Source organism: Flavobacterium sp. ALD4, assembly GCF_002836475.1.
GTDB lineage: Bacteria > Bacteroidota > Bacteroidia > Flavobacteriales > Flavobacteriaceae > Flavobacterium.
Map to the genome: position 1 here is coordinate 461,371 of NZ_PJBJ01000022.1, position 57,671 is coordinate 519,041.

Here is a 57,671-nt window from a genome sequence, read left to right on the forward strand (position 1 = left end):
AGAAAACTCTGTTATTACTTTAGAGAAAGATTACAAAAGAAAATATGAAGGTTTTGACCCCAATTCTCCTGAAACAATGATTGGAATGACATTGATGCAGGAGGAATATCTCGATAATAGTATTTCGTTGGCCAGTAAGATCGAAAATGCGTTTGAAGGACTTGATAAAAGAATAAGAGGAGGAGGGGTGAAACAAGCTCCTTTTATGGTACTACACAAAGCGTATATGCCAAGAGTTTTAGTTGAAATGGGATTTATTTCTAATTATGCTGAGGGAAATTTATTGGATTCAGAAGCAGGTCAGAATGAAATTGCTACCGCTATTGCTAATGCGATAATTAGTTATAAAAACGAATATTACGGAACTGGTGTTGCAGAAGCTCCTGAAGCGAGATCTTCTCAAAGGAATAATATAAGTGCTATTAAGGATAGTGCAGTCCCGGTTAAAGCAAAAATAAATTCAGATTCTGCTGATAATAGAAAACCAGTTTCCAAGCAAGATAATTCTGAGGTCCTCTTCAAAGTACAAATTTCCGCAAGTGGAAGAAAATTGGATTTGCAACCCAGAAACTTTAAAGGATTAAAAAATATATCTATGGACTATGAAAATAGTGTTTATAAATATATGTATGGTGAAACTACTGATTATGATGGATCAAAAAATCTTTTAGAGGAAGCGAAGGCAAGAGGATATAATTCCGCTTTCTTGATTGCTTTTAAAAACGGGAAAAAGATTAGTATTCAAGAAGCCATCAAATAGTTAGAAGTTCAATTATTTTATATTAAATTTGTACAAAATACTTACAGTTTGAAATTAACACGAGAAATTAAGACTGCAGTTTTAGTAATTGCGTCTATATTATTATTTATTTGGGGTTATAGCTTCTTAAAAGGGAAAGACCTGTTAAGTAGCTACACGACACTTTATGTCGAATACGAAACAGTGGAAGGCTTAACTTCCTCTGCGTCTGTTACACTAAACGGTTTGGAAATAGGTAGAGTAACTCATATTACGATAAATGAAAAAACGGGTAATTTGTTAGTCGAACTACAAATTAAATCTGATTTTCCTATTTCAAAGTCAAGTATTGCTGCAATTTATGAGCCTGGTTTTATCTCCAGTAAGCAAATCGCTATTGAGCCTAATTTTAAAGACAAAGTCGTAGCGGAAGAAGGTGATACACTAAAAGGAGAAATTAGATTGGGGCTTACTGATAAAGTAGGGGACAAACTAGTTCCGCTTCAAGAAAAATTAGATAAGATTATGGCTAATGCCGATGTTCTTATCACTGGAATCAATAATGTTTTAGATAAGAAAGCACAAGAAGATTTGAGAAAGAGTTTAGCTGAATTAAGTAAGACAATGGAGCAGTTTCATAGGGCTTCATTGAGTATGAATACCATACTTGATGATAATAAAACTCAGATAAAAGGAGTTGTAACCAATTTCAATAAGATATCAGGTGATTTTTCTAAAATTTCAGATTCTTTAAATAAAGCTGATTTGGGTAAAACGGTCAGAAATCTAAACAAGACATTAGCGCAAGTGGATGGTATCATGAATGGGCTAGAATCTGGAAACGGGACAATGGGTAAATTGTTGAATGATGATGCACTATATAATAACTTGTCTAAAACTTCAAAAGAATTAGAGCTCTTACTGCAAGATGTGAGACTTCATCCTACTAGATATGTAAACGTTTCTCTTTTTGGAAAGAAAGAGAAACCTTATAAAGCCCCTGTAAACGATACTATTTCAAAATAAAAAAACTAGCAACTATGAGCTATTTAGACAATATTTTATTTGCCCTATTATTAATTATCGGGTTTGGTTATTTTTTCGCCAGCTTAAAAAAAATAAAAAGAAATATCAATCTGGGTATAGACGTAGACAGAAAAGATAACCCAAGGGCTCGCTGGAAAAATATGGCCATGATAGCGATGGGGCAGTCAAAAATGGTGAAAAGACGCGTAGCCGGAATCATGCATGTCATTGTTTATGTGGGTTTTATAATTATCAATATTGAGTTATTGGAAATAATAATTGACGGTTTATTTGGAACTCATCGAGTATTTGCCTTTTTAGGGTCTTTTTATGATGTGCTAATTGCATCATTTGAAATACTCGCTGTTTTAGTATTATTAGCAGTTGTAGTTTTTTGGCTTAGAAGAAATGTCATAAAGTTAAAAAGATTTGTAAATAAGGACCTATCAGGTTTCTCTAAAAACGATGCCAACTATATTCTTTATTTTGAAGTTGTATTAATGACATTGTTTTTATTGATGAATGCAACTGATTTACATTTGCAAAATGTACCAGGAGGCTTTTCTCATTTTATAAAAGCAGGTTCTTATCCTATTAGTCAATTCATTGCACCTCTATTTAACGGAATGTCAAATGAAATCGTGATGATTCTTTTTGAAGCGTCTTGGTGGTTGCATATCGTTGGTATTTTAATTTTTATGAATTATTTGTATTTTTCAAAACACCTTCACATTTTATTGGCTTTTCCAAACACCTATTTTGCGGATTTAAACCCACAAGGGCAATTCGATAATTTGGAAGCAGTAACTAAAGAAGTTAAAATGATGATGGATCCTAATGCTGATCCATTTGCAGCAGCGCCAGCACCTGCTGAGGGTGAAGTTTTGGCTAAGTTTGGAGCCAGTGATATTCAAGATTTGAATTGGGTTCAACTGTTAAACGCATACACTTGTACGGAATGTGGTCGTTGTACTTCCGCTTGTCCGGCAAATATAACGGGTAAAGAATTGTCTCCACGTAAGATTATGATGGATACTAGAGATAGAATGGAAGAAGTAGGGAGAAATATTGATGCCAATAAAGGCGTTTTTATTCCAGACGGTAAATCATTATTAAATGACTACATTACACCAGAAGAATTGTGGGCTTGTACCTCTTGTAATGCATGTGTTGAAGAATGTCCAGTTAATATTAGTCCGTTATCTATTATTATGGATATGCGACGTTATTTAGTTATGGAGCAAAGCGCGGCACCAACACCGGTAAATGCGATGATGACTAACATAGAAAATAATGGAGCTCCATGGCAGTACAATCAGCAGGATCGATTGAATTGGAAAAATGAAAATTAATTTTTTCAAAGTTGAGACGGTTATTTATTTAACCACTTGTAAAATAACAGGTTAGTTAGCTAACTGAATAAAAAATTAAGAAATGTCAGAGAATTTAATAGTGCCAACAATGGCGGAAATGCTAGCTCAAGGTAAACAACCTGAAGTATTGTTTTGGGTAGGTTGTGCAGGTAGTTTTGATGATAGAGCAAAAAAAATAACAAAGGCCTTTGTGCGGATTTTGAATCGCGCAAACGTTCCTTTTGCGGTACTTGGTACGGAAGAGAGTTGTACTGGTGATCCGGCAAAAAGAGCAGGAAATGAGTTTCTGTTCCAAATGCAAGCAATGATGAACATTGAAGTTCTGAACGCATATGAAGCTAAGAAAATAGTCACTGCCTGTCCTCACTGTTTCAATACTTTGAAAAATGAATATCCGGAATTGGGTGGGAAATATGAGGTGGTACATCACACTGAATTCTTAAAGTCATTATTGGATGACGGAAGACTGACAATAGAAGGAGGGCAATTTAAAGGCAAACGAATTACTTTTCATGATCCCTGTTATTTAGGAAGAGCTAATAATGTATATGAAGCCCCAAGGGAGCTGATTCAGAAGTTGGATGCAGAATTAGTGGAGATGAAACGTTCTCGTGCGAATGGACTATGTTGTGGAGCAGGAGGCGCTCAAATGTTTAAAGACGCAGAACCAGGAAACAAAGAAATTAATATTGAAAGAACGGAAGATGCATTAGAGACAAAAACAGACATAATTGCTGCAGGATGTCCTTTTTGTAATACGATGTTGACAGATGGTATTAAAAATAAGGAAAAAGAGGGTGATGTAAAAGTGATGGACATTGCGGAATTAATTGCAAATGCTCAAGATTTATAGAAATTTAGATTTAAGTCTAGAGTTCAAAATTTAAAAATAAAACAAAGAAATGTACATACCATTTGAAAATTTACCGGAAGAATCTAAAATTTGGATTTATCAAGCAAATAGAAAATTTTCGGATGCCGAATTTGCTGAAATTGAAACTTCTTTACAGGCCTTTCTAGAAAATTGGGCTGCACACGGAACTAGTTTGGTGTCTTCTTATCAACTAAAATACAATAGGTTTATTATACTAGCTGTGGATCAGGATGTTCAGGCTGCAACGGGTTGTTCAATAGATTCTTCTGTCGAATTCATCCAATCTTTGGAACAGAAATACAAAGTGGATCTGTTAGACAAAATGAATGTTACTTTTAAATTAGGAGAGCATATTGCGCATAAGCCATTAATAGATTTTAAAAAAATGGTAAAAGACAAGGCAGTTACTGAAAACACTATTGTTTTTAATAATCTGATCAACAATATTCAGGAATATAATGAATCTTGGGAAGTTCCAGCTATCGATAGTTGGCACAGTCGATTTTTCTAAAACGTAATACTTTAATGAAAAATACAGGCATCAGAATTAGTTTTCTTTATGTCTTATTTTTTTTTATAACCAGTTGTATTGGGATAAAAAATAATAAGCCTAAGGTAGTATTTGTCCATATCCCTACCGAAAATAACGATTTGGTAATTGACAAATCTCAAAAACCTCCTACGCTTTTTGAAATTTCAAACGATGGAAAAAAATGGGTAGATAGTATTTATAATGCTATGACATTTGACGAAAAAGTAGGCCAATTATTTATGGTGGCTGCCTATTCCAATAAAGATAATGAGCATTACGATGCTATCGAGACACTCATCACAGAAAATAAAATTGGAGGACTAATCTTTTTTCAAGGAGGACCTGTACGTCAGGCCAATTTGACAAATCGCTACCAATCCAAATCAAAAATACCGCTATTTATTGGTAATGATGCCGAATGGGGACTTAGTATGCGTCTCGATTCAACTTATACCTATCCATGGAACATGACTCTTGGCGCGGTGCAGGATATGAAATTGATTGAGAAATTGGGTGCCCAGATGGGAGAACAAAGCAAGAGACTTGGTCTGCAATTTAACTTTTCTCCTGTATTGGATATTAATACGAATCCTAAAAACCCTATTATTGGTTTCCGTTCTTTTGGTGAAGATAAGTATAAAGTTACGGAGAGAGCCATTGCAATGATGAAGGGTATGCAGGGAAAAGGAGTGTTTTCTACAGGAAAACATTTTCCAGGTCACGGGGATACCGAAACTGATTCCCATAAAGGATTACCAACAGTTAATTTTTCTAAGCAAAGGTTAGAGGTAATGGAGTTCTATCCCTACAAAAAAATGTTTGAGGAAGGGCTTGCCTCTGTTATGGTCGCGCATTTAAACGTACCGAGTCTAGAGTCCAAACCAAGTTATCCCTCTTCTATTTCTTATAATGTTGTCACAAACGTGCTTCAAAAGGAATTAGGCTTTCAAGGACTTATTTTTACGGATGCCTTAAACATGAAAGGGGTAAGCGAATTTAGTACTCCGGGACAGATTGATTTACGTGCTTTTCTTGCGGGTAATGATGTTTTATTATTTCCGGAAAATGTACCGCTAGCTTTAGATGTTTTCAAACAAGCTTATCAAGATTCGTTATTTACGGATAGCAGACTGGCTTTATCAGTAAAGAAAATTCTTAAATTTAAATATTACGCAGGCTTAAATGCGTACAAGCCAATTGAAATTAAAAACTTGTATAAAGATCTTAATTCTACTAAAAATGAGGCGCTAAATTATGAATTGTATGAGAACGCGATTACTGTTCTGAAAAATTCTAATACTGTTTTACCAATTAAAGATTTATCAAATCAAAAGGTCGCCTATCTAAAAATGGGAGATGCAACAAACAATACATTTGTTGCTACATTAAAAAAATACACGGAAGTAACTGAAATTGCTGATGACAATCTTGAGAATTTACAATCAAAATTAAGCGAATTTACAACTGTAATTATTGGTTACCATAAATCAGATATAGCTTGGAAGAGTTTTGATTTTAGCCAAACAGAATTGCAAAAAATAGCGTTTTTAGCTAAAAATAACAATGTAATACTTGATGTTTTTGCGTCTCCTTATTCTTTGATTTCCGTAGATAGTTTTACTGATGTCGAAGGCGTTGTGGTTTCGTATCAAAATGGCCCCATTGCGCAAGAAGTTTCTGCAGAATTGATTTTTGGCGCTATTGAGGCTAAAGGGAAATTACCCGTTACTGTTACTGCCAATTTTACCGCTAATTACGGGCTTTCGACAGAAAAATTAAATGTTTTAGGATTTACGGCAGCAGAAAACGTTGGAATGAATCCTTTAATTTTGGCTAAAATTGAACCGATAGCACAAAAGGCAATCGATGGAAAAATGGCTCCAGGAATGCAGATTTTAGTGGCAAGAAAAGGAAAAGTTATTTACCAGAAGTCGTTTGGACACCAGACTTATGAAAAGGGATCAAAAATTACCAATACGGACCTGTATGATGTTGCTTCTTTAACAAAAATATTATCTACGTTACCCAATGTAATGCTGCAATATGATCAGCAGAAAATAAATATGGAAACTACTTTAGACTCCATGCTTCCTATTTTTAAAAATTCTAATAAACACGATATACACTTTAAGGAGCTCTTGTCCCATTATGCCAGATTACAACCTTGGATTCCGTTTTATAAAGCTACGGTAGATAAAAAAGGTAACCCTTTGGATAAATACTATAAAAAGAAGTCAGAGGCACAGTTTTCTACAAAAGTGGCTGATAGTCTTTTTTTACGAAATGATTACCATGATACTATTATGAAGTTAATTGCAGAGAGTAGGCTGCTTCCTCAAAAAAAATACAGATACAGTGACTTCACGTTCATCATTCTAAAAGAGTATTTAGAAAAAGCTACCGGTAATAAACTAGATGTTTTAAGTACGGAGAATTTTTATAAACCGCTTGGAGCAAATAACACGATGTACAATCCATTGCAAAGAATAGCTAAAGGAAGGATTACTCCAACAGAAATTGACAGCTATTTCCGTCATCAGATTATACAAGGATATGTTCACGATATGGGAGCTGCAATGGAAGGCGGTATTGGAGGACATGCCGGAATTTTTTCAAATAGTATGGATGTGGCTAAAATAATGCAGCTTTATTTACAAAAAGGAAATTATGGGAATAGGCAATATTTCTCTGAAAAAACATTCAATGATTTTAATACCTGCTATTTTTGTGCGGAAGGCAATAGAAGAGGAGTAGGCTTTGATAAACCTCAGTTAGGGGACAAGGGCCCCACTTGCGGCTGTGCTTCCATGACCAGTTTTGGACATACTGGGTTTACGGGGACAATGGCTTGGGCGGACCCAGAAACGGAAATCGTTTATATCTTTTTATCCAATAGAACATTTCCCGGAGATACCGGAAATAAATTATCAAGAGAAAATATTCGAGAAGACATTCAGGAAATAATTTATGAAGCTATCGAACAGTAATGCATTAGACTAAAGCAGATGCCCAGTAAAAGATTTCTTTTGCCCTTTTAAAAAATGGCGTCTCTATTTTACTTAATTTCGTTGCATTAAAACAGATACATGAAAATTGCAATAGTTTGTTACCCGACCTTCGGTGGAAGTGGAGTTGTCGCTACAGAGTTAGGACTCGAATTAGCTCGTCTTGGCCATGAAGTTCACTTCATTACCTACAGTCAACCTGTTCGTTTGGCATTGTTAAATCCCAATGTGCATTATCACGAGGTTAACGTTCCTGAGTATCCGTTATTTCTCTATCAACCATATGAATTAGCGCTGTCGAGCAAATTGGTTGACATGGTTAAACTCTATAAGATTGAAATTCTGCATGTGCATTATGCTATTCCTCATGCCTATGCAGGTTATATGGCTAAGCAAATGCTGAAAGATGAAGGCATTGAAATACCTATGGTAACCACACTTCACGGAACAGATATTACTTTGGTTGGAAATCATCCTTTTTATAAACCGGCAGTAAGTTTCAGTATCAATAAGTCAGATATAGTAACATCAGTTTCACAAAGCTTGAAAGAGGATACCTATAAGTTATTCAACATAAAAAAAGATATTCATGTTATACCTAATTTTATAGAATTAGATAAGAATATTCAAGATCCCGATATTTCATGTCGCCGCTCTGTAATGGCTAAGGAAGACGAAAGAATCATTACCCACATCAGTAACTTTAGAGAAGTAAAACGAATTCCAGATGTTATCCAAATATTTTATAAAATTCAAAAGGAAATTCCTGCTAAACTAATGATGGTAGGTGATGGCCCTGAAAAAGAAAAAGCGGAATATCTATGTCAGGAATTAGGTATTTTGGACAAAGTAATCTTTTTTGGAAACAGTAATGAAATCGATAAAATTTTAAGTTATACTGATTTGTTTTTGTTGCCGTCTCAAACAGAAAGTTTTGGTCTGGCTGCATTAGAAGCCATGGCGTGGGGAGTCCCGGTGGTATCTAGTAACTCAGGTGGTCTCTCTGAAGTAAATTTTGAAGGAATTTCAGGCTACTTGAGTGATGTTGGGAATACCGATGAAATGGCTGAGAATGCTTTGAAAATATTGAAAGACGATGCTACTCTTTTAAAATTTAAAGAAAATGCATTGTCTGTCGCACAAAAGTTTGACATTAAAAATATTTTGCCGTTGTACGTCGACTTATATCAAAAGGCAATTAAGAAATATTCCAAAAAGAATAAGTTTTTAAGCCAATCCAAAAGGGAATAAACCTTTGAATCAACATAAACTAACTCAATGAAGAAAATCAGTTTTTTGTTTGTTATTTTTTTATTAGTTTCATGTGGCGCTACAGCTACAAAAGTGACGGTAAAAAAGCCTTTGTTTGAAGTATTGACGCAACAATCTGATGGTGGCGGTAACATTAATTTCTACGAGATTTTGACTGAATCAAATGAAATAAAGATGTTGCAGAATGATAAGAAGCTGAGAAATAAAATCAGTGCCCTTGATGTTCAAAAATCAAATTTTGTCATTTTGAATATGGGTGAAAAAAACACGGGAGGTTATTCGATAGGAATTGAAAGCGTAGTGGAAACCAAGGAGAATATAATTATCAATGTCAAAGAGAGTAGTCCGGAGCCTGGCTCTATGGTTACTCAGGTTATTACTTATCCGTTCTGCGTTGTCAAAATTAATTCTAAAAAAGAAATTATCATTAAATAAAAAAAGGCCACTATTTCTAGTGGCCTTTTTTATGTATGCAGTATAATATTAGAATTGGTATTTAAGACCCAAAGCAATATCAGAACCGTAATTGTTTTTGTAATAACCATTACCACCAAATTCTGGTCTGAAATCTAGAGAGATCAACAATGGAATATCAAAGTTATATTCAATTCCTATATCCCCTGCAGCAAAAGCAAATGTATCGTTATAATGATTGTTATTATTGTCATCATAACTGTAACGTCCTAAACCACCACCAACACCTGCGTACCAGTTGAAGCCACCATCGATGTTCCATACCCATTGGTACAAAGCAGCTAGTTTAATTGCGTTGTCATCATAACTATTATTATTGTAGTCTTTTCTATTTCTCCAACCCAAATCAAGTTCAAGTCTATTGTTACTTCCCAAAGCTCTTTGGTAAGTAATTTCAGTTCCAAAACCTCCACTGTCTCCTAAACGTAAACCTATTGCATTTTTAGAGATGTCTTGTGCCTGTGTGCTAAATGCTAATCCAATTAACATAAAAGCTGATAAAATAATTTTTTTCATAAATAAATATTTGTTGGTGCAAAGTTACAACGAGATCTTAACGAAAAATTTATATTATAATTGTTAATTGTTTCAAAATTCACACATTAAGGGTTGTTAATTTATGCTTTTTCTATTGACTGCCATTGGTTTTATGTTTTATTTATGGCTATTAAAAATGTGTTAAATTTTAGATATAAAATCAAATGGAGTTAATTTATTTTGAAAAAAATTCGGCTGAAATTAATTGGCTAATCCAATTGTCTTCCATTTCAAAAAGATTTTCTTCTTGAGAAAAATTAGATTCCTGATAGCGGTATAGTTTCCACCTTTTCTTATTGTACTCAAGGGCAGTTAAATTTTCTACCCAATCCCCAGAATTCAAATATAAAACAGACCCATTTTTATTTTTTTTTATGATTTTTATTTCGTGGATATGTCCGCAGATTACATAGTCGTATTTTTTTTCAATAGCTAGTTCCGTGGCGGTTTCTTCAAAATCTGAAATGTGTTTGACTGCTTTTTTTACTCCTGCTTTTATTTTTTTCGAAAAAGAATACGGTTCTTGCCCGATTTTTTATAAACACCAATTAACAAATCGGTTGGAAAGAATTAAATAATCGTACCCCAAACCACCTAATTTTGTGATCTATTTTGCATGATTTACGGAAGCATCAAAAACATCACCATGAAAGATCCATGCTTTTTTGTCATCCATTTCCAATATTAATTTGTCCACTAATTCAATATTGCTCAGATTTAGATCAATAAATTTCCGAAGCATTTCATCGTGATTTCCCTTAATATAATAGATTTTAGTCCCTTTGGAAGCAAGGCTCATTATTTTTTGCATGATTTTCAAATGGGTAGCAGGGGAATATGATTTTCTGAACTGCCATATATCTATGATATCGCCATTTAAAACTAAAACCTGAGGCTTTATTGATGACAAGTATTTATTGAGTTCTATGGAATGACTTCCAAAGGTTCCAAGATGCACATCAGAAATTACAACGATCTCCACTTTTCTTGTTTTCAATTGATTCTAATTTGAAGTTTCACAAATTTAGGCATTGAGTTATGGATTCAGTTTTAAGAAAGTGTTATGAAGTTGTGTTAGCTATTAACTAAACGTAATTTTATTACGCTTATAATTTTGTTATGTAATCCTAATTTTAAATTTTTTACTTTAAGTCATAAAACATATATTTGTTCCAAAATTTTTATAATGGCAGGAAACAGCTACGGAACCCTATTTAGAATAACAACTTTCGGGGAATCTCACGGAGAAGCATTAGGCGGAATCATTGATGGATGTCCTTCAGGAATAGCAATAGATTTAGAGGCAATTCAACTTGAAATGTCCAGAAGAAAACCGGGTCAATCTGCCATAGTTACGCAACGGAAAGAACCGGATGATGTCCAGTTTTTGTCGGGTATTTTTGAAGGAAAAACAACGGGTACACCAATAGGTTTTATCATACCAAATACAAATCAGAAATCAGACGATTACTCTCATATAAAAGATAATTATAGACCTAGTCATGCGGATTATGTTTATGAAAAAAAATACGGAATACGTGATTATCGCGGTGGTGGACGTAGTTCCGCACGAGAAACAGCGAGCAGAGTAGTGGCGGGGGCTATTGCTAAACAAATGTTACCAGGCATTAAAATCAATGCATACGTATCCTCGGTAGGACCTATTTTTCTGGAAAAACCATATCAAGATTTGGATTTTTCTAAAACAGAAAATAATCCTGTACGTTGTCCTGATGAAGAATCAGCAGTGATAATGGAAGAGTACATACGTGAAATTCGTAAGCAGGGAGATACAGTAGGAGGAACGGTTACCTGCGTAATTCAAAATGTGCCCATTGGTCTAGGAGAACCTGTTTTTGACAAGCTGCACGCAGAACTTGGTAAAGCGATGCTTTCTATCAATGCTGTTAAAGGGTTTGAATACGGTAGTGGATTTTGCGGAGCACAAATGAAAGGTAGCGAACATAATGATTTATACAATTCGGACGGAACTACAAAAACAAATCTTTCCGGTGGTATTCAGGGTGGAATCAGCAATGGTATGGATATTTATTTCCGAGTGGCTTTTAAACCGGTAGCTACCATCATGCAGAAACAAGAGTCGTTAGATAATCAAGGTAATATTACAGAAATGACAGGAAAAGGGCGCCATGATCCATGTGTGGTACCTCGAGCAGTGCCTATTATTGAAGCCATGGCGGCAATCGTATTGGCTGATTTTTATTTGATTAACAAAACATATTAATACTAATGCATTGGTAACTTCAATTAAGAAGATACTTTTAATAATTAACCCATCCCCAATAACCTACCGTAAACCAAATGAGTTCTACAGAAATACAAAAGAAGTCAATAACATCAAACTTGACTACACAAATACTGATTGCAATGGTTCTGGGAGCCATTTTAGGAGTTGTAATACACAATTCTATTTCAGCAGAAGCAGCCTTATCCTTCAGTAATAAGGTAAAAATTCTTGCAACAGTTTTTATAAGATTGGTGCAAATGATTATTGCTCCATTAGTATTTACGACACTGGTTGTGGGTATTGCAAAGTTGGGAAATGTTAGTGCAGTGGGTAGAATTGGAGGAAAAGCATTAGGCTGGTTTTTCACAGCCTCTCTTATATCTTTACTGTTAGGAATGTTTTTTGTGAATGTTCTTGAGCCTGGAGTAGGGCTTAATTTATCCAATGTTGATTTGACTTCAGGATCAGAGGTGGTAGCCAAAACACAGAGTATTTCCTTTGAAAATTTTATTGAACATATTGTTCCAAAGAGTATTTTTGAAGCATTAGCGACTAATGAAATTTTGCAAATTGTTGTTTTTTCCATTTTCTTTGGTTTAGCCGCAGCATCAATTGGAGATTATGTTAAACCCGTGGTCACTGCATTGGATAAAATGTCGCATATCATTTTAAAGATGGTAAATTATGTTATGAATTTTGCACCAATCGGAGTTTTTGGAGCTATTGCGGGTGTTTTTGCCGTTAGGGATTTTCAAGAATTGGCAATTACTTATTTTAAATTTTTCGGTTCGTTTTTAATTGGTATATCATCGCTTTGGGTAGTATTAATACTTGTTGGTTATATTTTCCTTAAAAGCAGGATGACAGTACTGTTAAAGAGAATAGTTAGTCCATTAATTATTGCTTTTGGAACAACAAGTAGTGAAGCGGTTTTCCCAAAATTAACAGAGGAATTAGAGCGTTTTGGTGTAAAAGATAAAATTGTTTCATTTATGCTGCCTTTAGGTTATTCCTTTAATCTGGACGGCAGTATGATGTATATGACTTTTGCCAGTATTTTTATAGCACAGGCATACGGTATTGATTTGGATTTAGGAACCCAAATGACAATGCTATTGGTTTTGATGCTCACAAGTAAAGGAATTGCAGGGGTGCCTAGAGCGAGTTTAGTAGTTGTGGCAGCCACTTGTGGTATGTTTGATATTCCAATTGAAGGAATCGCTTTGATCTTGCCAATAGATCATTTTTGCGATATGTTTAGAAGTGCTACCAATGTTTTAGGGAATGCATTAGCCACTTCGGTGGTAGGTCAATGGGAAGAAAACAATGAAATAGATATAGTTTCTTTAGACTAAATGACACTAAAAACTCCTCAATTTTGAGGAGTTTTTTATTTTTGTATATTTGGCTTTACGGCCAGAATTAAAATTAAAATTATGAAAAAACTTGCGATGCATTGGAAAATCTTAATAGGAATGATATTAGGATTGCTGTTTGGATTATTAATGAAGAATTTAGAACAAAAAGGGATTGTTGTAGACTGGATTAAGCCCTTTGGAACCATTTTTATAAACCTTCTTAAAATGATAGCTGTCCCATTAATAGTGGTTTCATTGATAGTAGGGTTAGCTGATTTAAAAGACATTTCAAAACTTTCAAAACTTGGCGGTAGAACCGTAATATTTTATTTGTGTTCCACCGTAATAGCCGTCACTATTGGTTTAGGGTTGGCCAATCTAATAAAACCAGGTAGGTATATCAATCAAGAGTCAAGGGAGAGTTTAATCCAAAATTTTTCAGTGGATGCCTCTCAAAAAATAGAAATGGCGGCGAGTGCTAAAAAGAATGGCCCTCTTCAACCGCTTATTGATATTGTTCCAGATAATTTTTTCAAAGCTTTGAGTGACAATGGGAGTATGTTACAAGTTATACTTTTCGTAATCCTTCTTGGTATTGGACTTATCTTAGTTGAGGAAAAGAAAGCAAAACCTGTTGTTGACTTTTTTAAAGGCTTGAATGATGTTATTATGAAGATTATTGACATTATAATGCTGTTTTCACCTTACGGTGTTTTTGCTTTGATGGCATCTTTGATGGTTGAAATTCCCGATTTCAGTACGTTAAGAGCTTTAGGAATCTATGGATTGACAGTTGTTTTAGGCTTGTTTATCATGGCTTTTGTATTCTATCCTACTTTGTTACTAATTTTTGCAAAGGTAAATCCAATAAAATTTTTCAAAGCGATTGCGCCTGCTCAATTGTTGGCCTTTTCTACAAGTTCGAGTGCAGCTACTTTGCCGGTGACGATGGAATGCGTAACGGAACATGTTGGAGTTGATGAAGAAGTATCCAGTTTTGTATTACCGTTAGGCGCTACTGTAAATATGGATGGTACAAGTTTATATCAGGCGGTAGCAGCCATTTTTATTGCCCAGGCAATGCTTCCGAATCCTTTAGACTTAAACACTCAATTGATGATTGTGGTGACGGCAACCTTAGCTTCGATAGGGTCTGCAGCAGTTCCTAGCGCCGGTATGGTAATGCTTGTTATCGTTTTAGGTCAAGCTGGAATTCCAGAGGCGGGATTGGCACTTATTTTTGCCATTGACCGACCTTTAGATATGTGTAGGACTGTTGTAAACGTGACCAGTGATTCTACGGTTGCTACCATAGTGGCAAAATCAGTTGGGAAATTAAACCATCCCAAAGATTTTTAGTTTTATCATAATATAGTTTGGATACCGTTTACAGTACAGAATTAGCCGTTCAGTCTCTAGATTTAAGGTAAAACCTCTTGAGTAGAATTTACCCTAGCGGCTTTTTATATTTTTTCAATTTTTTTTCAATTTTAATAAATCTTTTTTACGCAGAGTACTAAACTCCCTTGTAAGATATTTCTTTTTATTACTGTGGATAATTTGTTAATATTTATTTAATTTAAGTGTTGACACTCAATTATATAAATGTATATTTGATTAACAAACGCAATTTATGTCCCATAGTCGAATATTTTTATTTCTTTTTATTTCGTTTAATATGTTTGGTAATGTTCCTATTGCTAAAACTCCGATACCCTCTAGAAAAGCAATTTTGAAGTTAACGGCATTAGCCGCTGATAATTTGTCTGAATCTAAATTCGAACAATCGTTAGCAAACTCTAGACTTGCATTGCATTATGCTATCAACGGTAATGATGATTGTCTTATAGCCGAATCTTATAATACGATTGCTGCAAATTATGAAGAACTGTCTGAAGTCGATAAAGCAATTTATTATTATAAAAAAGGACTTGTTTATGCAAATAAAACTACTAATGACACCATCAAGAATGCGTTAAATAATAATTTAGGTAATATGTATTGTTTTGAAAAAAACGATTTTGACGTAGGAATAAATTATTACAAAAAAGCATTAGAATATAGTACTAATATTGCTAATGCTGGCAGAGTCTATATTACAAATATGAATATTACATGGGCTTATTTTTATAAAGGGAGTTTTGACAAAGGGGAGCCATATTTAGATTTCATAAATAAACATCAAAAAACAGATGGTGATGAAACGACAATTGTGGCAGCAAATATGCTAAATGGGATGTTTTTCACCAATAAATTAAAATTTGATAAAGCAGAGTTGTTTTTTAAAAAAGCAATAGAATTGGGAAAGCAAGACATAGACAAATCTGATTTGTCCTATGCATATGAAGAGTATGCTAAATTATTAATGAAAAAAGGGGATTATAAAAGGGCGTATGAAAATTTGGCTCTTTATAATTCGATCACAAAAACACTTAGAGATTCTAATAAACTTAAAAGAGCGAATATAGTTGGTGTTAATCTCGAATTAGATGAATATAAGAGAAAGGTTGATACAATAGAAAACGAAAAAAACTTACAATTTGTAAGCTTGCAAAAGTCAATAGTTATTGTAGTTTTATTTATTATTGCCATGATTGTGGTATTGCTTTTACTTTATAGTGTTTATAAAAATTACAGCTTCAAGAAGAAAAAAAATGCGGAGCTCATCATTGCAAATGAAGAATTACTTCTTGCAAAAGAGAAAGCGGAAGAAGCGTCCTATTTAAAATCTCAGTTTGTATCAACAATTAGTCATGAATTGCGTACTCCTTTATACGGTGTTGTAGGAATAACAAATATGCTGTTGGATGAGCATAAAGAATTGGCCGACAGTCCTCATTTAAATTCCCTTAAGTTTTCAGCACGATACTTATTGTCGCTTGTTAACGATGTTCTTCAAATCAATAAAATAGAAGAAAATAGAATTATACTAGAAAGTTTAACGTTCAATCTGTCGGATGAAATTAATCTGATTAAGAATTCATTGTCATTCATTGCAAAAAGTCATAACAACCACATTAATGTTATTATCGACCCTACAATTCCAGAATATTTAATCGGAGACAAACTAAGGTTTTCTCAAATTATAATAAACATGGTAAGTAATGCGTTGAAGTTTACCAATAATGGGGAAGTGAATATCAATGCAGAATTGGTAAAAATCGAAAATAAAGCTCATTTTATTGAATTTAATATTCAGGATAACGGAGTGGGTATTGCAGCAGAAGATCAAGAAAAAATATTTGATAAATTTGTTCAGATTGGGAGAAAAGAAATAGATTATCAAGGTACAGGTTTAGGTTTGTCTATTGTAAAACGGTTGTTAGAATTATTTGATAGCACTATTTCGCTAAAGAGTAAAATAGGGGAAGGAACCACCTTCACTTTTACAATAGCATTTGATCACGATCCTATTAAAACTATTGAGCTCATAAATAAGATTCAGGTTGATTTGACCTCCAGTGAAATATTTACTGTACTAGTTGTGGATGACAACAAAATCAATCAGCTAATTACAAAAAAGACTATTGAAAAAAATAATTATAAATGCACGGTGGTTGACTCGGGAATGGACGCTCTTGAACTACTTGAAACTGAAAAATTTGATATTATCCTGATGGATATAAATATGCCGTTGATGAATGGTTTTGAAACTACCAAACGAATACGTCAAAAAGGCATAATCACGCCTGTAATAGCATTAACTGCCTTTGACAAAGAGGAAATTACTGAAGAGGCCCTTTCTGCTGGAATTAATGACATTATCATCAAGCCTTTTGAACCGATCTTATTATTTAAGACTATAAATCAGCTTTTGTATAAAACGGATGAGACTGTTATAGTTTAAAAGTTACTCTGCAAATATTTAAAAAAAAAGCAATCGCGAAATCATAACAAACTAATTTTAGCTTAAATGACTTTACGATCACTTTATAATTAAAAGAATTTCAAAGAAACCCTTCCTTATTTAATAGTAATAGTTTTTGCTGTTTTTTTCTTGCCACCTTCTTTTTTGGCAATATCAACATGCAGTATGCCGTCTTTGTAATTGGCACTGATGTGGTTTTCATCGGTATAATCCGGAAGATTAAAAGATCTGGAAAAGGATTGATAACTAAACTCTTTTCGATAGTAATTCTCGTTATTTCTTGTCTCTTCTTTCTCTTCTTCTTTTTCTGAAGAAATAGTTAGCATTTTGTTGTCTAATTCAATGTTAAAATCTTCTTTTTTTAGACCGGGAGCCGCTAATTCGATTTCAATTTTTTTGTCTGTCTCTTTTAAATTTACAGATGGCAAATTGGTTCCTAATGTAGCGAAATTTGGACCAGTCATTTCCATAAGATCTCTAGATAAAAAATCATCAAAAAATGTATTCATTGTTGGTGATAAACTAGTGCGCGTTAACGGAACAGATCCGTTTCTCTTTACTAATGCTTCCATAATTGTTGTGTTTTAAATGATTATTAATTACTATTAAAATTAGATAATAAAATATAATTTATCAATTTACTTAATCATTATAACATTTAATTAACTAGTAAGCAAGTAGTTACGTAATAAAAAAAATACCTTCCCCATGTTGGGAAAGGTATTTCTTACTGTTAATTAATAAAAAAACTGGTTAGTACCAGCGTTTTTTATTTTGCTTTGAGGCGTCTGACTTTCTGGATTTATGAGCTCCGGCACTTCTATTTGAATTTTTTGGTTTTGTAGATCCACCGGATGCTGTTTCCGGACTTCCAGAGTGCCATGGATAAGGATGGTCACTAACTATCTTCACATCAACTTTAATTAATTTCTGGATATCTTTCCAATACGCATGCTCATCTTTGCTACAAAAGGATATAGCGACACCACCATTTCCGGCGCGTCCTGTTCTTCCTATTCTATGAACGTATGTTTCAGGAATATTTGGCAAATCAAAGTTAATAACGAAAGGCAATTGATCAATATCAATTCCACGTGCCGCAATATCAGTAGCCACTAAAACGCCAACTTCTTTATTCTTGAAAGCTTCTAACACACGTTGTCTCGCATTTTGAGATTTATCGCCATGAATAGCCTCAGCTGCAATACCGTTTTTACGTAATGCTTTTACAACATTATCTGCGCCATGCTTCGTTCTTGAGAAAACTAAAACATCGGATAGATCTTGATTTTTAATTAAATGGTATAACAAGTTTCGTTTTTCTGTTTTTTCAACAAAATAGACATGTTGTTCTACATTTTCAGCTGTGGATGAAACAGGAGAAACGGTTACTGTTTCGGGGTTTGTTAAAAACATCTCAGCCAGTTCGCGAATAGCAATTGGCATTGTTGCAGAGAAAAATAATGTTTGTCTATTTTTAGGAGTAAGCTTAACGATTTTTTTTACATCGTTTACAAATCCCATGTCAAGCATTTGATCTGCTTCATCAAGTACCAATGCGTGCAAATGATCTAAGTCAATAAAACCTTGTTTGTGTAAATCAAGTAATCTTCCTGGAGTTGCGATTAAAATATCAACACCGTTTCTTAGAGCATCAACTTGTGGGTTTTGTGAAACACCTCCAAAAATGGTAAGTTGAGTCAGATTTGTGTATTTACCATAAGTGTCAAAACTTTGGCCAATTTGTACTGCAAGTTCCCGTGTTGGGGTAACCACTAACGCACGAATTTGTTTGGCTTTCTTTGATGAGCCTACAATACGATGCAATTGGTGTATAATTGGGATAGCAAATGCTGCTGTTTTTCCAGTTCCGGTTTGTGCACAACCAATTAAATCTTTTCCTGCTAATACTAGTGGAATAGATTGTTCTTGAATGGGAGTGGGGTTAGTATAGCCTAGTTCATATACGGCTCTTTGTATACTTTTTGAAAGTGATAAATCTTCGAATAACATATTTTTGAAATTAAATATCCTGTATTAAGTACAAGGATAGTTTTTGCAAAGATAGTATTATTATTTTTGATGCTTATTTATTACTCGTTTTCATGTAGATTTACACTCGTTTTGAACGACCTTATGAGGTTAATCAAATGTTGTTGTTATTGGCTTTTATAAAATCAGTCACCAAGTAACCAATTAGTTTACCTATCAAATGAGTATTTTTTTCTTCTCCTAATTCAGGTGCGCCTTCACATATATGTATATAGGCTGCATTTTTGTTTTTACCAAAAAAAGAAATAAACTGCCTGAGTTGTTCTACTGAGAAACCACTCAATGTCATGGCGCTACTCGCAATATTTGGAATGGCATCTAAATCAATTTCAATTCCGAAAAAATCAGTTTTTATAAATTCAAGGGCATTAACCATTTCTTGGTTAAAGTCTTTTTCCTTTCTGATAGCGAGGCTGTCATAAGTGTTGTATCGTACTCGGTCCTCTGTTTTTTTGATCATGTCTAAAACACTTTTAGAGGTGTAGTTTTCGTGTAATCCAAAAATAAAATATTTTTTAAGAAAGCCTTCTTCGTAAGCGTATGAAAAACCATTTCCGCTGTGTCGTCCCTCCAGGATTCTAAAGTCAGAATGAGCGTCAAAATTGATTGCATTTACCGGTTTTCCTTTTGCAAGGGCAGTACCTTTTATATTACCGTAGGAATTATTGTGACCACCACCAATTATGATTGGAGTTTTACCAGATTTGATTATATTAAAAATAATATGAGAAACATCTTTGTCAATCTTTTCAACTAATTGACTTAATTTGGAGCGGTCATCGATATCATGAAAATTTAAATGTTCCACTTCTTTCATTTCTTCAGAAACATTAACTTGGCCTAGGACAATAAGTTGGCTCCCTTTACAAAAACGGTTATGCTGTATGTTGGCAATATTTTTAATAGCTGTGTCCCATGCCGAGGCTGCTCCCGGTCTCCCAAAATTGGCTCTTATGCCTATGTCTTCGGGGATACCTAATAGAACATACTTAGCTTCAGTGGTTTGTAGAAATGCAATGGGATCCTCTCCTTTTGGTATTGTAATCATTTTCTCGCCAAATTTTATTTCACCACTTCTATGGTTGGTAATTTTGGCAAGGTCATTTATTGTAAAAGGTATAAGCTTCTCCATAAAAAAAAAATAATATTTTTTCAAAAATACTATAATTGTTGTAACTTACGTTAGTACTTCAATATATATTGTTAAATTTGAAAAAAAAATAAAATATTAAAGATGGAAAATCAAAAAAGTAGTTCAAGTCTGAAGGCAGTTATCGCTGTATTAGCGGTTTTATTAGTGGGAAGCTTAATTTATATATTTAAGGTTACTTCTGATGTGAAAACGGTGCAAACAGAATTGAAAAGTACGATGACTGATAAAGAACTAGTCATGAAAGATTTACAAGAATTAAAAACGACTTATGATGCAGCAATTTCTGAAAATACTTCCATGTCTGATGAGTTGATTCAAGAAAGAGACAAAGTTGTTAGTTTAATGGCTGATTTAAATAAGTCTAAAGGGGATGTAGCTTCAATGGCTAAATACAAAAAGCAATTTTTTGCACTTCAAAACAACATGAAAGCTTTAATGGCCGAAAATGAAGGTTTAAAAAAGGAAAACACAACCTTAACTACACAACGTGATAGTACGGTAATTGTACTTGGAGTATCTAAAAAATACAATGAGGTTTTAGTTGGTCAAAATGAAGAATTAGCAAAAACGGTAGAAAAAGCTTCAAAATTAACTGTTTTGAATATGAAAGGTTCGGCATTTAAAGTAAGAAATTCAGGAAAGCAAATCGAAACGGACAAAGCTAGCAGAGCAGATATGCTTAAAGTTAGTTTTACAATTGCTGCAAATCAAGTTGCAAAGTCAGGAGATAAAACTTATTATGTTCAAGTTATTGACGGAAAGAATAATGTTTTAGGAGATAAAAAAGCGGTAAGTTTTGGTGATGATACACTGACGTATAGCTTCATGACTACTGTAAAATATGAAAATAAAACAGTTCAGGTTACAGAAAATTTACCTGGTAAAGATTTTGCAAAAGGAACTTACTATGTAAACGTTTTTGATAAAAATGAAATCGTTTCAAAAACTAGTTTTATTTTGAACTAAGTATAAACTTGCATTCAATAAAAAAAGAGGAGCTTAATAGCTCCTCTTTTTTTATGTAATAATTTTTCCTTCAAGAAATACGCTATCTATTAAGTTACTCCCAAAAGCATAAGGCAATTGGTAGTAGGAAGGGATTGGTTTCGTGATAATAAAGTTAGCTTTTTTACCAATAGTTATGCTTCCGTGGGTATCCGAAATTCCCATTGCATATGCTCCGTTGATGGTGGCGGCGTTAATGGCTTCCTCAGGAGTCATTTTCATTTTAATGCAGGCAGTTGCCACAACAAAATTCATATTTCCGGAGGGGGTGGAACCAGGGTTATAATCCGTAGCGAGTGCCAGTGGAAGACCAGCTGAAATCATTTCACGGGCCGGGGTATAAGGAATACTCAAAAAATAAGAGCAGGAAGGTAAGGCTACAGGCATCGTTTCTGTATTTTTTAATGCTTCGATATCTTCTGTTGTCATTACCTCAAGATGATCCACAGATAACGCCTTGTATTTTACCCCTGCTTGAATTCCACCGATGGAATTGAACTGGTTCACATGAATTTTTGGCTTTAGGCCAAAGTGTATTCCGGCTTTCATAATCTCTTCTGTTTCTTCAACAGTAAAATAACCAGTCTCACAAAATACATCTATGAACTGCGCCAGATTATTTTTGGAGATTTCCGGAAGCATATTGTTAATTAGAATCGCTATATAGCCTTTTCGATCTTCTTTGTATTCTAAGGGAATGGCATGGGCGCCTAAAAACGTGGCTTTTATCGATATGGGATAGTTTTGCGCTAGTTGTTTGATGACTCGAAGCATTTTTAATTCTCCGTCTATCGTTAACCCATAACCCGATTTGATTTCGACTGCTCCAGTTCCTAAGCGCATCACTTCTTCTAAACGTTCTTTCGATTGATTGTAGATTTCTTTTTCAGTTGCATCGTTCAGCTTTTTAGCTGAATTTAAGATTCCACCACCGCGATTGGCTATTTCCTCATAGCTGAGTCCGTTGATGCGATCCACGAATTCCTGTTCGCGATTGCCTGCGTAAACAATATGGGTATGACTGTCGCACCATGAGGGCAATATCATTTTTCCTGTGGCGTCGATAGTTTGATCTGCTTTGTTTTTAGGTAAATTATTCATATGACCAAAATCAGCAATCAAATTGTCTTCTATAAACAAGTAGGCGTTTTTGATGGTCGGTAGTATAGCCATTGCAGCACCAGAAACTTTGGCAACTGCTGTTTCTCGTACTTGAAGTAATTCCTTTATATTTATGATTAATGTAGTCAATGTTGTTTTTTATTTATTCAGAAACGGTGATTTCAAATGTTTTATCCCAGTTTTTACCGGTGACAAAAATAGTTCCAGTTTTTGGGTTGTACGCAATCCCATTCAAGACTTCGGCTGTTGTATTTTTGACCATTTTTCTAAGGCCAGAGAGGTCGATAATTCCTTCAACTGCCCCATTTTTCGGATTTACTACTGCGATTGCATCTTTTTGCCAAACATTTGCATAGAATTTACCGTTAATATATTCTAATTCATTGATCGATTTTATTTTAGCTTTACCAGAGTAGACGTTTATATAATCCAGCATTTCTAGATTTTCAGGGTTTGTTGTCCAAATTTTTTCTGTTCCGTCAGATTGGTAAATATTTTTCCCATCATTAGTCATTCCCCATCCTTCAATATCTTTAGTAAAGGCAAAGGTTTTCTCTAATTTTAATGTATTAGCATCATAGATAAAGCCTGTTTTTTCTTGCCATGTTAATTGATACAATTTGTCATTCAGAAAAGTAATTCCTTCGCCAAAATATTTAGAATCAAGATTTACCTGCTTATAGATTTTTCCAGTTTTGTAATCGTATTTTCTGAAATAAGAAGCCCCTTTTTGCCCTGTACTTTCATAAAGAGTGTCTTTGTAAAACTCTAGACCTTCTGTAAATGAAAGCGTATCATGTGGGTGGATATTTACAATTTTATACTTCAATAATTTGGGTTGTACGCTTGATACTAGTTCTACTCTTGCGGTTGCTTCTGAATTTTCACCTTCGTAGAACACCAAGGCTTTTAGGTTTTGGTAACCCAGTTTTTGGTCTTTTAATTCAAAAGTAAGTTTTGCTAGACCATTTGTGACTCCAACCTTAGAATCATTTACATAGTATACGGTGCTATCTACATCTTTAGATTCTAAGTTCAAAATTTCTAAATTTAGTGCTTGCTCAGGGGTGTATTTTGCCGCAAATGTTGAAGTGTTGAAATTAAATATAGTATTTTCTCCTTTTTTTGTACCTCCACAATTAGAAATAGTCATTGCTAATAAAATGACTGATAGTACGTTATAATTTTTCATAGTATGAATTTAGAATATACCAATATACAATGTTATTTTAACGGAGCAAAGCGCTTGCAAAAATATAAAAAGATTGTATATTTGCACCGGCAAGTCCTACACGACCAGCTCCTGCAGACTCCCCCAGGATGGGAACATAGCAAGGGTACGTGGTTGAGCGGTGCGATGTAGGTCGCTTGCCATTTTTTTAATCTGAATTCATTTCAGATTTTCAATATATTTTTAGAGAATTCAAAAAAAAGTAGTCTTCCTTCGGGAGGATTTTTTTATTTTTGGTCAAACCAATAAAAGCAACCATGGGTAAAGTAGTTTTGATTACAGGAGGTTCGTCCGGAATAGGGAAGTCCATTGGAGAGTTTTTACATCATAAAGGCTTTGTTGTTTATGGAACGAGCAGAAACCCGGAACGGGTACTCAACTCTATTTTTCCATTAGTCGCTTTAGATGTTCGTAATTCAGAATCAATTCAAGCTGCTGTTACAAAAATAATCGCCAGTTCGGGTAGATTAGATATTGTTATTAATAATGCAGGTGTCGGAATCACAGGACCAATGGAAGAAATACCTTCAGAAGAGATAAAAAACAACTTTGAGACTAACTTCTTCGGGCCTATTGAAGTGATGAAGGCTGCGTTGCCACAAATGCGTGCACAAAAATCAGGTTTGATTATTAACGTTACTTCTATTGCTGGATATATGGGTTTGCCTTATCGCTCCATTTACTCTGCGTCTAAGGGAGCTTTAGAACTAATAACCGAGGCACTACGTATGGAAGTGAAGTCCTTTGGAATTCACATCACGAATGTTGCTCCGGGTGATTTTGCCACGAATATTGCTTCAGGACGTTATCATGCACCAGTCATAAAGGGCTCTGCTTATGAGGCTTCTTATGGGGAATCATTGCGGACGATGGATGAGCATGTTGATGGCGGTAGTAATCCAAATGAAATGGCAGAAGCAGTTTATAAAATTATTCAGACTAAAGAGCCGAATGTTCATTATAAAGTAGGGGCTTTTATGCAGCAATTTTCGATTGTATTGAAACGAATTCTTCCTGATAAAGTTTATGAAAAAATGCTCATGAACCATTATAAGTTGTAATTTGCATCAAATTAGCGTGAGAGACTGAAGCGGAAATCCTTTTACTTTTTAGGAAAAGATTGTAGTGGAAAGCTCGACCCGAAGTTTTTACTAAGGGGCACACCCAAAATACAAACACACAATTTAACAAACATATATTATGAAGTTTTTTATTGACACGGCTAATTTAGCTCAAATTAAGGAAGCGCAAGCGTTAGGTGTTTTAGACGGAGTTACTACAAATCCATCATTGATGGCTAAAGAGGGAATTACCGGAAAAAACAGCATTTTGAAGCATTATGTTGACATCTGTAATCTTGTTGACGGGGATGTAAGTGCTGAAGTTAATGCGCTTGATTATGACGGAATGATTAAAGAAGGAGAAGAGTTAGCTGATTTGCATGATCAAATTGTCGTGAAATTGCCAATGACCAAAGAAGGTGTTATGGCTGCTAAATACTTTTCTGATAAAGGTGTTAAAACGAATGTAACATTAGTATTTTCTGCAGGTCAAGCTTTATTGGCTGCCAAAGCAGGTGCAACTTATGTTTCTCCATTTATAGGTCGTTTAGATGATATTTCTACGGATGGATTGGCATTGATTGAAGAAATAAGATTGATTTATGATAACTACGGTTACGAAACTCAAATTCTTGCTGCTTCAGTACGTCATACTATGCACATTGTGAACTGTGCTAAAATTGGCGCTGATGTTATGACAGGCCCTCTTTCTGCAATTTACGGATTGTTGAAACACCCATTGACAGATATCGGTTTAGCACAATTTGTTGCTGATTTTGAAAAAGGAAATAAATAAGGTTTGCATATAGAAGATTGAGGTTAGAAGTTTTGCGATTGGCATTACCGTAATCTCTTTCCTTCACATTATATAAAAAGTCCTATTTGCAGCTGCAAATAGGATTTTTCTATGAAATATTAATCTTAGTTGCAAATTACTTTCTTACAAAAGGAGGTAATAACTTAGTGGAAATTTCTCCAAAACCAATTCGTACTTGTCCGTTTTGACAAAATCCTTTCATGATTACAGTATCGTTATCATTTATGAATTTACGTTCTGTTCCGTCACTCATCTTAATAGGGTTTTTTCCTCCCCAAGTCAATTCAAGCATAGAGCCATAACCCTCTGGTGTAGGTCCTGAAATCGTTCCCGATCCCATCATGTCCCCAGAATTTACACGACAACCGTTTGAGGTATGGTGTGTTAATTGTTGGTTCATGGTCCAATACATGTACTTAAAATTAGAGTTGCTTATAACAGTAGGTTGTGCATTTTCCGGTTGTATGGCAGCTTGTAAATGGATATCGAAGGAATGTTTCCCTTTCTGTTGCAAATAAGGAAGCGGACTAGGGTCTTGTTTCGGGCTTGGAACTCTAAAAGGCTCCAGCGCATCCATAGTTACAATCCAAGGTGAAATTGATGATGCAAAACTTTTTGCCAAGAAGGGGCCAAGTGGCACATATTCCCATTTTTGAATGTCTCGAGCGCTCCAGTCATTCAATAAAACCATTCCGAAAATATAGTCTTCCGCCTCGTTGATAGGAATCATTTCCCCCATAACGTTAGCATCAGTAGTAATAAAAGCGGTTTCCAGTTCGAAATCGATTAAACGGGAAGGTCCAAAAACAGGGGTAGTTTCGCCAGCAGGTAATGTTTGACCAATAGGTCTGTGTACCGGAATTCCTGAAGGTATTATGGTAGAACTTCTTCCATGATATCCTACAGGAATATGAAGCCAGTTAGGCAATAAAGCGTTATCCGGGTCACGAAACATTTTTCCTACATTAGTAGCATGTTCTTTGCTGGAATAGAAGTCAGTATAGTCACCGATAAGAACAGGCAACTGCATTTCCACTTCATCCATATTGAAAATAACGATATCTCTATGATTCGCAATGTCCCTTAATTTAGGATTGTTTTCATCGAATATGTCCGCAATACGATTTCTTACTAATCGCCATGTTTTCTTACCGTCTGATATGAAATCATTTAAAGTGTCTTGCATGAACATATCATCAGTCAATTCAATGCCTTCAAAGTAATTTAATTGCTGTAAAGCTCCTAAATCTATAGCGAAATCACCAATTCTAGTACCTACAGTTACTACATTTTCTTTAGTAAGAAAAACTCCGAAAGGAATATTTTGAATTGGAAAATCACTTTTTGCGGGTACTTCTAACCATGATTTTCTTTTGGTATCGTTGGCGGTTATCGACATAATATGTTAATTGTTTTGTTGAAAAATATACTTCAAATATATTATAATCTAACAGTTTCACAAAGGTTTTTTGTATTTTTGCTTCAAATTAACTAAAAACAACGAAATGCAACGCGACAAACAAATTTTCGACCTTATTCTAGAAGAACAAGAAAGACAAATACACGGATTAGAATTAATTGCTTCAGAGAATTTCGCAAGTGATGAGGTAATGGAGGCAGCTGGTTCTGTTTTGACCAACAAATATGCGGAAGGATATCCTGGAAAAAGATACTACGGAGGTTGTGAAGTAGTGGATGTCGTTGAGCAAATTGCAATTGACAGAGCTAAAGAATTATTTGGGGCTGAATATGCCAATGTGCAGCCACATTCAGGTTCACAGGCTAATACAGCCGTTTTCTTTGCTTGCCTGAAGCCAGGAGACAAGATTCTTGGTTTTGACTTGTCCCATGGTGGACACTTAACGCACGGTTCTCCTGTGAATTTTTCAGGGCGTTTGTATACTCCCTCTTTCTACGGTGTTGAGCGTGAAACGGGGCGTTTAGATTATGATAAAATTCAAGAAATTGCGATAAAAGAACAGCCAAAAATGATCATCGCAGGAGCTTCGGCTTATTCCCGTGATATGGATTTTGAACGTTTTAGAGTAATTGCAGATAGTGTTGGTGCTATTTTATTAGCTGATATTTCGCATCCTTCAGGATTAATTGCTAAAGGACTGTTAAATGACCCAATTCCTCATTGTCATATTGTAACGACGACTACCCATAAAACATTGCGTGGACCTCGTGGAGGTTTAATTATGATGGGTAAAGATTTTCCTAATCCATTTGGTTTAACAACTCCTAAAGGAGATATCAGAATGATGTCTTCATTATTGGATTTAGCTGTTTTTCCTGGAAATCAAGGAGGACCTTTAATGCATATCATTGCTGCAAAAGCAGTTGCATTTGGTGAAGCTTTACAAGATGAATTCTTTACGTACGCTTTACAATTGCAAAAAAATGCCAAAGCAATGGCGGAAGCTTTCGTAAAAAGAGGATACGATATCATTTCAGGAGGTACAGACAACCACATGATGTTGATTGATTTAAGAAACAAAGGGATTTCTGGAAAAGAAGCTGAAAATGCATTAGTAAAAGCAGAAATTACTGTAAATAAAAATATGGTTCCATTTGATGATAAGTCACCATTTGTAACTTCCGGTATTCGTGTTGGAACGCCAGCTATTACCACTCGTGGATTAGTTGAGCAAGACATGGACGCGATCGTTGACTTAATCGACAGGGTGATTATGGATCACACAAATGAAGCGGTTATAGAACAAGTCGCTAATGAAGTTAACGAAATGATGAGCGAAAGAGCTATTTTTGTTTTCTAAAATAAAATAAGTGATACCGTTTTTAAAGTCGAAAGTCGAAATTGTAATTTTGACTTTCGGCTTTTTCTTTATTCTTTATTCTTTTCAATTTTTGACTTTTTAACTTTAAGACTATAAAAATGGGTGTATTAAGATTGCAATTGCCAACGGATCCAAGATGGGTAAACATTGTCGAAAAAAACATCGAGGAAATCTTGACGGATCATGCTTGGTGCGAGCAAAAAGCGGCCACTAATGCGATTACTATTATTACTAATAATTCAGAGCATCAAGATTTAGTTCAGGATCTTTTGGCTTTAGCTAAAGAAGAACTGGATCATTTTGAGCAGGTACACAATATCATCATTAAACGCGGCTTGAAATTAGGGCGCGAGCGCAAAGATCACTATGTGAATGAGTTGTATTTGTATATGAAAAAGAGTGGTAATGGTAGCAGAGTTTCCAGTTTAGTGGAAAGGTTGCTCTTTTCGGCGATGATAGAAGCCCGAAGCTGTGAGCGTTTTAAAGTGCTGTCAGAGAATATACAGGATGAAGAATTAGCACTTTTTTATAGAGATTTAATGGAAAGTGAAGCAGGACATTATACTACTTTTATTACGTATGCCCGAAAATATGGAACAGGAATTGATGTCGAAAAACGCTGGAGGGAGTGGATTGAATTTGAAGCTTCTGTCATCGAAAATTATGGTAAAAATGAAACTATTCACGGGTAAACTTTAGTTGTTAACTTTTATTCCACAGTTTTTTATTTCTATTTTCTAACTTTTAACCTTTAACCTCCCATGATTGCAATAAAAGTAGCCAATGCCAATGATGTCAAAACAATTCAAAAAATTGCCAATCAAACATGGCCTGATGTATATGCGGAAATTCTTTCTGCGGCGCAACTAGATTTTATGTTAAAGGCCTTTTATTCTACAGAGGTATTGTTGGATAATATGCTTCATAAAGGCCACCATTTTATTTTAGCTTCTGAGGGAGCTATGTGTCTTGGTTTTGCTTCGTTTCAGCATGATTATTTAGATGATAAAGTCACACGTTTGCATAAAATATATTTACTTCCCGACGCACAAGGAAAAGGGGTAGGTAGGTTATTGATTGATGCTGTCGTAGGTTATGCGGAAGAGAATAATTCAAAGGTGCTATCCTTGAATGTAAATCGATTCAATAAGGCAGTGACCTTTTATCAAAAATTAGGTTTTGAAATTGTGGGAAAAGAAGATATAGAATTGGATCATGGCTATTTAATGGAGGATTATAAGTTAGAAAAAAAAATATAACTCTATCTTCCCCGGTATAATTTGAGCAAAATAGTCAGGTTGTTCTCTTTTAAATTAGGTCTTTATAGATTGATTTTCAGAAAAAAGAGGTAAATTTAAGTGTTTATTCGTCACTTATTCTTATTAAATCGATTTAGATGAAATTTGCAAACTATACTTTATTGGCTGTTTTATTTTTAGTGCTATCCTGTTCGAAAAATAGTGAGGGAATAAAACCTACTGTCGGTGCCGTAACCGAAAGTGTATATGCATCAGGAATAATTAAAGCAGATAATCAGTATACCGTTTACTCCACCGTAAATGGTATTTTACAAAAAATAAAAGTTGCCGCAGGACAATCCATCAGTCAGGGGCAATTGCTTTTTGAACTGGAAAGTGAAAAAGCAGAGTTAAATACCGAAAATGCCAGATTAGCGTACCAGCTAAGTCAAGGAAATAGCCGTTACATCAAAGATAAGATTTCGGAGATGGAGCTGAAAGTTCAAGCGGCAAAGGATAAGCTCAGCCTTGACGAATCCATTTATAACAGAAACCAGAAAATTAGGTCGCTTGAAGGGATCTCAGAAGTTGATTTTGAAGGGGTTGAACTGGCTTTTAAAAGTTCAAAACTCAATTATGAGTCGGCCAAAAAACAATTGGCGCAACTCAAAGCACAATTGAAAAACGACCAAGATCGTAATAGCATCAATCTTAAATACAGCCAAAATACCCAAAGTGATTTTAGTATTAAAAGTGTGTTAGCCGGACAATTGTATGATATCTTGGTTGATGAGGGTACTTTAGTTACTACTCAGAGTCCTCTTGCGATAATCGGGAAGGCAAATTCATTCGTATTAGAGCTTGAAGTGGACGAGAATGATATGGTTCGCGTGGCTTTGGGACAGAAAGCGTTAGTTGCGATGGATAGTTATAAAGGAGAAGTTTTTGAAGCGATTGTCGATAAAATATATCCCATTATGGATGCCCGCTCCCGTACCTTTAAAATTGAAGCGCACTTTCTAAAAGTACCTAAAAAACTATATCCGAACCTAACCGCCGAAGCGAATATAATTATTCAGACAAAAGAAAATACCATCACTATTCCTAAGAGTTATTTAGTGGAAAATGAATATGTTATCGTGAATAATGATGAGAAGAGAAAAGTAAAAACGGGCTTGAGTGATTATCAAAAGGTGGAGGTTTTAGAAGGATTAAAAAAGGATGAAACTATTTATATGCCGAAACAGTGAATTATAAACTGATTTTAAATATCGCTTTTCATTTGCTTAGAGCCCGACTTAAACAAACTATAGTTGCTGCTGTGGGTGTCACCTTTGGTATTGCCATGTTTATCGCTCTAGTCAGCTTTATGAGCGGATTGAATGAAATGCTGGATGGCTTAATGCTTAACAGAACCCCTCATATTCTTTTATATAATGAAGTGAAACCATCAGAAAATCAACCTTTAGCTTTGTCCGCTGACTATAAACAGAACACCAATTTTATTCATTCCATAAAACCAAAAGACAGAGGGAAATCGATATACAACAGCATGTCAATCATTAAAACTTTAAAGCAGGACAAACGCATTATCGATGTAGCGCCAAAAGTGACCGCCTCCGTTTTATTTAACTCAGGAACGATTGAAATTTCAGGTTTTGTAAATGGAATAGATATTATTGCAGAAGATAAACTTTTTAAGATTAGTGATTATGTCAGAGAGGGGAAAGTGACGGATTTAAGTCAGAACAACAGTGTGATTATCGGAAAAGGATTGTCTGACAAAATGTTGCTTTCGAAAGGGGATATTATAAAAATATCCACTTCTAACGGCAATCTGGCGTCCTTAAAAATAGTGGGGATTTCTGAAATTGGAATTGCTGAAATTGACAATGTGATGAGTTATACCTCATTGGCCACAGCCCAAAAATTATTAGGTAAGCCTAAAAACTATATTACTGATATCCAGATTAATCTTTATGATAAAGAATCGGCTGTTGACTTGGCCAAAGAGTTTCATGCGGCTTTCAATTTGGATGCCATGGATTATCAAACTGCTAATTCGCAATTTGAAACGGGAAGCACCGTGCGAAGTATTATTTCTTATTCGGTGGGAATCGTTTTGCTTATTGTTGCCGGCTTTGGAATTTACAACATCTTGAATATGATGATTTATGAAAAAATGGATAGCATTGCCATTCTTAAAGCCACTGGTTTTTCTGGTAATGACGTAAAATGGATTTTTATATCATTGTCGATAATTATTGGTTTGACAGGAGGTGTTTTTGGATTGGTTTTCGGGTATGTTTTCTCTAGTATCATTGATGTTATCCCTTTTGAAACGACTTCTTTGCCAACCATTAAGACGTATCCAATTGATTACAATATCGTGTATTATAGTATCGGCATAACCTTTGCGCTTTTTACGACAATTATTTCAGGTTTGTTTCCAGCTTTAAAAGCAAGTAAAGTAGATCCGGTAGAAATTATTAGAGGGAAGTAGGTATGGAAAATAATAAAGTAATAGAAACCATCGGGTTAACAAAGTATTTTTATAATCCTGTAAAATTTCAGGTAATTAAGAGTATTGATTTGAGCATTAATCATGGCGAGTTTGTTTCTATAGAGGGGCGTTCTGGTTCTGGAAAATCCACCTTGTTGTATTTACTTTCAACGATGGATACGGATTATGAAGGACAACTATTAATCCATGATGAGCTGGTTACGGGACAACCGGATGTAAAACTGGCAAAAATACGGAACGAGAAAATTGGTTTTGTTTTTCAATTTCATTATTTGTTGGCAGAATATGATGTGTTGGGTAACGTGATACTTCCTGGCTTAAAATTAGGGAAGCATTCCAAAGAGGAATTAGAATACCGTGCGATAGGACATTTGAAAACATTGGGTATAGAAAAGCATGCAACAAAAAAAACCAATCAACTGAGCGGCGGTGAGAAGCAGCGCGTCGCGATAGCAAGAGCACTTATAAACGATCCTTTGATCATAATGGGGGATGAGCCCACAGGAAATTTAGATAAAAAAAATGGAGATGTCGTCTTTGACATTTTTAAGACATTAACACAGGAGTTTAACCAGACGATATTAATTGTTACCCATGATATTGATTTTGCCAGTAAAACGGATCGAATAATAACTATGGAAGATGGCAGGATCATTTCTTAGACAAAGGGAGTGCTTTTTCTTTTCTTCACTAATTTAAATATGAAAAAGACCAATATTTAGTACATTTTACGAAATAATATAAAAGATAATAATAAGTAGTTATAGTTAATCAGAATATATGGATTTTTGATGAACAATAGTAATCGATCATTTTTGCAAGGACCCTCTGCAGGGAAAACGATTTCGTAGATACTTCCTTAATAAAATCATAAAATTAATTTTCATTTTTAATCTTTAACTACATTTGATCTCGAAATGAGAGTAGTTATATTTTTTATATTCCTTAGTACTGTCTTCCTTTACGGGGGCGAACATAACTCGGTTAAACGTGCCGATTCTTCCTGTATTCAGTATTCTCTTTCTCAAAATGCAGCTATAAGTCAACAAAAATTTATAGATAATTCAGGCCTTCACAATCAAGTGATAGAAGCTTCTGATTTAGACTTAGTAGAAGAAAGTGATGATACAGATCATACACAAGATAAATTTTTTCCTTTAAAAAATACTCCAACTACTAAGTGGTATTTAACGTTGTCCCGTTTTCTTATTTTAAAAGAAGACTTCAAGGGTGTTAAAAATGTCCAAACGTACTTTGGTTATTCACAACCAATCTACATTATTCAAAGAGTTTTAAGAATTTGATTTTTGCCTCCATCAGTTTATAAAGGCATGATTACTTTGATCTAAAAGAGGAAATATTCTTATTTTTCCAATGGACGTATTCCCAATACGTCTTGTCTGCTGATGTCTTTTTTTACCTTATAAAATTTTTTAAATCCAAACAATCAAGTACTCAATTCATAAACTATCATGAAGAGAATCGCCATTTTATCTGGGCTAATCGCCCTAATAAGCTTAACGAGTTGTAACTCAAAAAAAGAAGAGAAAGAAGTAGCTGAAATATTTTCAGTTACAAATCCAGTTGTAGTTGATACTTCATTTACAAAGGAATATGTCTCACAAATTCGTTCTGTGAAAAACATAGAAATTAGAGCTTTAGAAAAAGGGTTCTTACAAAAAATTTATGTTGATGAAGGTCAATACGTGAAGGCAGGTCAAATATTATTTAAAATATTACCAACGATGTATGAAGCTGAGTATCAAAAGGCGTTAGCCGAGGTAAAAGCTTCAGAAATAGAATTACAAAACACTAAAGTTTTAGTAGATAAAAATGTAGTTTCTAAAAACGAATTGGCTGTAGCCAAAGCTAAGTTAGATCAGGCAAGAGCAGAAATGGCAATGGCTAAATTTCATTTATCTGCAACGGATATTAAAGCGCCATTCTCAGGAACGATAGATAGAATTCCTAAAAAATTAGGTAGCCTTATTGACGAAGGTGAACTACTGACGAGCCTTTCTGACAATAGTGAAATGTATGCTTATTTCAATGTTTCTGAACCAGAATATTTAGATTATGAAACTGATATAAAGAACCGTGCTCAAAACCAAGTAGGTTTACTTTTAGCTAATGGTACTTCATTTAAATACAAAGGAAAAGTAGAGGTGATAGAAAGTGAATTTGATAGCGAAACTGGAAATATAGCTTTTAGATCTCGATTCCCTAATCCTGACAAATTACTCAAAAACGGCGAGACAGGTAAAGTACTAATGACTGTTCCGCTTAAAAATGCTTTAGTAATTGCACAAAAAGCGACTTATGAAATACAGGACAAAAAGTATGTTTTTTTAGTAGATAAAAACTCTATTGTACATTCACAAGAAATTGAAATTAAAGGTGAAATACCTGACCTATATGTTATAAAAAGTGGTATTTCAGCTAGTGATATGATTTTATTAGAAGGTGTTCAAAAGGTAAAAGAGGGCGATAAAATTAAGTGCAAAACAATGGATCCTAAAAGTGTTATTGAGCATTTAAGATTAAAAGCGGAATAAATTAATCATATAAAAAAATATAAAAATGTTTAATAAATTTATCCAAAGACCTGTTTTGTCGATAGTTATATCGCTAATAATTGTCTTTTTAGGGGTGATATCGGTGATGAATTTACCTATTACCCAATTCCCGTCTATTTCACCACCAATGGTAAATGTTACAGCAGACTACCCTGGTTCTAATGGAGAATTGATGATTAAATCGGTTATTATTCCTTTAGAACGAGCCTTGAATGGTGTTCCAGGTATGAAATACATGACTTCTGATGCCGGAAATGACGGTGAAGCAAGTATTCAAGTCGTATTCAACTTAGGTACTGATCCTAATCAAGCGGCTATTAATGTTCAAAATCGTGTGGCATCGGTTGTTAATAAACTTCCACCATTAGTGGTTAGGGAGGGTGTTAAAATTACTCGTGAAGTTCCTAGTATGTTGATGTACGTCAATCTTTTTAGTACCGATAAAGGAACTGACCAAAAGTTCTTGTATAATTATGCTGATATCAATGTTTTATCTGAATTGAAAAGGGTAAATGGTGTTGGTTCTGGAGATATTCTAGGGACTCGTGAATATGCTATGCGTATTTGGTTGAAACCCGATCGTATGTTAGCCTATAAAATTTCTACCGATGAGGTAATGGAGGCTTTATCAAGTCAAAGTTTAGAAGCTTCACCGGGAAAAACGGGGGAAGCCTCTGGTAAACGTTCACAAGCATTTGAATATGTATTAAAATATTCAGGTCGATTTACGACCGAAAAGCAATATGGAAATATAGTATTAAGATCAAATGCAAACGGCGAAATATTAAGATTAAAAGATGTTGCAAATATTGAGTTTGGAAGTTCGATGTATGATATTTACTCGAATTTAAATGGTAAACCATCTGCAGCAATTGTATTAAAACAATCCTTTGGTAGTAACGCAAATCAAGTTATAGAAGATGTAAAAGCCAAATTAGAAACTATCAAGAAAAAATTCCCAAAAGGAATGGATTATGAAATTTCGTATGATGTTTCTAAATTCTTGGATGCTTCTATCGAAAAAGTAATTCACACTTTAATCGAAGCTTTTATTTTGGTAGGATTAGTGGTGTTTCTTTTCTTGGGGGATTGGCGTTCTACAATTATTCCGGCAATTGCGGTGCCAGTTTCGTTGGTAGGAACTTTTATGTTCATGCAATTCTTCGATATTTCACTTAACTTAATTACGTTGTTTGCTTTGGTTTTGGCTATTGGAGTCGTCGTCGATGATGCTATTGTAGTTATTGAAGCCGTCCATGCAAAAATGGAAGAAGAGCATCTTTCTGCTTTAAAAGCGACTAAAAAAGCGATGCATGAAATTTCTGGAGCTATTGTGGCGATAACCTTTTTGATGGCTGCAGTATTTATTCCAGTTGCGTTTATGTCTGGCCCAGTTGGGGTGTTTTATAGACAATTCTCTATCACGATGGCAACAGCAATTATTCTTTCGGGGATCGTGGCGTTGACATTGACACCTGCACTTTGTGCTATGATGTTAAAAAATAATCATGGTCAACCTAAAAAGAAAACGCCTATCAATAGGTTTGTAGATGGTTTTAACAACACGTTTAACCTTGCTCAAGGTAAATACCAAAATTTACTGGGGAAAATTATAAATAGAAGAGCGATTACTTTTATTGCACTTGTAGGATTTTGTGCGGGAACATGGTTAATCAGTATTACCGTTCCTTCTGGATTTATCCCGAATGAGGATCAAGGGATGTTTTATGCCATTATTCAAACACCTCCAGGATCTTCATTAGAAAGGACTAATGATATTTCAGTAAAGTTGCAAAAAATTGCAGAAGGCGTTGAAGGTGTGAAATCGGTTTCTTCTTTAGCAGGGTATGAAATTTTGACTGAAGGTACTGGATCTAATGCTGGAACTTGTTTGATTAATCTCAAGGACTGGGACGATAGAAAGCACTCTGTTGTAGAGATTATGGCAGAATTAGAAGAGAAATCTAAAGATATTCCTGGTGCAAACATCGAATTTTTTCAACCGCCTGCCGTACCAGGATATGGCGCTGCCGGAGGATTTGAGCTTCGTTTATTGGATAAAACGGGTTCAGGTGATTACAAAAAAATGGAGGTGATTAATAATGATTTTGTCAAAGAGCTGAACAAACGCAAAGAATTATCTAATGTATTCAGTTTTTTTAGCGCCAGTTTTCCGCAGTATATGATGAAAGTCGATAATGACTTAGCTCAACAAAAGGGAATATCCATTGAGAATGCAATGAATACCTTGTCTACATTAGTGGGGAGTAATTATGAGATTAGTTTTATTAAATACGGAATTAATTACAAAGTAATTGTACAGGCGTCTCCTGAATACCGCGCATTGCCAGAGGATATTTTGAAACTCTACGTAAAAAATGACCGAGATGAAATGGTACCTTATTCTGCTTTCATGAAGTTGGAAAAAGTATATGGATTATCGGAGATTACTAGACATAATATGTATACTTCTACAGAGATTAGTGGTTCTGCTGCCTCAGGATATAGTAGTGGTACAGCTATTAAAGTTATTCAAGAAGTTGCCGCTGAAAAATTACCAAGAGGGTATGATATTGATTGGGCAGGTATTTCTGCTGATGAGGTTTCACAAGGTAATCAGGCCATTTGGGTATTCCTTATCTGTTTAGGTTTTGTGTACTTAGTCTTAGCGGCACAATATGAAAGTTTTATTCTGCCTTTATCTGTAATTCTATCCTTACCAGCGGGTATATTTGGAGCCTTTCTTTTACTGAAATTGACAGGACTCGAAAACAATATCTATGCTCAAGTTGCCATGGTAATGTTGATTGGTTTGCTGGGTAAAAATGCGGTTTTGATTGTGGAGTTTGCCATTCAGCGACATGCAGCAGGGAAATCGGTACTAGAGGCTGCGATGGAAGGGGCAAAAGCAAGGTTCCGTCCTATTTTGATGACATCATTTGCTTTTATTGCAGGTCTGCTACCATTGGTATTTGCTACAGGGCCAGGTAAAATTGGTAATAGAACTATTGGAACAGCCGCAGCAGGAGGGATGCTTATTGGTACAATTTGCGGTGTATTTGTAATTCCGGGATTGTATTACATCTTTGGTCGAATAGCAGAGAAATACAAGTTGGTAAAAAAGGAAGAAGAAAATCCATTAACTGAAGAAATTGATAACAATGAAGTTCATAAATAAAAATAGTATTGCCATAGCTATCTGTATCATGGTAGTAGGCTGCAAAGCACCATCAGTTGTCGAAAGCGCTTCTAAAGTTGCTGTTCCAAACGCATTTGTTACTAGTACGGATACCACTTCTATTGCAAGTATGAAGTGGAGAAATTTCTTTACTAATACGAACCTACAAAACTTGATTGATACTGCACTTCAAAACAATCAAGAGTTGCAGATTACGTTGCAGGAAATTGAAATAGCCAAAAATGAAGCACGAATTAGAAAAGGATTTTTATTACCAACAGTAGGTCTTAGAGCGGGTACTGGTGTCGAAAAAGTAGGACGTTATACTAGTACGGGCGCGGGTGATGCATCTACTGAAATTTATCCAGGAAGAGAAATGCCTGATCCATTGACGGATTTTACTATTGGTGCTTACGCCAATTGGGAAGTAGATATTTGGCATAAGCTGCATACTGCCAAAAAAGCAGCAGTTACGCGCTATTTAGCAACAGTGGAAGGGAAAAATTTTGTGCTGACTAATCTTGTTGCCGAGGTGGCTAATTCATACTATGAATTACAGGCTTTGGATAACCAACTCCTAATTGTAAAACAAAATATTGCGCTTCAAAAAAGTGCTTTAGAGATTGTTAAATTGCAAAAAGAAGCGGCAAGAGGGACTGAATTAGCGGTACAGAAATTCCAAGCGGAGGTGCTTAAGTCACAAAGTATGGAGTATGATATTAATCAAAGCATCAAGGAGACAGAGAATAGAATCAATTTTCTCTTAGGGCGTTTTCCTCAGGAAATCCTAAGAGACAGAACTGCTGTTTTAAGTATCATTCCTGAATCTATATATGCAGGGATTCCTTCGCAATTGCTAACGAATCGTCCGGATATTAAACAAGCCGAATTAGAATTGGCTGCAGCCAAATTAGATGTAAAAGTTGCGAGAGCGGAGTTTTTTCCTTCTTTCGGGATTTCAGCAGGAGTTGGGTATAATGCATTCAAAACCTCTTTCTTGTTTAAGTCACCTGCTTCATTACTGTACTCTTTAGCAGGAGATTTAGCGGCCCCATTAATTAATAGGAATGCCATTAAAGCCGAGTTCAGTAGTGCTAATGCAAGACAAATTCAGGCGATGTATAACTATGAGCGTGTAATTTTAAATGCGTATTTGGAAGTGTCAAACCAACTTTCTAAAATTGATAACTTAGAAAAAAGCTATGATCTAAAATCAAAACAAGTAACTGCTTTAGACCGAGCTATCGATGTTTCGAATGATTTGTTTAAGTCAGCCAGAGTTGATTATTTGGAAGTTTTACTGACACAACGAGATGCACTTGAAACAAAATTGGAATTAATAGAAACTAAAAAAGACCAATTGAAAGCCGTTGTTAATGTGTATAAAGATCTTGGAGGCGGTTGGAGATAGTTACCAATTTAATTCAAAAATAAGAGTCGGGAGTTTTTCCCGGCTTTTTTTTTGTGCTAAACCACCTTATTCGACAATAATATTGTATTTGGTTAACAATCCTTTTAGACCTTCAATAGAAAACTGAGCTTTTTTCAGTTTTGTTTTTGTGGGATCGATTGAGTAGTTATAGCTAGTTCTAAAGTCGGCTTTGTCGGCAATTGCTTTTTCAAATTCTGAACGATATAAATCACAGTTGCTAAATAAGACCGCTGTTAAATTAGTGCTCATAAAGTCAACGGCAACGAGGCTACTGTTAGTGAATGTAGTCCCTTTCATCTTTAACGTATAAAATTTGGAGAAATCCAAAACACACTGTTTAAAATGAACTTCAAAAATGAGTTTGTCGCACATGGCAAAATTCACTTCGGTCATTTTACATTTATTAAAAAAAACCGTTCTTAAAGCAACATGGTTTATCTTTGAACTAGTGAAATCGCAAGAATTGAAGTGGCAGTCGATAAAAGTTACCGCAATAAAGTTACATTCTGAGAAATCACAATTGGTAAATGTACAAGATTCAAATTCCTTGAAATTAACTTCGTTTTCACCGTAAGTGATGTCATTGTATTGTAAATCAAGGTTGTATTCAGACATTGTAAGGGTTGGAATTGCTTTTGCAAAAAGAGATTTCTACGACGGCTAAATTATTGTTTAATTGTGTAAAGCCCACTATCTATTAGCTGCTGTTTTTAGTTTTATTTACGGTTTATTAAAACTTGTAATTTATTTTTAATTGGATTCGATCCAGATATTTGTTCAACAACTCGCCTTGTTTGAACGTTTTTTTATAAAGACGTTCTGTAGTGTTGCGTTCATAATAAATTTCAACGTAAAAAGTATTTATTGCATAAAGTTCGATTGCAATATTATCTTTCAAATACAAGTCCACGCGAGCGCCTTTTTCCCAGGTCGCGTCGTATTGCTCTTCGTCCGAAAGTTTTAAAAATTCAAATAGTTTCATTTGTACCAATTTTAAAAGTTTTATCCCAGCCTTGTGGTCTTCAATTCCAACATTGGTAGTCAAAAAAATATATATTCCAGTTGTTCTCCTTAAAAATTTCCAACAGAACTGTTTTCTGACTTGTCTTTTCTCAAATATAGTGAAAGCATTAATTTATTTATGTGATATGGGGAGAAACTTCCTTCAGAATTAGCACAGGCAATGCAGCTTAGTCGTTATTGCTTTTAAAACAAAGGGCAGTACTATCATAATAGAGTACACTGATAGCGGCGTCAGCGCTTGACTGGAGCAAATAAAAGCAAAGAATGAACTGTTGAAAGTATAGATTAGTTCACGAAGTCTTGATAACACAAAGCACCAGAATCAGTATGAAAGCTCAGGTGACGAGTTATTAGCATTAAAAAAAAAGAATTTAGGTCAGACTATGATTGCAAATCGCATAAATAAAGAATTATAAGGCCTACTAGTTTCCTTTTAACCGTTTTGCTATTTTTAAAAGTAAACGCTTTCCGTCTCTTTTGCTTTTTGGAACTTCAACTGCTTTTAATTCAGATTCAGTTGCAATAAATTCATAGCTAAAAGCAAATTGAGGGTTTTCTGGATTGTCATTTAATAGACCAAAGCGTAAATCATTGAAATATAAAGATTTATTTTTTTGAGAGATGATATACCATCCTTCACTTGCTTTCTTTAGTTTTTTAAAATCTGAATTTCCATTTAACTGTGATTCTAAAGCTTTGTTTTTGTTGTAGGTAGTAAATGTAATAGCTTGACTGTCGAATAGGGAATAGTCAGCTAATAAATAACTAGCTGTTGTCGCTACATTGGCATTCCATAAAATGATATTGAAAGCGGTGGGTTTTACAATAATGGCAGCATAAGCGATTCCCTGTTTATTCAATGCTTTTTCAAATTGGTGCAAAGCGTAGAGTTTTATAGAACAAGATAAAAGCAGATAAAAACTACTGACGAGTAGGCCTTTGGTTATGTGTTTTTTGCGAAGTCGAGCGTCTTTTGTTTTCCATACCATAATTAATGCAATGACAAGCGGAATAGTGTAGAGCGGATCTACTACAAAGATTGTTTTTAGTGCAAACCGATAGTCTAAAGGCCATAAAATTTGTGTCCCCCAAGAGGTAAACATATCTAATACTACATGGGTAAATAGACACCCAAAAGCCATAATAGAAGCGGGAAGGAAGTCAATCCTGTTTTTTTCTAGTTTTGAAATAATCCACCCTAAAAGAGGAGATAAAAATAAAAACAGAAAGAGCGAGTGACTGATGCCGCGGTGAATCAGGACTGCATTTACAGGATCTAAAAAGAGACCAACAACAACATCTAAGTCGGGAATCGTGCCTAAAATAGAACCGTATAAAATTGTTTTGTTTTTAAGTTTTTTGCCAGCACATACTTCAGCTATGGCTATTCCTAAAGCTATTTGAGTAAAAGAATCCATTAAACAAAAGTAACGGAAATCAAATAAGATTTATAGGATAGGATTGTAAACTTTGATTTGAGATGTATTATTTAACAATAGTATTGCCCTAGTTTAGGACAGTTGTACTGCCAAAAGAAAATTGAATCTAAAAAAAAAGAGGTTACTTAGTTTCACTATCTGACCGCGCTTTTATATGCGATAATGTTTAGGGACAGATCCACAAGAAGCATTTTAATATGCACTAGAGCGGGAAAGTAACGAAATAGTACAAAAGGTTTTAGATATAATAAAGTTGTCGGAGAGTTATCCTTTGGGAATACTTGAAAAATTGCTGATGATATAAAAATATAACCGTTCAGAGATGAGCGTTTTTTTATAAAATATCACTAAAAGTGGGTATTGTATTAATTAATTGATAAGCTTTATTTTGTTTTTTTAGTTTGCTTAGTCGTACGTATTGCAGTAGATAATTATTGCATCGAAAAGCCTGCATCAAAAAAAAAAGCCATTTGATGATTTATAAGACAATTATTATATATTCGATAAGGTACAAAATGAAACTTCGTATCTACACCCAGTAAAGTGTAGATTGGCGAAGTTTCATTTCGCCTATATACAAGTTGTGGGCTAGTTAAACCAAGCAGTGCGGTTAAAAAAACTCTGGAAATAATATTGAAAAACTTGCTTATTAAGTTCTTAAATCGGAAAAGCATATAAACCGAATTAAAATAATGCCTAAAAAAAACTCAAAGTGAGTAAACAATAATAATTTTTAAAATGATTAGAATGAAAAGAACATTCAAAGTTTTGTCAATTGCTTTCGCAATGTCAATTATGTTAACGTCTTGTTTTTCATACACAAGCGTAGTTGGTAAAGGTGCACAAGGTAACTCTCAAGTTACTAAATGGAATCATTATGTAATTGGTGGTTTAGCACCAGTTGGAGTTTCAGACTCTAAAGAAATGTCTGGTGGAGCAACAGATTATACTGTATTTACAAGACAGAGTTTTGTAAACGGTTTAATTGCTGCAATCACTTTCAGTATTTATACTCCAACTACAACAACTGTAACAAAATAACAGAACCTAAGGCGGTAATAGTAAAATATTATCGCCTAACTTTAAATAAAATGAAAAAAACAATATTTTACGCATCGATAATTACCATATTGTATTTGATTTATATCATAACAAACATTTTTGTTTATCATTACGAAAAACTAAACAATTATGGAAATGGATTCTTAATTGGCAAAATATTATTGTTGTTAATTTCCGGTTTTGTAGTTTACAAAACAAATCCATTTAAACAAAAAAGTGAAAAGAGAAATTAAGACAACCCAAATAGCCAGCCCACAACCGCCGTTTGTCAATATGGCGGGTCTAGGCCTAATTTGAAGTTGGTTTTGTACTTGGAAAATAGTCATTAACCGAAAGTTTAGGCTTCCTTAATCCGCCACATCGCCAAGCGGCCAAACGTTGTGCACAATTTGAAAAAAAATAATTTTAACATGAAAATAAATAATTCTGCTCGATAATATGACTGAAGAATTAAATGGAATTGTAGTAAGTCACAAACCCATATCTGAATCGAGTCTAAAGAGACTACTATTAATATTCGATAAATTATATTTCATCCATCCAGAAGAAAATAAGCATTTAATACCTAATAATGTAGCAAAAATTAAGTTTCAAAATATGGAATTTAACATGGCTGATTATGGTGTTATGTATAATGGCGAAAACTACAATTTAATCGAGGACAATCTTTTAGATAAATTTGATTATGCCATTAATAAAGGTATCATTCGAATTTTAGACTTAAAAATCAAAAAATTTTATGAAAAGAATTGGCTACCGCTCCGATTATCATATGACTTTGATACTGGAAATGCTGATTTATTAAATAACTTTTTACCTCTAACTGTAAAAGAAAATAATATATCTATGCAAACTGGTATATTCAGAGGTGGATTTATTAGTCCTTCGAACATAAAATTATATCCGGACATTCCAGCTCAAATCTCATTTTTTACAGAAGTAGAAAATAAAGATTTTCATTTAGACCATCAACTTTTGTCCATAACAGGAAGATTAAATAGAACTCTGGCTATAAGCCATGAGTTTAATCTAATACCAATTTTTATAAACGAAAATTTAGCAAGAGCATATTCTCATAAAATTGAAATCGCAAAAAACAACAAAGAGAGTAAATTAAATATGGAGTTTTTAAAACATAATAGAACTGAACTAGAAAGTGTTCAGTTTCTTTTACACAAAATTTCAGAAATACTTTTACCAGACGATATTATAAATGAAATTTCAGTTAAAGAATTAATTTTCGCTAGGAATAGCACTTATAATGAATGTATTAAATTAAGAAGAAAGTTAATCAAAACAATTACTTTTTTAAGTGAAACGAATTTTGACGACAAGTTTTTAAAAGATGTAGATAATTACATAAAAAAAGAGGTTGAGCCTTTAGTTAATGCATATCAAAAAAAGTTCGTTGAAAGCATGAACAAATTTTTACAACTGGCATTACCATTCGGAAGTACAGTGGCTGTTTCTGTATTAGGTATTCAACAAGGATTATCACCAATGGCAATAGCATATTTAGGAGGCATTTCTGGAACAGTAGGACAAGTTACAACTGAATTATCAAATTATATTTTAAAGAAAAGATCAAAGAAAACGAATAATACGTTTTCTTATTTTATTAATTTGAAAGAATAAAACTGTACACAACAACGTATAAAATTTATGCTTAGAGTTAAACAAAAATTGAAAACCAAAACAACCAACTAGCATTTGTGCTAGGCTGAAAATCTTCAGGATTTTAAGCCACACAAATCTTATACAAAACCGTAGGTTATACTTTGACAATCAGAATAGAAAACGAGAAAACTTCGAAAATGGAAAAAGAAAGTGTGAAAATAAAATTTGAAGAGCATTTTAAATTGTTTGTGCTTCTGAAAGATAAAATTGCATTTGAATCTGAATTCCTGGAAAACGGAGTCGACTTTTATTTTGAAGAAAAACAGCCAAACATTACATGTGGGATTAGATATTTTTTGCGTGATGTTGACAGACCAAAAATCGACAAGATTGTTATTGAGAATGGAATTATTGCAAGTACTGAAACAATTCCAAGTTATGACTATGGAGATCAACAAAAAGTGCAAAAAATTTACGCAATAACTGCTTGTGTCGTTGTTGTAATTATCTTAATTGTTTTCGCTATGGTTGAGTTATTTAAAGAGGAACATTGGCTACAATAAAGTTATCTATGAAAAAAATTCTATTCATTATTTGTTCGTTAATTCTCATTTCTTGGAAGGAAGAAGAAACTGTGAAACAAACCAAATTTATACAGACAGTTACCGAAAAAAATGCAAGACTAAATAATGAACATCCAAAGCAGACCAAAATAATTAATCCAAAATTTAATTTGAAATTGCTTTATGGAATTTGGACATACGACCTGGAAGGACCACACGCAGACTTTGAGTTAACAAAAAAATCATTTTATGTTGTAGATTATGACGGAAATGGAGATATGCCATATATCATAAACCAAGACACAATAACAGTTTATTACCCTGACTATGTAAGTGTTGGAATAATTAAAAGCGTAACAAAAGACACTTTAAAAATAGATTGGGACAAAAACGGAATAGTTAATTGCGTTAAATGGAAACAATGAGTACAGCCTATAACAGCTATTACAACGGATTTGGGGAATTGGCTGATTGGGAAAATGGTTTTGTATTTGCCAGTTTAGCGATAACCGAAAAAGAATTCTTAATTTAGTCCCAAACCCGCTGTAGTAGCGAAACGTTAGTATTAATTTTTAAATAAACACAGATATCAAAATGATAAAATTAAAATTAGCACTTGACTGGACTCCAAATATCAATCATATCGGATTCTTAATTGCAAAAGAATTAGGATTTTACAAACAACAAGGTATAGACCTTGAAATTTTAAATCCGCAAGATGATAATTACGCAATGACGCCAGGAAAAAAATTAGAGCTTGGTGTTGCAGACTTTGCAATTGCTCCTTTTGAGACGGTTATAAGTTTGAACAATAAAGTGAATCAAGTTCAAGCAATAGCGATTTACGCTATTTTGCAAAAAGATTTAAGTTGTATTGCTACGCTAAAATCTTCAAATATTACATCACCAAAGTTGCTCGATGGTAAAACATATGCCTCATATAAGGCTCGTTATGAAGACCATATAGTGAAACAAATGATTAAAAATGATGGAGGGGAAGGTGATTTAAATATAATATATCCAGATAAACTTGGTATTTGGAATACGCTGTTAAGTGGTAAAGCAAATGCTACTTGGATTTTTGACAACTGGGAGGGAATTGAGGCAAGCAGTAAGAATATTGAACTAGATAAGTTTACATTAGATGAGTTCAATATTCCTTATGGCTATTCACCTATTGTATTGACAAAAAAAGAAAATATAACAAAGCATAAAGTGCCTTATTCAGAGTTTATTAAAGCCACTCAAAAAGGTTTTTTATTTACAAAAAATAACCTGACTGAATCAGTAGACATTTTAAAGCGTTACGTAACTGAGTACGATTTAAAAAATATCGATTTAGAAAAATCAATATCTTTTTCAATACCTCATTTTGGTGACGAATTTAATTGTGGTGTAATGAAACAAGAAAGAGTATTAAGTTTTACAAAGTGGCTTATAGACAACGGATTAGAAGACAAAGTGATTTTAAATCAAAATCTATTTACAAATGAATTATTTGAATAAAACTACTGCTAACGACCATTTTGAGTTAGCTGGAATTTAGTGGAATTACCGTTTCGCATCAAGTTTTCGTTAAACCGAAAATTGAGCGGTTACGAAATCCACAGCAAGTACAAGCGTGGGAAACGTTAGCTGCAAGCTGACAGAAACTAATAAAAACAAAAGATAATAAATGGAAAAATTAAAAGGAAAAGTAATAATCATAACAGGTTCTTCAAGAGGTATTGGATTGACCATTGCCAAAACTCTTGCTAAAAATGGTGCAAATGTGGTGGTTAATTATTCAGGCAGTGAAGAAACTGCAAAAAGTGTAGTAAATGAAATTTTACAAAGTGGTGGACAAGCAATTGCTATCAAAGCTGACGTTAGCAAATCGGAAGACGTAAAAAGATTATTTCAAAAAACCATTGAGAAGTTTGAAAAAATTGATGTGTTGATAAACAATGCTGGAATTGCAATTTATAAATTGATCAAAGACACAACGGATGAAGATTTTGTTAGAATTTTTGATATAAATGTAAAAGGAGTATTCAATACAATGAGAGAGGCGTCTACACTTTTAGCAGATAATGGAAGGATAATAAATTTTTCGAGTTCTGTAACACGACTTATGTTGCCGACTTATGGAACATATTCCGCCACTAAATCTGCAGTTGAACAGCTGACTAGAGTTTTTGCGAAAGAAGTAGGAAATAAAGGAATTACAGTAAACTCTATTTCGCCAGGTCCAGTTAATACGGAACTTTTCAAACAAGGAAAAAATGAGGAGGTGATAAACCGTTTGGCTTCAATGTCTGCTTTTAATCGAATTGGCGAACCTGAAGACATTGCAAAAATCATCTTATTTCTTGTAGATGATGATTCAAAATGGATAACAGGACAAAATATCGGAGCAAATGGTGGATTTGCTTAACTTATAAAGCTAGCGGCTAACAAACTGTATAATTAATGGCTGCATAGTGCTAAATTTAAAGTTTAGTTCTTTTAATTGAGTTCTGTGATAACTGAAAAATTAAGCATTTAAACGACACTAATCATACAGTAACCGTTAGGCGATATTTTATTAAAATTAAAAGAAATTTTCACTCATCTCTGTCTTTGTTTCTCGAATGTTGATTTCATAGCATATCCTTAAAAAGAAGATTTAAAGGTTGAAATAACCATTCAGTCCCTATTGTTAGAATATATACTATACTATTTAGGGCGAATTTGCAATTTGTGACCACAAACTCATTAGATAAGTTAAACTAAACTAATTTCTGAAAACCATCCTATGAAATTTGGATTTAGAATACCTTCAATCGCCAAAAGAATTGCGCCACGAACTTCTGTAAAGAGAATCATTACAAATGAATTAAGGTGAAAAGTACCTCGAGGCTATGGATGGACAACCAATCCGAAAAAGTTTGTATGCAACAAGGTGTATAATAAAGCATCAACAGGTTGTATGTTTACTTTGTTAGCTTTTATAGCTATTCCGTTGAGATTGATCTCGATTCTAGTATGATGCGGAATTTATTTTTAGGGTGTTGTAATGAATGCTTAATTTTTGCTACTGCAGAGGTTTTCGACTTGATCCCTAATATTTATGATTAATTTTTGCCACTCCTTAGGTTTTGGACTTGATCCAGTTTAAGCTTGACAATACAGAAATCGTACATATTATGAAATAAAAAACCCTAAATCACTTAAAGTAAGTGTTTTAGGGTTTTATTTTGTGACCTTGACTGGATTCAAACCAGTAACCTCTTGAGCCGTAATCAAGTGCGCTATTCAGTTGCGCCACAAGGCCATATTGTTTTGCGAATCGTTGTTTTCATAAATCTTATGTCAACGTGTTTGCGGGTGCAAAGATAAGTATAAATGTGTAAATTGCAAGTCTATTTTAACATAAAAATCAAAAAAAATGCCGTTAGCAAATTATATACGTGATATTCAGGGATTTCCAAAAGAAGGAGTTTTGTTTAAAGACATCACACCCTTGTTAATTGACCCGAAAGCCACAAAAGAATGCCTAGAAATTCTGGTTTCATCGCTAAAAGATAAAAAAATAGACAAAGTCATTGGGGTGGAGAGTCGCGGCTTTTTCTTCGGGATGTTGATCGCTCAGGAACTGAACGTAGGCTTCGTGCCCGTCAGAAAACCCAATAAGCTGCCTTACGACACCATTTCGGCCTCCTATGAGCTGGAATACAGAACAGATACTCTGGAAATACATACTGATGCCATCCGTAAAGGCGATAGGGTGCTTATTCATGACGATGTTCTCGCTACCGGGGGCACGGCCAAAGCGGTTTGTGAATTAGTGGAGGAATTGGGCGGTGAAATCGTTCAGTTGAATTTCTTAATGGAAATCTCTTTTCTCAATGGAAGAGAAAAAATTAAGGAATATGAGATTTTTTCGGCGATTACTTATTAACGTAAAGCACGGGTTGTAACATAATAGCGGTAGCCAATGATTGCCATTTGCCATTTTTTGGCTTTGGCGAGATCCATTTGCTGTTTGCTGAAACTCGGTAACAATAGTTTATTGATTTTAGCTAGAATTTTAAACATAAGGATTTTGTTTTGGACAAAGGTATAAAAAAAAGTGGCCTGATGTCAGACCTTATTTTTCAGCTATTTATGGGAGTTTAATTCCGTTTTTATTTTTTCTTGGTGATAATTTCAATTGCACCATGTTCTGGAAATGGTGCCGCGTGAGGGATAGCAGCAATCCGCCGCAGCGCAACGCCCCACCGCATTGCTGAAAGGGGCTCTGTTAGGATTGTCTTAGTTTTACTCCTTCAGCAATGGGGGCACGCCCAAAGAATTACTATGAGAATAGTCTTTTTCTTTTTGGACGAGTTTTTGTAGCCAGATGCAACTTGCTACCGAGAGAACTCCTAAACTGCCCATTACAAACCAGTTCGCCTGATAGCCATATGCATCTATGATCGTCAGTCCGGTTTTAGAACTGGCAATATGCGCTAAGCTGAAACTCATGGTAAACAGAGCCATGTAGCGCCCTTCATGCCCTTTTGGAGCTCTACTTAATGCAAAAGAATTAGAGAAAGGGAAGATGAACATTTCACCAAAAGTGATGAAAAGAATGCTGACAATTAGCATTCCAGCCCAAATGTTTATCAGTAAAACATAGAAACTAAGAGACATCAGCATAGCACCCCAAAGAATAAGTCGGAGATGATCAATTTTTTTTCTTTGGCTGAAACTCACAATGGGCATTTCCAGAAAGAAAATCAGCAATCCGTTTAAGGATAATAAAAGGCCACTTTGAAACTCTGTTAATCCAAATCTTTCGTTGTGGTATAGCGGCAACGTAGTGAATAACTGGAAAAAAAGTACGGCAGTTATAAAGCAAACAAAGAGGAAGATCCAGAATATCTTGTCTTTAAAAACAGAGACTGGTTTTTCGGTTACCTTGTTTGCGGTATTTAAATCGGCAGATCTTTTACGTTCTTTCACTAAGAGGGTGAAAATTAAAATCGATACAATACAGGAACTTCCATCTACCCAGAATAATCCACTGTAGCCTATATTCATAATGATTAAACCACCTAAGGCGGGTCCGGCTGCGAAACCTAAATTCACCGCTAATCGAACTAAAGTCAATGATCTGGTACGATTCTCAGGTTTTGAATAGGTGGCAAGAGAGACAAACATGGCGGGACGAAACATATCTGCCACGGTCATGATGATAAACATTCCGCCGCATAATCCCCAAAAAGTACGTATGTATTGTATGAAAAAAAGTAGTATTCCGCTGGTGAACAAACTGAAAACCATTATTTTATAAAAACCTATTTTATCTGACAGTTTCCCCCCAAGCCAAGAACCTAACATGGATCCAAAACCAAAAGCGACCATAATCCAGCCTACTTCAGCGTAGGACAAGTTTAAATCTTCTTTTAAATATTTAGATAAAAATGGCAAAACCATCGTGCCTGCACGATTGATAAAAGTAATCAATGTAAGAATCCAAATTTCTCTCGAAAATCCTCTGTAATTATTGATATAGCGACTGAATGCGGTTGTGAGCATTTTGATTAGGATCTTTTTTGCAAAGATAGTTAAGTTTGTAACTCTCAGTCTTTGTTGCTTTGTAACTTTTAAACTATTTTTGCTCAAAGATAAAAAATGAAAAAAATTCTAATTCTAGTGTTTTTGACACAATCGAGTTTGGGTTTTGCCCAGGTAAAGTTTGATGGGAAGTCGGTAGAAAAATTTCAAAAGAAAATCAATACTGAATATGCTGATATTAAAACGAGCCCTCTTACTCTGGCAGACCTTGCTATATTTAAGTCACTTGATTTTTATCCGATAAATGAAAAGTTCTTTGTAACAGCGACTTTTGTTAGAACTGAAAAAGAGAAGCCATTCGGGATGAAAACATCAACGGAAAGAACACCATCCTACGTAAAATATGGCGAAGTGCATTTCATTATTGAGGGTCAACCGTTAAAACTGAACGTCTACAGGAACATGGAGCTTTCGAAAAAGAAAGAATTTAAAGAGTATCTTTTCTTGCCATTTTCGGATCTCACTTCGGGTAACGAAAGTTACATAGGAGGGAAGTATATCGATTTAAAGATACCTAAAGGAAATAGTATTGCGATTGATTTCAACACTTCATACAATCCGTATTGCGCTTATAATCACAAATATTCCTGCCCTATAGTGCCTTTAGAAAACGATTTGAATATCGAAATCAAGGCGGGAGTCAAAAAATTTCACGACTAATGAAATTCTTCAATTTTCATACCCACAGCTATACGAACCAGCCTAATGTGCTGGAACTGGTCAATCAATATCCTCAGGAGTTTGATGCCTCGATTCCTTTTTATTCCATAGGGATTCATCCCTGGCACATCGTTGAGGGAAGGGTCGAATCCGATTTGGAGATAATAGAAAATAAGTTGCAGGAAAAGAATTGCCTTGCGATAGGAGAATGCGGTCTAGACAAAAGGATTGAATTGCCGATTGATTTGCAGCAAGCGGTTTTCGAAAAGCAATTGCTTTTGGCACAAAAACACAATAAACCAGTTGTAATTCATTGCGTAGCGGCTTTTCAGGAAGTAATCGCCATTAAGAAAAAGCTGAACATCACCGTTCCCATGATCATTCATGGTTTTTCTAAAAATGAGCAAACGGCAAAGCAATTACTGGACAATGGATTTTTCATTTCGTTCGGCAAGTACCTGTTGAGAAATCCGGAACTGGAATCCGTTTTTAAAAGTGTCCCCGACGATAGATTTTTTCTTGAAACGGATACTGTTGAAGAAAATATAGATGTTGTATATGCTTTGGCGGCTAAATATAAGGACGTAAATTTGGAAGAAATCCAAAAACAAATAAATAGTAATTTTCAAGCCGTTTTTAAAAAAAGCGTGATTTAAAATAACAAATACTTAAAAGGATATTTTTTTTAAACTTTAAACAGACAAGCAATGGCAGAATGGACAGAGAGAGCAGAACTTCTATTTAAAAAGGAAGGATTAGAAAGATTGCAAAATGCTAACGTTTTAGTAGTTGGACTGGGCGGCGTAGGCTCGTTTGCCGCAGAATTTTTGGCTCGTGCAGGAGTGGGAGCTATGACAATTGTAGATGGTGATGTAGTGGATATTACAAATATAAACAGACAGTTACCAGCTTTACATTCTACTGTGGGACTACCTAAAATAAAGATAGTAGGAGATCGATTGATGGATATTAATCCAGCATTGAAACTGACACAAGTACAGGAATTCCTTTCGCCAGAACGCGCTTTCGAAATAGTTACTGACGAGTTTGATTATGTGTTGGATTGCATTGATAGCGTGACTCCGAAATTAAATTTGATTATTGGCGCCAAGCGAAAAAGAGTTAAAATAATCTCGAGTATGGGTGCTGGCGGAAAGATGGAAGCTTCAAAAGTGAAAGTGTCGGATATAGGAAATACAGAGAATTGCTTTTTGGCAAAAACCATCCGCAAAAGATTAAAAGAGCATAAAATTGATAAGTTGAAAGTCGTTTTTTCGTCAGAAATTCAAGATGATGAAAGTTTGAAAATGACAGATGGTTCCAATTACAAAAGATCGTTTTATGGAACTAACAGTTATATGCCAGGGTTGTTTGGCTTGTATGCTGCAGAAACCGTGATTCGTTATTTACTTAAAAAATAGTATTTAGTTTCAGAAATTAGGTCTAAAAATTTAAACTCATAAGATGATACAAACAGTAATTTTCGATATGGATGGCGTCATAGTGGACACGGAGCCCGTACACCGTTATGCTTATTTTCAGCATTTTGACGAATTAAATATTAAAGTGACTGAAGAGATGTTCACCTCATTTACCGGAAATTCGACTCGAAATGTTTTTCAAAATTTGAAAACCATTTTTAATCTCGAACAGGAAGTGGAAGATCTTATTCAGAGAAAAAGAACTATTTTCAATAATGCTTTTGACACCAAAGCAGATTTAGAATTATTAGAGGGAGTAGAAAGGCTAATCATAGATTTTCATGATAAAGGAATGCAGTTGATTTTAGCTTCATCAGCTTCAAAAGTGACAATTGAGCGGGTCTTTGGGCGCTTTAAGTTGCATAGCTATTTTACGCATATTGTGAGCGGTGAGGACTTTCCAAAATCCAAACCGGATCCTGCAATTTTTGTACATGCCGCTTCTTTATCAATCGCTTCTACAGCAAATTGTATTGTGATAGAGGACAGTACAAACGGTGTTAGAGCAGCTAAAGCTGCTGGGATTTATTGCGTAGGGTACAATAGTATTCATTCCAAATCGCAAGATTTATCAGAAGCGGATGTCATCATTAACCATTTTGCAGAGTTAGATTTTGAAAAAGTAACATTTATTCAATCCAAATTAGGGAATAATTAACATATAAAAATATCTGAATTTGTAAATTTGGAATTCACAAAATTATAATCTTATGAGAAAAATACTAATTGCTTTAGCCATTATCATCACTCAATTTTCAATTGAGGCACAAATTAAAACGCCACAGGCGAGTCCGAAGGCGACAATTGATCAGGTTGTTGGTTTAACAGACGTAGAGATTGTTTATTCCAGACCATCTGCGAGAGGCAGAGCGGTATTTGGTAATCTGGTTCCCTTTGGACAACTTTGGAGAACAGGAGCCAATGAGAATACAATGATAACATTCAGTGACGATGTAATCATCGATGGCAAACCATTGAAGAAAGGAAAATATGCACTTTATACGATTCCAAATATTCAAAGTTGGGAAGTTATTTTTTATACGGCGACAGACAATTGGGGAACACCAAAAGAATTTAATGAAGCAAATGTTGCGTTGAGGACTGTTGTAAAAGAAGAGGCTGCACCAAGAGCAATTGAGACCTTTACTATTGGAATAAGTGATTTGGATGCAAACTTTGCTTATTTGGAAATGTCTTGGGAGAATTCGCGTATCGCTTTAAAGTTTGAAGTTCCTACGCAAAAAAATGCAATGGCAAGCGTAGAAAAAGTATTGGCTGGACCTGCTGCAGGAGATTATTTTGCAGCTGCTCAGTTTTATTATCAATCTAACGGAGATATCAATAAAGCGAGAACCTACATTGACAAAGCTTTAGAAATGAGTGTCGAGGTGCCGTTTTATTTTTTACGTCAGAGATCATTGATCCAAGCGAAACAAGGGGATACAAAAGGAGCAATTGAAACTGCAAAACTATCGATTAAGGCAGCAGAAGCTGCCGGTAATGCTGATTATGTTAAGATGAACAAAGACAGTATTTCAGAATGGAGTAAATAAAGCTCAATTCTTCTATAAAAAAATCCCGTTTCACATTTGATGTGAAACGGGATTTTTTATTGGTCTCAAATTACAGTTAATAATATGCGTTGTAGTGTATTTTACTTTAGCTTTTGCGACTTTTTTTGCCACGAATTACATGAAATAGCGCAAATAAATTACTGAGAATTAGTGAAATTTGTAACGAAATTTTATTTAGACTGGTACTCCAAACCTATGGATTTTAAGTAAATAGTGTTTTATTTAGAACAGTAAATTTTTGTTTTCTGCTACGAATCGCAAAATTAATTTAAAAGAAATCAGTGAAATTGTATTTTAGCCTTGATAGATTTAGTGAAAATTTGTGTAATCCGTCGCTAAAGAATTATTATTATCATATGTAATTGGTAGTCATGAAATATTATTCCTTTTCTTTTCTAAAAACGGTCCATTGCAGTAATGACGAAAGTGCAATGGCCATCATGGCGCCAATGAAATTAAGCCATAAATAACCTAGTTTTGCTTCGCCGCTTGGATATATGGCAATGGCATAATAGTAAATGATAAAGATGGTAATTTGAGTTACCAATGCACTATAAAAGATAGCCTTAGCTTTTACAAATTTAATATAAAATCCGACCAAGAAAATCCCCAGTACCGTTCCATAAAAGATGGAGCCAATGATATTTACCAATTGGATTAAATTTTCAAACAGTGTCCCGATACAGGCAAATGATATGGCAACAATTCCCCAAAACAACGTGAAAAATTTCGTGGCATTAAGGTAATGTTTATCTGATTTGACGCCTTTTACATTTCGCTTGTATATATCTATCGCTGTTGTGGAGGCTAATGCGTTAAGTCCGGAGGCAGTTGAGGACATGGCAGCAGAAATTATTACGGCCAATAGTAGTCCGATGAGTCCTTTAGGTAAGTAGTTTAAAATAAAGTGGAAAAACACATAATCTTTATCGTTTGTTTCACTGCCGCTATTGGCTTTTAAAATAATTTCTTTGGCTCGTTCCCTTAAATCCTTTTCTTTCGTGGATAAGGCAACTAATTCTTTTCGTAAAATTGGATTATCATAATCTTGATTGAGTTGATCAATATAGAGCAGATTGATTACTTTCTTATCTTCTGAGAGGGCATCCAACTCCTTTTCTAAAACATTATATTCTGCTTTGTATTGTGATTTTTCTACGGTAACTTTATTATTGGGATTGAAATTTAAGGGTACGGGATTGAATTGAAAAAAGACAAAAACCATAACTCCGGTCAATAATATGAAAAATTGCATAGGCACTTTTAAAAGCCCGTTCATAATTAATCCCATTTGACTTTCACGAACTGATTTCCCTGATAAATAGCGTCCCACCTGAGATTGGTCTGTTCCAAAATAAGCCAGAGCCAAGAAGAAACCACCGGTAATTCCACTCCAAAAGGTATATTTTTCTTCCGGATCTGTTGAGAAACTCACGATGTTCATTTTATCATTTGCACCAGCAATATGCAAAGCATTACTGAACGTCATTTCATTTGGTAAAAAATGCAAAATAAGAAAAAAAGTGATCAGCATTCCTGACATAATCACAAACATTTGCTGTTTTTGGGTAACATTTACTGCTTTTGTACCACCTGAAAAGGTATAGATAATAACCAGAACACCAATAACAATGTTCATATAGGTAAGGTTCCATCCTAGTATGGCCGATAAGATAATCGCGGGGGCATAAATGGTAATGCCGGTACCCAAACCTCTCTGGAACAAGAACAGAATGGCGGCGAGGGAACGCGTTTTCAAATCAAATCTTTTCTCGAGGTATTCATACGCCGTATAGACCTTATATTTATGATAAATGGGGATAAAGGTGAGACAAATGACCACCATGGCAATAGGCAAACCAAAGTAAAACTGCACAAAACCCATTCCGTCATGATAAGCCTGCCCAGGTGTCGACAGAAAGGTTATCGCACTGGCTTGCGTCGCCATAACCGATAGTCCTACCGTATACCAAGGCGTTTCGTTGCCGCCAAGAATATATTCTTCGACATTTTTACTTCCCTTGGTTTTCCAAGCTCCGTAAATTACAATAAAAAGTAAGGTTCCTATAAGTACAATCCAATCGAATAACTGCATAGTTTAAGAGTATAATTTCATTATTAGATAAAAAGCCAGGATATAAATAGCATTGGCTACAAGCACCAATGTGTAATCCTTTTTCCAAGGTTTTGGTTTTTTCGGTTCCATATTTATTTCTTTAGGGTTTTAAATCTTGTGAAGGAACTGTTATTGGTGCTTTCAACGAAATCATATTCGACAAAAGTCGGTAAGCGCCGGGCACTCCTTCCGGCAATTCTCTGAACAAACTTAATCCGGTATAAATATAATATCCTTTTCCATAAGGAGCAACCAGTAATGCTCCACTTGTGGGACTTTCCCCTTTATCATTTGAAGATAAAATAGGAGTGAAGGCGTTGTCAAATTCGTTGGGGTAATATAATCCCTGTTCCTGAGTCCAACCTTCAAAATCTTTAGTGGTGATTTTATTGGGGTAATTCAAAACAGGATGATCAGGGGCTAAAAATCGTACAGCTGCATTTTCGTCGGTTACTCTGTCACGTGAGATTTTCAATGGATAAGGCGACATATCAGAAGGAATTGAGCTGTCCGGTGTATTGTATTGAACTATCATCGTTTTTCCGGATTTAACAAAATCAAGAAGTAGTTTTTGCTTGTTTTCCAATGAAGGGAGTACATTATAGGCCCGAATTCCAGTGATAATGACATCAAAAGCCTCTAATTTTTTAGGCGTCATTTCTTCAGGGTTTAACAATGTCACTTTATACCCCATCTGAGTAAGACCTTCAGGAACCTCGTCCCCGGCGCCCATGATATAACCAATTTTTTGATTGTTTATTTTAAGATCTAACTTGATAAATTTAGCTTCAGCGGGTTTCAATATTTGTTGCTTAGTGATATGAGGGTGCTCTATTAGTATCTGGTCTTTATCATATTTTTTATTATCTACAATCACAATACTTTTAGCAATAGCTTGAGCAGGCTGTGTTGGAGGAGTTACTTCAAAGTAAAATATTTGCTCCATTCCTTTTTTATTTAAGTTAAAGGGAATAGATTGGGGCGAAACAGACCAATTTCCAGGTAATTGTAATTGTAAACTTCCTTTTATATCATCTTTCCCTGCTTTAACTTTTAC

51 protein-coding genes, 1 tRNA gene, 1 other RNA gene and 1 pseudogene (2 of these 54 only partly in view) are annotated in these 57,671 nt (G+C 34.6%); 38 read left to right on the forward strand and 16 right to left on the reverse strand.

Translation table 11 applies throughout. The annotated features are described in order from the left end of the window. The 8 genes from CXF59_RS02040 to CXF59_RS02075 all read left to right on the forward strand — a co-directional run. Positions 1 to 760: the 3' portion of an N-acetylmuramoyl-L-alanine amidase gene (locus CXF59_RS02040; protein WP_101136037.1), read on the forward strand. 407 nt of this gene lie to the left of the window's left edge; the window shows 760 of its 1,167 coding nt (coding positions 408–1,167); its start codon lies beyond the left edge, outside the window; it ends in the stop codon at positions 758 to 760. Positions 761 to 808: 48 nt separating this feature from the next. Then, a complete protein-coding gene (locus tag CXF59_RS02045; protein WP_101136038.1) occupies positions 809 to 1,765 on the forward strand; it encodes an MlaD family protein in 957 nt (318 codons plus the stop codon). 14 nt (positions 1,766 to 1,779) lie between these two features. After that, a complete protein-coding gene (locus CXF59_RS02050; protein WP_101136039.1) occupies positions 1,780 to 3,117 on the forward strand; it encodes a (Fe-S)-binding protein in 1,338 nt (445 codons plus the stop codon). Positions 3,118 to 3,199: 82 nt separating this feature from the next. After that, positions 3,200 to 3,991, forward strand: coding sequence for a (Fe-S)-binding protein (locus CXF59_RS02055; RefSeq protein ID WP_101136040.1), 792 nt, complete (start codon positions 3,200 to 3,202; stop codon positions 3,989 to 3,991). Positions 3,992 to 4,040: 49 nt separating this feature from the next. Beyond that, entirely contained in the window at positions 4,041 to 4,523 is a 483-nt protein-coding gene (locus CXF59_RS02060; protein ID WP_101136041.1) for an ABC transporter ATPase, read from the forward strand. Positions 4,524 to 4,537: 14 nt separating this feature from the next. Beyond that, the gene (locus CXF59_RS02065) at positions 4,538 to 7,531 is read left to right on the forward strand and encodes a glycoside hydrolase family 3 N-terminal domain-containing protein (RefSeq protein WP_101136042.1); all 2,994 of its coding nucleotides are present in this window, start codon (positions 4,538 to 4,540) and stop codon (positions 7,529 to 7,531) included. 99 nt (positions 7,532 to 7,630) lie between these two features. Continuing rightward, positions 7,631 to 8,800, forward strand: coding sequence for an N-acetyl-alpha-D-glucosaminyl L-malate synthase BshA (bshA, locus tag CXF59_RS02070; protein ID WP_101136043.1), 1,170 nt, complete (start codon positions 7,631 to 7,633; stop codon positions 8,798 to 8,800). Between the two features lie 27 nt (positions 8,801 to 8,827). Beyond that, complete coding sequence (locus CXF59_RS02075) at positions 8,828 to 9,256, forward strand: protease complex subunit PrcB family protein (protein WP_101136044.1); 429 nt, start codon at positions 8,828 to 8,830, stop codon at positions 9,254 to 9,256. A gap of 48 nt (positions 9,257 to 9,304) precedes the next feature. Here CXF59_RS02075 and CXF59_RS02080 read toward each other — a convergent pair whose 3' ends face one another. Then, positions 9,305 to 9,811, reverse strand: a complete 507-nt coding sequence (locus CXF59_RS02080) for a hypothetical protein (protein ID WP_101136045.1) — start codon at positions 9,809 to 9,811, stop codon at positions 9,305 to 9,307. A 196-nt stretch (positions 9,812 to 10,007) separates the two neighbouring features. Further along, a pseudogene (locus tag CXF59_RS02085) lies at positions 10,008 to 10,829 on the reverse strand (UDP-2,3-diacylglucosamine diphosphatase). A 189-nt stretch (positions 10,830 to 11,018) separates the two neighbouring features. Here CXF59_RS02085 and aroC point away from each other — a divergent pair. The 4 genes from aroC (at position 11,019) to CXF59_RS02105 (ending at position 17,285) form a co-directional block, all read left to right on the forward strand. After that, on the forward strand, positions 11,019 to 12,077 hold the full coding sequence (gene aroC, locus CXF59_RS02090) for a chorismate synthase (RefSeq protein WP_101136046.1): 1,059 nt from the start codon (positions 11,019 to 11,021) through the stop codon (positions 12,075 to 12,077). A gap of 77 nt (positions 12,078 to 12,154) precedes the next feature. Beyond that, a complete protein-coding gene (locus CXF59_RS02095; RefSeq protein ID WP_101136047.1) occupies positions 12,155 to 13,435 on the forward strand; it encodes a dicarboxylate/amino acid:cation symporter in 1,281 nt (426 codons plus the stop codon). Positions 13,436 to 13,516: 81 nt separating this feature from the next. Then, positions 13,517 to 14,797: a dicarboxylate/amino acid:cation symporter gene (locus CXF59_RS02100; protein WP_101136048.1), complete on the forward strand. Its 1,281-nt coding sequence runs from the start codon at positions 13,517 to 13,519 to the stop codon at positions 14,795 to 14,797. 274 nt (positions 14,798 to 15,071) lie between these two features. Further along, positions 15,072 to 17,285: a response regulator gene (locus CXF59_RS02105; protein ID WP_198554617.1), complete on the forward strand. Its 2,214-nt coding sequence runs from the start codon at positions 15,072 to 15,074 to the stop codon at positions 17,283 to 17,285. Between the two features lie 116 nt (positions 17,286 to 17,401). Here CXF59_RS02105 and CXF59_RS02110 read toward each other — a convergent pair whose 3' ends face one another. From CXF59_RS02110 to CXF59_RS02120, 3 genes are all read right to left on the reverse strand, one after another. Next, entirely contained in the window at positions 17,402 to 17,878 is a 477-nt protein-coding gene (locus CXF59_RS02110; protein WP_101136050.1) for an Hsp20/alpha crystallin family protein, read from the reverse strand. Between the two features lie 181 nt (positions 17,879 to 18,059). Beyond that, the gene (locus CXF59_RS02115) at positions 18,060 to 19,319 is read right to left on the reverse strand and encodes a DEAD/DEAH box helicase (protein WP_101136051.1); all 1,260 of its coding nucleotides are present in this window, start codon (positions 19,317 to 19,319) and stop codon (positions 18,060 to 18,062) included. Positions 19,320 to 19,452: 133 nt separating this feature from the next. Continuing rightward, complete coding sequence (locus tag CXF59_RS02120) at positions 19,453 to 20,490, reverse strand: formimidoylglutamase (RefSeq protein ID WP_101136052.1); 1,038 nt, start codon at positions 20,488 to 20,490, stop codon at positions 19,453 to 19,455. 102 nt (positions 20,491 to 20,592) lie between these two features. Here CXF59_RS02120 and CXF59_RS02125 point away from each other — a divergent pair, with 102 nt between their 5' ends. After that, positions 20,593 to 21,477 carry a hypothetical protein gene (locus CXF59_RS02125; RefSeq protein ID WP_101136053.1) on the forward strand — a complete coding sequence of 295 codons (885 nt, stop codon included), beginning with the start codon at positions 20,593 to 20,595 and terminating at the stop codon, positions 21,475 to 21,477. A 51-nt stretch (positions 21,478 to 21,528) separates the two neighbouring features. Here CXF59_RS02125 and hutI read toward each other — a convergent pair whose 3' ends face one another. Both hutI and CXF59_RS02135 read right to left on the reverse strand, forming a co-directional pair. Next, a complete protein-coding gene (gene hutI / locus CXF59_RS02130; protein WP_101136054.1) occupies positions 21,529 to 22,767 on the reverse strand; it encodes an imidazolonepropionase in 1,239 nt (412 codons plus the stop codon). A 13-nt stretch (positions 22,768 to 22,780) separates the two neighbouring features. Then, on the reverse strand, positions 22,781 to 23,830 hold the full coding sequence (locus CXF59_RS02135) for a glutaminyl-peptide cyclotransferase (protein WP_101136055.1): 1,050 nt from the start codon (positions 23,828 to 23,830) through the stop codon (positions 22,781 to 22,783). Positions 23,831 to 23,917: 87 nt separating this feature from the next. Between CXF59_RS02135 and ffs the strand changes: the two genes are divergently transcribed. The 3 genes from ffs to fsa all read left to right on the forward strand — a co-directional run bounded on the left by ffs (position 23,918) and on the right by fsa (position 25,726). Further along, positions 23,918 to 24,015: signal recognition particle sRNA small type (ffs, locus tag CXF59_RS02140), an RNA gene on the forward strand. Positions 24,016 to 24,126: 111 nt separating this feature from the next. Further along, positions 24,127 to 24,930: an SDR family oxidoreductase gene (locus tag CXF59_RS02145; protein ID WP_101136056.1), complete on the forward strand. Its 804-nt coding sequence runs from the start codon at positions 24,127 to 24,129 to the stop codon at positions 24,928 to 24,930. Positions 24,931 to 25,069: 139 nt separating this feature from the next. After that, positions 25,070 to 25,726, forward strand: a complete 657-nt coding sequence (fsa, locus tag CXF59_RS02150) for a fructose-6-phosphate aldolase (protein WP_101136057.1) — start codon at positions 25,070 to 25,072, stop codon at positions 25,724 to 25,726. Between the two features lie 136 nt (positions 25,727 to 25,862). On the opposite strand, the gene fahA is transcribed toward fsa, so the two are convergent. Then, the gene (gene fahA / locus CXF59_RS02155; RefSeq protein ID WP_101136058.1) at positions 25,863 to 27,146 is read right to left on the reverse strand and encodes a fumarylacetoacetase; all 1,284 of its coding nucleotides are present in this window, start codon (positions 27,144 to 27,146) and stop codon (positions 25,863 to 25,865) included. 106 nt (positions 27,147 to 27,252) lie between these two features. Here fahA and glyA point away from each other — a divergent pair, with 106 nt between their 5' ends. The 10 genes from glyA to CXF59_RS02205 all read left to right on the forward strand — a co-directional run bounded on the left by glyA (position 27,253) and on the right by CXF59_RS02205 (position 39,475). Then, positions 27,253 to 28,527 (forward strand): serine hydroxymethyltransferase, encoded by a 1,275-nt coding sequence (glyA, locus tag CXF59_RS02160; protein ID WP_101136059.1) that lies wholly within the window; start codon positions 27,253 to 27,255, stop codon positions 28,525 to 28,527. A 119-nt stretch (positions 28,528 to 28,646) separates the two neighbouring features. Beyond that, on the forward strand, positions 28,647 to 29,240 hold the full coding sequence (locus tag CXF59_RS02165; RefSeq protein ID WP_101136060.1) for a tRNA-(ms[2]io[6]A)-hydroxylase: 594 nt from the start codon (positions 28,647 to 28,649) through the stop codon (positions 29,238 to 29,240). A 69-nt stretch (positions 29,241 to 29,309) separates the two neighbouring features. After that, positions 29,310 to 29,807, forward strand: coding sequence for a GNAT family N-acetyltransferase (locus CXF59_RS02170; protein ID WP_101136061.1), 498 nt, complete (start codon positions 29,310 to 29,312; stop codon positions 29,805 to 29,807). A 137-nt stretch (positions 29,808 to 29,944) separates the two neighbouring features. Then, positions 29,945 to 31,036, forward strand: coding sequence for an efflux RND transporter periplasmic adaptor subunit (locus CXF59_RS02175; protein ID WP_101136062.1), 1,092 nt, complete (start codon positions 29,945 to 29,947; stop codon positions 31,034 to 31,036). Further along, on the forward strand, positions 31,033 to 32,289 hold the full coding sequence (locus CXF59_RS02180) for an FtsX-like permease family protein (protein WP_101136063.1): 1,257 nt from the start codon (positions 31,033 to 31,035) through the stop codon (positions 32,287 to 32,289). The genes CXF59_RS02175 and CXF59_RS02180 overlap by 4 nt, the downstream gene beginning before the upstream one ends. Before the next feature lie 2 nt (positions 32,290 to 32,291). Next, positions 32,292 to 32,972: an ABC transporter ATP-binding protein gene (locus tag CXF59_RS02185; RefSeq protein ID WP_101136064.1), complete on the forward strand. Its 681-nt coding sequence runs from the start codon at positions 32,292 to 32,294 to the stop codon at positions 32,970 to 32,972. 255 nt (positions 32,973 to 33,227) lie between these two features. Then, positions 33,228 to 33,614: a hypothetical protein gene (locus tag CXF59_RS02190; RefSeq protein WP_101136065.1), complete on the forward strand. Its 387-nt coding sequence runs from the start codon at positions 33,228 to 33,230 to the stop codon at positions 33,612 to 33,614. Positions 33,615 to 33,782: 168 nt separating this feature from the next. Continuing rightward, positions 33,783 to 34,865, forward strand: a complete 1,083-nt coding sequence (locus CXF59_RS02195; protein WP_101136066.1) for an efflux RND transporter periplasmic adaptor subunit — start codon at positions 33,783 to 33,785, stop codon at positions 34,863 to 34,865. 25 nt (positions 34,866 to 34,890) lie between these two features. Beyond that, on the forward strand, positions 34,891 to 38,064 hold the full coding sequence (locus tag CXF59_RS02200) for an efflux RND transporter permease subunit (protein WP_101136067.1): 3,174 nt from the start codon (positions 34,891 to 34,893) through the stop codon (positions 38,062 to 38,064). Further along, entirely contained in the window at positions 38,048 to 39,475 is a 1,428-nt protein-coding gene (locus tag CXF59_RS02205; protein WP_101136068.1) for a TolC family protein, read from the forward strand. Before CXF59_RS02200 ends, CXF59_RS02205 begins: the two co-directional genes overlap by 17 nt. 66 nt (positions 39,476 to 39,541) lie before the next feature. On the opposite strand, the gene CXF59_RS02210 is transcribed toward CXF59_RS02205, so the two are convergent. The 3 genes from CXF59_RS02210 to CXF59_RS02220 all read right to left on the reverse strand — a co-directional run bounded on the left by CXF59_RS02210 (position 39,542) and on the right by CXF59_RS02220 (position 41,937). Next, positions 39,542 to 40,111: a pentapeptide repeat-containing protein gene (locus CXF59_RS02210; RefSeq protein ID WP_101136069.1), complete on the reverse strand. Its 570-nt coding sequence runs from the start codon at positions 40,109 to 40,111 to the stop codon at positions 39,542 to 39,544. A gap of 115 nt (positions 40,112 to 40,226) precedes the next feature. Continuing rightward, complete coding sequence (locus CXF59_RS02215; protein WP_157824500.1) at positions 40,227 to 40,478, reverse strand: hypothetical protein; 252 nt, start codon at positions 40,476 to 40,478, stop codon at positions 40,227 to 40,229. Positions 40,479 to 40,941: 463 nt separating this feature from the next. Further along, a complete protein-coding gene (locus CXF59_RS02220) occupies positions 40,942 to 41,937 on the reverse strand; it encodes a metal-dependent hydrolase (protein WP_101136071.1) in 996 nt (331 codons plus the stop codon). 768 nt (positions 41,938 to 42,705) lie between these two features. On the opposite strand from CXF59_RS02220, the gene CXF59_RS02225 reads away from it, so the two are divergent. From CXF59_RS02225 to CXF59_RS02255, 6 genes are all read left to right on the forward strand, one after another. Beyond that, on the forward strand, positions 42,706 to 42,999 hold the full coding sequence (locus CXF59_RS02225) for a Bor family protein (RefSeq protein WP_101136072.1): 294 nt from the start codon (positions 42,706 to 42,708) through the stop codon (positions 42,997 to 42,999). A 459-nt stretch (positions 43,000 to 43,458) separates the two neighbouring features. Further along, complete coding sequence (locus CXF59_RS02235) at positions 43,459 to 44,655, forward strand: hypothetical protein (RefSeq protein WP_101136074.1); 1,197 nt, start codon at positions 43,459 to 43,461, stop codon at positions 44,653 to 44,655. A 179-nt stretch (positions 44,656 to 44,834) separates the two neighbouring features. After that, on the forward strand, positions 44,835 to 45,200 hold the full coding sequence (locus CXF59_RS02240) for a hypothetical protein (RefSeq protein ID WP_101136075.1): 366 nt from the start codon (positions 44,835 to 44,837) through the stop codon (positions 45,198 to 45,200). An 8-nt stretch (positions 45,201 to 45,208) separates the two neighbouring features. After that, positions 45,209 to 45,625 (forward strand): hypothetical protein, encoded by a 417-nt coding sequence (locus CXF59_RS02245; RefSeq protein WP_101136076.1) that lies wholly within the window; start codon positions 45,209 to 45,211, stop codon positions 45,623 to 45,625. Between the two features lie 169 nt (positions 45,626 to 45,794). After that, complete coding sequence (locus tag CXF59_RS02250) at positions 45,795 to 46,706, forward strand: ABC transporter substrate-binding protein (RefSeq protein ID WP_101136077.1); 912 nt, start codon at positions 45,795 to 45,797, stop codon at positions 46,704 to 46,706. A gap of 169 nt (positions 46,707 to 46,875) precedes the next feature. Continuing rightward, positions 46,876 to 47,616: an SDR family oxidoreductase gene (locus CXF59_RS02255; protein ID WP_101136078.1), complete on the forward strand. Its 741-nt coding sequence runs from the start codon at positions 46,876 to 46,878 to the stop codon at positions 47,614 to 47,616. 805 nt (positions 47,617 to 48,421) lie between these two features. Here the strand turns inward: CXF59_RS02255 and CXF59_RS02265 are convergent. Continuing rightward, a tRNA-Arg gene (locus CXF59_RS02265) sits at positions 48,422 to 48,495 on the reverse strand. A gap of 114 nt (positions 48,496 to 48,609) precedes the next feature. Here CXF59_RS02265 and CXF59_RS02270 point away from each other — a divergent pair. Continuing rightward, the gene (locus CXF59_RS02270; RefSeq protein ID WP_101136079.1) at positions 48,610 to 49,122 is read left to right on the forward strand and encodes an adenine phosphoribosyltransferase; all 513 of its coding nucleotides are present in this window, start codon (positions 48,610 to 48,612) and stop codon (positions 49,120 to 49,122) included. On the opposite strand, the gene CXF59_RS02275 is transcribed toward CXF59_RS02270, so the two are convergent. Both CXF59_RS02275 and CXF59_RS02280 read right to left on the reverse strand, forming a co-directional pair. After that, positions 49,119 to 49,259, reverse strand: a complete 141-nt coding sequence (locus tag CXF59_RS02275; protein ID WP_101136080.1) for an SsrA-binding protein — start codon at positions 49,257 to 49,259, stop codon at positions 49,119 to 49,121. The genes CXF59_RS02270 and CXF59_RS02275 overlap by 4 nt on opposite strands. Positions 49,260 to 49,481: 222 nt before the next feature. Beyond that, the gene (locus CXF59_RS02280; RefSeq protein WP_101136081.1) at positions 49,482 to 50,744 is read right to left on the reverse strand and encodes an MFS transporter; all 1,263 of its coding nucleotides are present in this window, start codon (positions 50,742 to 50,744) and stop codon (positions 49,482 to 49,484) included. Between the two features lie 96 nt (positions 50,745 to 50,840). On the opposite strand from CXF59_RS02280, the gene CXF59_RS02285 reads away from it, so the two are divergent. The 5 genes from CXF59_RS02285 to CXF59_RS02305 are packed head-to-tail and all read left to right on the forward strand — an operon-like array spanning position 50,841 to position 54,477. Then, entirely contained in the window at positions 50,841 to 51,443 is a 603-nt protein-coding gene (locus CXF59_RS02285; protein WP_101136082.1) for a DUF1684 domain-containing protein, read from the forward strand. Continuing rightward, the gene (locus CXF59_RS02290) at positions 51,443 to 52,099 is read left to right on the forward strand and encodes a TatD family hydrolase (protein WP_101136083.1); all 657 of its coding nucleotides are present in this window, start codon (positions 51,443 to 51,445) and stop codon (positions 52,097 to 52,099) included. Before CXF59_RS02285 ends, CXF59_RS02290 begins: the two co-directional genes overlap by 1 nt. Positions 52,100 to 52,150: 51 nt before the next feature. Beyond that, complete coding sequence (locus CXF59_RS02295) at positions 52,151 to 52,864, forward strand: ThiF family adenylyltransferase (protein ID WP_101136084.1); 714 nt, start codon at positions 52,151 to 52,153, stop codon at positions 52,862 to 52,864. A gap of 43 nt (positions 52,865 to 52,907) precedes the next feature. Continuing rightward, positions 52,908 to 53,582, forward strand: coding sequence for an HAD family phosphatase (locus tag CXF59_RS02300; RefSeq protein ID WP_101136085.1), 675 nt, complete (start codon positions 52,908 to 52,910; stop codon positions 53,580 to 53,582). A 52-nt stretch (positions 53,583 to 53,634) separates the two neighbouring features. Continuing rightward, positions 53,635 to 54,477 carry a DUF2911 domain-containing protein gene (locus CXF59_RS02305; protein WP_101136086.1) on the forward strand — a complete coding sequence of 281 codons (843 nt, stop codon included), beginning with the start codon at positions 53,635 to 53,637 and terminating at the stop codon, positions 54,475 to 54,477. Positions 54,478 to 54,877: 400 nt separating this feature from the next. Here the strand turns inward: CXF59_RS02305 and CXF59_RS02310 are convergent, their stop codons facing one another. Together CXF59_RS02310 and CXF59_RS02315 are read right to left on the reverse strand one after the other, a co-directional pair. After that, on the reverse strand, positions 54,878 to 56,593 hold the full coding sequence (locus CXF59_RS02310) for a sodium:solute symporter (RefSeq protein ID WP_101136087.1): 1,716 nt from the start codon (positions 56,591 to 56,593) through the stop codon (positions 54,878 to 54,880). 121 nt (positions 56,594 to 56,714) lie between these two features. Further along, positions 56,715 to 57,671, reverse strand: the end of a protein-coding gene (locus tag CXF59_RS02315) for a PIG-L family deacetylase (protein WP_101136088.1). It continues 1,575 nt past the right edge of the window; the window shows 957 of its 2,532 coding nt (coding positions 1,576–2,532); its start codon lies off the right edge, out of view; the stop codon is at positions 56,715 to 56,717.

What these genes read in the sequence shown, in the direction of transcription:
- CXF59_RS02050 (WP_101136039.1), top strand. Translation starts at nt 1,780, where the DNA reads ATGAGCTATTTAGACAATATTTTATTTGCCCTATTATTAATTATCGGG.
- CXF59_RS02055 (WP_101136040.1), top strand. Translation starts at nt 3,200, where the DNA reads ATGTCAGAGAATTTAATAGTGCCAACAATGGCGGAAATGCTAGCTCAA.
- CXF59_RS02060 (WP_101136041.1), top strand. Translation starts at nt 4,041, where the DNA reads ATGTACATACCATTTGAAAATTTACCGGAAGAATCTAAAATTTGGATT.
- CXF59_RS02065 (WP_101136042.1), top strand. Translation starts at nt 4,538, where the DNA reads ATGAAAAATACAGGCATCAGAATTAGTTTTCTTTATGTCTTATTTTTT.
- bshA (WP_101136043.1), top strand. Translation starts at nt 7,631, where the DNA reads ATGAAAATTGCAATAGTTTGTTACCCGACCTTCGGTGGAAGTGGAGTT.
- CXF59_RS02075 (WP_101136044.1), top strand. Translation starts at nt 8,828, where the DNA reads ATGAAGAAAATCAGTTTTTTGTTTGTTATTTTTTTATTAGTTTCATGT.
- CXF59_RS02080 (WP_101136045.1), bottom strand. Translation starts at nt 9,811, where the DNA reads ATGAAAAAAATTATTTTATCAGCTTTTATGTTAATTGGATTAGCATTT.
- aroC (WP_101136046.1), top strand. Translation starts at nt 11,019, where the DNA reads ATGGCAGGAAACAGCTACGGAACCCTATTTAGAATAACAACTTTCGGG.
- CXF59_RS02095 (WP_101136047.1), top strand. Translation starts at nt 12,155, where the DNA reads ATGAGTTCTACAGAAATACAAAAGAAGTCAATAACATCAAACTTGACT.
- CXF59_RS02100 (WP_101136048.1), top strand. Translation starts at nt 13,517, where the DNA reads ATGAAAAAACTTGCGATGCATTGGAAAATCTTAATAGGAATGATATTA.
- CXF59_RS02105 (WP_198554617.1), top strand. Translation starts at nt 15,072, where the DNA reads ATGTCCCATAGTCGAATATTTTTATTTCTTTTTATTTCGTTTAATATG.
- CXF59_RS02110 (WP_101136050.1), bottom strand. Translation starts at nt 17,878, where the DNA reads ATGGAAGCATTAGTAAAGAGAAACGGATCTGTTCCGTTAACGCGCACT.
- CXF59_RS02115 (WP_101136051.1), bottom strand. Translation starts at nt 19,319, where the DNA reads ATGTTATTCGAAGATTTATCACTTTCAAAAAGTATACAAAGAGCCGTA.
- CXF59_RS02120 (WP_101136052.1), bottom strand. Translation starts at nt 20,490, where the DNA reads ATGGAGAAGCTTATACCTTTTACAATAAATGACCTTGCCAAAATTACC.
- CXF59_RS02125 (WP_101136053.1), top strand. Translation starts at nt 20,593, where the DNA reads ATGGAAAATCAAAAAAGTAGTTCAAGTCTGAAGGCAGTTATCGCTGTA.
- CXF59_RS02135 (WP_101136055.1), bottom strand. Translation starts at nt 23,830, where the DNA reads ATGAAAAATTATAACGTACTATCAGTCATTTTATTAGCAATGACTATT.
- CXF59_RS02145 (WP_101136056.1), top strand. Translation starts at nt 24,127, where the DNA reads ATGGGTAAAGTAGTTTTGATTACAGGAGGTTCGTCCGGAATAGGGAAG.
- fsa (WP_101136057.1), top strand. Translation starts at nt 25,070, where the DNA reads ATGAAGTTTTTTATTGACACGGCTAATTTAGCTCAAATTAAGGAAGCG.
- fahA (WP_101136058.1), bottom strand. Translation starts at nt 27,146, where the DNA reads ATGTCGATAACCGCCAACGATACCAAAAGAAAATCATGGTTAGAAGTA.
- glyA (WP_101136059.1), top strand. Translation starts at nt 27,253, where the DNA reads ATGCAACGCGACAAACAAATTTTCGACCTTATTCTAGAAGAACAAGAA.
- CXF59_RS02165 (WP_101136060.1), top strand. Translation starts at nt 28,647, where the DNA reads ATGGGTGTATTAAGATTGCAATTGCCAACGGATCCAAGATGGGTAAAC.
- CXF59_RS02170 (WP_101136061.1), top strand. Translation starts at nt 29,310, where the DNA reads ATGATTGCAATAAAAGTAGCCAATGCCAATGATGTCAAAACAATTCAA.
- CXF59_RS02175 (WP_101136062.1), top strand. Translation starts at nt 29,945, where the DNA reads ATGAAATTTGCAAACTATACTTTATTGGCTGTTTTATTTTTAGTGCTA.
- CXF59_RS02185 (WP_101136064.1), top strand. Translation starts at nt 32,292, where the DNA reads ATGGAAAATAATAAAGTAATAGAAACCATCGGGTTAACAAAGTATTTT.
- CXF59_RS02190 (WP_101136065.1), top strand. Translation starts at nt 33,228, where the DNA reads ATGAGAGTAGTTATATTTTTTATATTCCTTAGTACTGTCTTCCTTTAC.
- CXF59_RS02195 (WP_101136066.1), top strand. Translation starts at nt 33,783, where the DNA reads ATGAAGAGAATCGCCATTTTATCTGGGCTAATCGCCCTAATAAGCTTA.
- CXF59_RS02200 (WP_101136067.1), top strand. Translation starts at nt 34,891, where the DNA reads ATGTTTAATAAATTTATCCAAAGACCTGTTTTGTCGATAGTTATATCG.
- CXF59_RS02205 (WP_101136068.1), top strand. Translation starts at nt 38,048, where the DNA reads ATGAAGTTCATAAATAAAAATAGTATTGCCATAGCTATCTGTATCATG.
- CXF59_RS02210 (WP_101136069.1), bottom strand. Translation starts at nt 40,111, where the DNA reads ATGTCTGAATACAACCTTGATTTACAATACAATGACATCACTTACGGT.
- CXF59_RS02215 (WP_157824500.1), bottom strand. Translation starts at nt 40,478, where the DNA reads ATGAAACTATTTGAATTTTTAAAACTTTCGGACGAAGAGCAATACGAC.
- CXF59_RS02220 (WP_101136071.1), bottom strand. Translation starts at nt 41,937, where the DNA reads ATGGATTCTTTTACTCAAATAGCTTTAGGAATAGCCATAGCTGAAGTA.
- CXF59_RS02225 (WP_101136072.1), top strand. Translation starts at nt 42,706, where the DNA reads ATGAAAAGAACATTCAAAGTTTTGTCAATTGCTTTCGCAATGTCAATT.
- CXF59_RS02235 (WP_101136074.1), top strand. Translation starts at nt 43,459, where the DNA reads ATGACTGAAGAATTAAATGGAATTGTAGTAAGTCACAAACCCATATCT.
- CXF59_RS02240 (WP_101136075.1), top strand. Translation starts at nt 44,835, where the DNA reads ATGGAAAAAGAAAGTGTGAAAATAAAATTTGAAGAGCATTTTAAATTG.
- CXF59_RS02245 (WP_101136076.1), top strand. Translation starts at nt 45,209, where the DNA reads ATGAAAAAAATTCTATTCATTATTTGTTCGTTAATTCTCATTTCTTGG.
- CXF59_RS02250 (WP_101136077.1), top strand. Translation starts at nt 45,795, where the DNA reads ATGATAAAATTAAAATTAGCACTTGACTGGACTCCAAATATCAATCAT.
- CXF59_RS02255 (WP_101136078.1), top strand. Translation starts at nt 46,876, where the DNA reads ATGGAAAAATTAAAAGGAAAAGTAATAATCATAACAGGTTCTTCAAGA.
- CXF59_RS02270 (WP_101136079.1), top strand. Translation starts at nt 48,610, where the DNA reads ATGCCGTTAGCAAATTATATACGTGATATTCAGGGATTTCCAAAAGAA.
- CXF59_RS02275 (WP_101136080.1), bottom strand. Translation starts at nt 49,259, where the DNA reads ATGTTTAAAATTCTAGCTAAAATCAATAAACTATTGTTACCGAGTTTC.
- CXF59_RS02280 (WP_101136081.1), bottom strand. Translation starts at nt 50,744, where the DNA reads ATGCTCACAACCGCATTCAGTCGCTATATCAATAATTACAGAGGATTT.
- CXF59_RS02285 (WP_101136082.1), top strand. Translation starts at nt 50,841, where the DNA reads ATGAAAAAAATTCTAATTCTAGTGTTTTTGACACAATCGAGTTTGGGT.
- CXF59_RS02290 (WP_101136083.1), top strand. Translation starts at nt 51,443, where the DNA reads ATGAAATTCTTCAATTTTCATACCCACAGCTATACGAACCAGCCTAAT.
- CXF59_RS02295 (WP_101136084.1), top strand. Translation starts at nt 52,151, where the DNA reads ATGGCAGAATGGACAGAGAGAGCAGAACTTCTATTTAAAAAGGAAGGA.
- CXF59_RS02300 (WP_101136085.1), top strand. Translation starts at nt 52,908, where the DNA reads ATGATACAAACAGTAATTTTCGATATGGATGGCGTCATAGTGGACACG.
- CXF59_RS02305 (WP_101136086.1), top strand. Translation starts at nt 53,635, where the DNA reads ATGAGAAAAATACTAATTGCTTTAGCCATTATCATCACTCAATTTTCA.
- CXF59_RS02310 (WP_101136087.1), bottom strand. Translation starts at nt 56,593, where the DNA reads ATGCAGTTATTCGATTGGATTGTACTTATAGGAACCTTACTTTTTATT.